48 protein-coding genes and 8 pseudogenes are annotated in these 55,382 nt (G+C 70.6%); 25 read left to right on the top strand and 31 right to left on the bottom strand.

The window, feature by feature from the left end; all coding sequences use genetic code 11:
* Positions 1-236 precede the first annotated feature (236 nt).
* Positions 237-1,235: a helix-turn-helix domain-containing protein gene (locus ACZ4WH_RS34225; protein ID WP_468188160.1), complete on the bottom strand. Its 999-nt coding sequence runs from the start codon at positions 1,233-1,235 to the stop codon at positions 237-239.
* 254 nt (positions 1,236-1,489) lie between these two features.
* Between ACZ4WH_RS34225 and ACZ4WH_RS34220 the strand changes: the two genes are divergently transcribed.
* On the top strand, positions 1,490-1,849 hold the full coding sequence (locus tag ACZ4WH_RS34220) for a substrate-binding domain-containing protein (protein ID WP_468188158.1): 360 nt from the start codon (positions 1,490-1,492) through the stop codon (positions 1,847-1,849).
* Between the two features lie 328 nt (positions 1,850-2,177).
* Here ACZ4WH_RS34220 and ACZ4WH_RS34215 read toward each other — a convergent pair whose 3' ends face one another.
* Complete coding sequence (locus ACZ4WH_RS34215; protein ID WP_468188156.1) at positions 2,178-2,876, bottom strand: SDR family NAD(P)-dependent oxidoreductase; 699 nt, start codon at positions 2,874-2,876, stop codon at positions 2,178-2,180.
* 105 nt (positions 2,877-2,981) lie between these two features.
* Here ACZ4WH_RS34215 and ACZ4WH_RS34210 point away from each other — a divergent pair, with 105 nt between their 5' ends.
* Positions 2,982-3,875: a helix-turn-helix transcriptional regulator gene (locus ACZ4WH_RS34210; protein WP_468188154.1), complete on the top strand. Its 894-nt coding sequence runs from the start codon at positions 2,982-2,984 to the stop codon at positions 3,873-3,875.
* 228 nt (positions 3,876-4,103) lie between these two features.
* Here ACZ4WH_RS34210 and ACZ4WH_RS34205 read toward each other — a convergent pair whose 3' ends face one another.
* Complete coding sequence (locus ACZ4WH_RS34205) at positions 4,104-7,439, bottom strand: TIM-barrel domain-containing protein (protein WP_468188152.1); 3,336 nt, start codon at positions 7,437-7,439, stop codon at positions 4,104-4,106.
* Between the two features lie 81 nt (positions 7,440-7,520).
* Positions 7,521-7,934, bottom strand: coding sequence for a hypothetical protein (locus ACZ4WH_RS34200; protein WP_468188150.1), 414 nt, complete (start codon positions 7,932-7,934; stop codon positions 7,521-7,523).
* Between the two features lie 148 nt (positions 7,935-8,082).
* Here ACZ4WH_RS34200 and ACZ4WH_RS34195 point away from each other — a divergent pair, with 148 nt between their 5' ends.
* Positions 8,083-8,793: a hypothetical protein gene (locus tag ACZ4WH_RS34195; RefSeq protein WP_468188148.1), complete on the top strand. Its 711-nt coding sequence runs from the start codon at positions 8,083-8,085 to the stop codon at positions 8,791-8,793.
* 116 nt (positions 8,794-8,909) lie between these two features.
* Here ACZ4WH_RS34195 and ACZ4WH_RS34190 read toward each other — a convergent pair whose 3' ends face one another.
* Positions 8,910-9,392 (bottom strand): hypothetical protein, encoded by a 483-nt coding sequence (locus ACZ4WH_RS34190; protein ID WP_468188146.1) that lies wholly within the window; start codon positions 9,390-9,392, stop codon positions 8,910-8,912.
* 243 nt (positions 9,393-9,635) lie between these two features.
* A complete protein-coding gene (locus ACZ4WH_RS34185; protein WP_468188173.1) occupies positions 9,636-11,036 on the bottom strand; it encodes a DHA2 family efflux MFS transporter permease subunit in 1,401 nt (466 codons plus the stop codon).
* A 154-nt stretch (positions 11,037-11,190) separates the two neighbouring features.
* Here ACZ4WH_RS34185 and ACZ4WH_RS34180 point away from each other — a divergent pair, with 154 nt between their 5' ends.
* Together ACZ4WH_RS34180 and ACZ4WH_RS34175 are read left to right on the top strand one after the other, a co-directional pair.
* Positions 11,191-11,622 (top strand): MarR family winged helix-turn-helix transcriptional regulator, encoded by a 432-nt coding sequence (locus ACZ4WH_RS34180; protein WP_468188144.1) that lies wholly within the window; start codon positions 11,191-11,193, stop codon positions 11,620-11,622.
* Positions 11,623-12,044: 422 nt separating this feature from the next.
* Positions 12,045-12,704 carry a hypothetical protein gene (locus ACZ4WH_RS34175; protein ID WP_468188142.1) on the top strand — a complete coding sequence of 220 codons (660 nt, stop codon included), beginning with the start codon at positions 12,045-12,047 and terminating at the stop codon, positions 12,702-12,704.
* A 621-nt stretch (positions 12,705-13,325) separates the two neighbouring features.
* Here the strand turns inward: ACZ4WH_RS34175 and ACZ4WH_RS34170 are convergent.
* The 3 genes from ACZ4WH_RS34170 to ACZ4WH_RS34160 all read right to left on the bottom strand — a co-directional run bounded on the left by ACZ4WH_RS34170 (position 13,326) and on the right by ACZ4WH_RS34160 (position 14,669).
* The gene (locus ACZ4WH_RS34170; protein ID WP_062039671.1) at positions 13,326-13,547 is read right to left on the bottom strand and encodes a helix-turn-helix domain-containing protein; all 222 of its coding nucleotides are present in this window, start codon (positions 13,545-13,547) and stop codon (positions 13,326-13,328) included.
* Positions 13,547-14,038: a DUF2975 domain-containing protein gene (locus tag ACZ4WH_RS34165; RefSeq protein WP_468188139.1), complete on the bottom strand. Its 492-nt coding sequence runs from the start codon at positions 14,036-14,038 to the stop codon at positions 13,547-13,549. The genes ACZ4WH_RS34170 and ACZ4WH_RS34165 overlap by 1 nt, the downstream gene beginning before the upstream one ends.
* A 466-nt stretch (positions 14,039-14,504) precedes the next feature.
* Entirely contained in the window at positions 14,505-14,669 is a 165-nt protein-coding gene (locus ACZ4WH_RS34160) for a hypothetical protein (protein ID WP_468188137.1), read from the bottom strand.
* 39 nt (positions 14,670-14,708) lie between these two features.
* Between ACZ4WH_RS34160 and ACZ4WH_RS34155 the strand changes: the two genes are divergently transcribed.
* Complete coding sequence (locus ACZ4WH_RS34155) at positions 14,709-15,212, top strand: hypothetical protein (protein WP_468188136.1); 504 nt, start codon at positions 14,709-14,711, stop codon at positions 15,210-15,212.
* Positions 15,213-15,534: 322 nt separating this feature from the next.
* Here the strand turns inward: ACZ4WH_RS34155 and ACZ4WH_RS34150 are convergent.
* Positions 15,535-15,761: pseudogene (locus ACZ4WH_RS34150) on the bottom strand (transposase); the annotation flags it as partial.
* A 17-nt stretch (positions 15,762-15,778) separates the two neighbouring features.
* A complete protein-coding gene (locus tag ACZ4WH_RS34145) occupies positions 15,779-15,910 on the bottom strand; it encodes a hypothetical protein (RefSeq protein ID WP_468188134.1) in 132 nt (43 codons plus the stop codon).
* A 70-nt stretch (positions 15,911-15,980) separates the two neighbouring features.
* Between ACZ4WH_RS34145 and ACZ4WH_RS34140 the strand changes: the two genes are divergently transcribed.
* The 5 genes from ACZ4WH_RS34140 (at position 15,981) to gap (ending at position 21,248) form a co-directional block, all read left to right on the top strand.
* Positions 15,981-17,171, top strand: a complete 1,191-nt coding sequence (locus ACZ4WH_RS34140; RefSeq protein ID WP_468188132.1) for an NAD(P)/FAD-dependent oxidoreductase — start codon at positions 15,981-15,983, stop codon at positions 17,169-17,171.
* Positions 17,172-17,180: 9 nt separating this feature from the next.
* Positions 17,181-18,119 carry a sigma-70 family RNA polymerase sigma factor gene (locus ACZ4WH_RS34135; RefSeq protein ID WP_468188130.1) on the top strand — a complete coding sequence of 313 codons (939 nt, stop codon included), beginning with the start codon at positions 17,181-17,183 and terminating at the stop codon, positions 18,117-18,119.
* Positions 18,120-18,800: 681 nt separating this feature from the next.
* Positions 18,801-19,001, top strand: a complete 201-nt coding sequence (locus tag ACZ4WH_RS34130; protein ID WP_468188128.1) for a hypothetical protein — start codon at positions 18,801-18,803, stop codon at positions 18,999-19,001.
* Between the two features lie 184 nt (positions 19,002-19,185).
* Positions 19,186-20,142, top strand: coding sequence for a GlxA family transcriptional regulator (locus ACZ4WH_RS34125; RefSeq protein ID WP_468188126.1), 957 nt, complete (start codon positions 19,186-19,188; stop codon positions 20,140-20,142).
* A gap of 107 nt (positions 20,143-20,249) precedes the next feature.
* Positions 20,250-21,248: a type I glyceraldehyde-3-phosphate dehydrogenase gene (gap, locus tag ACZ4WH_RS34120; protein WP_468188124.1), complete on the top strand. Its 999-nt coding sequence runs from the start codon at positions 20,250-20,252 to the stop codon at positions 21,246-21,248.
* A gap of 206 nt (positions 21,249-21,454) precedes the next feature.
* On the opposite strand, the gene ACZ4WH_RS34115 is transcribed toward gap, so the two are convergent.
* The gene (locus ACZ4WH_RS34115) at positions 21,455-21,727 is read right to left on the bottom strand and encodes a hypothetical protein (protein WP_468188122.1); all 273 of its coding nucleotides are present in this window, start codon (positions 21,725-21,727) and stop codon (positions 21,455-21,457) included.
* A 147-nt stretch (positions 21,728-21,874) separates the two neighbouring features.
* Positions 21,875-22,687 (bottom strand): amidohydrolase family protein, encoded by an 813-nt coding sequence (locus ACZ4WH_RS34110; protein WP_468188120.1) that lies wholly within the window; start codon positions 22,685-22,687, stop codon positions 21,875-21,877.
* A 257-nt stretch (positions 22,688-22,944) separates the two neighbouring features.
* On the opposite strand from ACZ4WH_RS34110, the gene ACZ4WH_RS34105 reads away from it, so the two are divergent.
* From ACZ4WH_RS34105 to ACZ4WH_RS34090, 4 genes are all read left to right on the top strand, one after another.
* Positions 22,945-23,556 carry a TetR/AcrR family transcriptional regulator gene (locus ACZ4WH_RS34105; protein WP_468188118.1) on the top strand — a complete coding sequence of 204 codons (612 nt, stop codon included), beginning with the start codon at positions 22,945-22,947 and terminating at the stop codon, positions 23,554-23,556.
* A 44-nt stretch (positions 23,557-23,600) separates the two neighbouring features.
* Positions 23,601-24,272, top strand: coding sequence for an enoyl-CoA hydratase-related protein (locus ACZ4WH_RS34100; RefSeq protein ID WP_468188116.1), 672 nt, complete (start codon positions 23,601-23,603; stop codon positions 24,270-24,272).
* Between the two features lie 91 nt (positions 24,273-24,363).
* Positions 24,364-24,531 carry a hypothetical protein gene (locus ACZ4WH_RS34095; protein WP_468188115.1) on the top strand — a complete coding sequence of 56 codons (168 nt, stop codon included), beginning with the start codon at positions 24,364-24,366 and terminating at the stop codon, positions 24,529-24,531.
* Positions 24,501-25,016, top strand: a complete 516-nt coding sequence (locus tag ACZ4WH_RS34090; RefSeq protein WP_468188172.1) for a molybdopterin dinucleotide binding domain-containing protein — start codon at positions 24,501-24,503, stop codon at positions 25,014-25,016. Before ACZ4WH_RS34095 ends, ACZ4WH_RS34090 begins: the two co-directional genes overlap by 31 nt.
* A 181-nt stretch (positions 25,017-25,197) precedes the next feature.
* Here ACZ4WH_RS34090 and ACZ4WH_RS34085 read toward each other — a convergent pair whose 3' ends face one another.
* From ACZ4WH_RS34085 to ACZ4WH_RS34070, 4 genes and pseudogenes are all read right to left on the bottom strand, one after another.
* Positions 25,198-26,235 carry an LLM class flavin-dependent oxidoreductase gene (locus ACZ4WH_RS34085; protein WP_468188113.1) on the bottom strand — a complete coding sequence of 346 codons (1,038 nt, stop codon included), beginning with the start codon at positions 26,233-26,235 and terminating at the stop codon, positions 25,198-25,200.
* A gap of 69 nt (positions 26,236-26,304) precedes the next feature.
* A complete protein-coding gene (locus ACZ4WH_RS34080; RefSeq protein WP_468188112.1) occupies positions 26,305-26,943 on the bottom strand; it encodes an NAD(P)-dependent oxidoreductase in 639 nt (212 codons plus the stop codon).
* Positions 26,943-27,746, bottom strand: a complete 804-nt coding sequence (locus ACZ4WH_RS34075; protein ID WP_468188110.1) for a VOC family protein — start codon at positions 27,744-27,746, stop codon at positions 26,943-26,945. Before ACZ4WH_RS34075 ends, ACZ4WH_RS34080 begins: the two co-directional genes overlap by 1 nt.
* 146 nt (positions 27,747-27,892) lie before the next feature.
* A pseudogene (locus ACZ4WH_RS34070) lies at positions 27,893-28,069 on the bottom strand (alcohol dehydrogenase catalytic domain-containing protein); the annotation flags it as partial.
* A gap of 206 nt (positions 28,070-28,275) precedes the next feature.
* On the opposite strand from ACZ4WH_RS34070, the gene ACZ4WH_RS34065 reads away from it, so the two are divergent.
* Both ACZ4WH_RS34065 and ACZ4WH_RS34060 read left to right on the top strand, forming a co-directional pair.
* Positions 28,276-28,971, top strand: a complete 696-nt coding sequence (locus ACZ4WH_RS34065; protein ID WP_468188108.1) for a TetR/AcrR family transcriptional regulator — start codon at positions 28,276-28,278, stop codon at positions 28,969-28,971.
* Positions 28,972-29,310: 339 nt separating this feature from the next.
* Positions 29,311-30,639 carry an MFS transporter gene (locus tag ACZ4WH_RS34060; RefSeq protein WP_468188107.1) on the top strand — a complete coding sequence of 443 codons (1,329 nt, stop codon included), beginning with the start codon at positions 29,311-29,313 and terminating at the stop codon, positions 30,637-30,639.
* A gap of 89 nt (positions 30,640-30,728) precedes the next feature.
* Here the strand turns inward: ACZ4WH_RS34060 and ACZ4WH_RS34055 are convergent, their stop codons facing one another.
* Entirely contained in the window at positions 30,729-31,130 is a 402-nt protein-coding gene (locus tag ACZ4WH_RS34055; RefSeq protein ID WP_468188105.1) for a hypothetical protein, read from the bottom strand.
* A 326-nt stretch (positions 31,131-31,456) separates the two neighbouring features.
* Positions 31,457-32,485 carry a GlxA family transcriptional regulator gene (locus tag ACZ4WH_RS34050; protein WP_468188103.1) on the bottom strand — a complete coding sequence of 343 codons (1,029 nt, stop codon included), beginning with the start codon at positions 32,483-32,485 and terminating at the stop codon, positions 31,457-31,459.
* Between the two features lie 393 nt (positions 32,486-32,878).
* Between ACZ4WH_RS34050 and ACZ4WH_RS34045 the strand changes: the two genes are divergently transcribed.
* Positions 32,879-33,934: a TDT family transporter gene (locus ACZ4WH_RS34045; protein ID WP_468188101.1), complete on the top strand. Its 1,056-nt coding sequence runs from the start codon at positions 32,879-32,881 to the stop codon at positions 33,932-33,934.
* A 157-nt stretch (positions 33,935-34,091) separates the two neighbouring features.
* Here the strand turns inward: ACZ4WH_RS34045 and ACZ4WH_RS34040 are convergent, their stop codons facing one another.
* Together ACZ4WH_RS34040 and ACZ4WH_RS34035 are read right to left on the bottom strand one after the other, a co-directional pair.
* Positions 34,092-35,606, bottom strand: coding sequence for an SLAC1 family transporter (locus tag ACZ4WH_RS34040; protein WP_468188099.1), 1,515 nt, complete (start codon positions 35,604-35,606; stop codon positions 34,092-34,094).
* Positions 35,607-35,858: 252 nt separating this feature from the next.
* The gene (locus tag ACZ4WH_RS34035; RefSeq protein ID WP_468188097.1) at positions 35,859-38,657 is read right to left on the bottom strand and encodes a multifunctional oxoglutarate decarboxylase/oxoglutarate dehydrogenase thiamine pyrophosphate-binding subunit/dihydrolipoyllysine-residue succinyltransferase subunit; all 2,799 of its coding nucleotides are present in this window, start codon (positions 38,655-38,657) and stop codon (positions 35,859-35,861) included.
* 409 nt (positions 38,658-39,066) lie between these two features.
* On the opposite strand from ACZ4WH_RS34035, the gene ACZ4WH_RS34030 reads away from it, so the two are divergent.
* The gene (locus tag ACZ4WH_RS34030; RefSeq protein WP_468188096.1) at positions 39,067-39,483 is read left to right on the top strand and encodes an ester cyclase; all 417 of its coding nucleotides are present in this window, start codon (positions 39,067-39,069) and stop codon (positions 39,481-39,483) included.
* 121 nt (positions 39,484-39,604) lie between these two features.
* Here the strand turns inward: ACZ4WH_RS34030 and ACZ4WH_RS34025 are convergent, their stop codons facing one another.
* Entirely contained in the window at positions 39,605-40,339 is a 735-nt protein-coding gene (locus ACZ4WH_RS34025) for an NADPH-dependent F420 reductase (protein ID WP_468188095.1), read from the bottom strand.
* 89 nt (positions 40,340-40,428) lie between these two features.
* The gene (locus ACZ4WH_RS34020) at positions 40,429-41,025 is read right to left on the bottom strand and encodes a TetR/AcrR family transcriptional regulator (protein ID WP_468188094.1); all 597 of its coding nucleotides are present in this window, start codon (positions 41,023-41,025) and stop codon (positions 40,429-40,431) included.
* Positions 41,026-41,480: 455 nt separating this feature from the next.
* On the opposite strand from ACZ4WH_RS34020, the gene ACZ4WH_RS34015 reads away from it, so the two are divergent.
* Positions 41,481-42,581: a hypothetical protein gene (locus tag ACZ4WH_RS34015; protein ID WP_468188092.1), complete on the top strand. Its 1,101-nt coding sequence runs from the start codon at positions 41,481-41,483 to the stop codon at positions 42,579-42,581.
* A gap of 129 nt (positions 42,582-42,710) precedes the next feature.
* Here the strand turns inward: ACZ4WH_RS34015 and ACZ4WH_RS34010 are convergent.
* From ACZ4WH_RS34010 to trxB, 4 genes and pseudogenes are all read right to left on the bottom strand, one after another.
* Positions 42,711-43,132: pseudogene (locus tag ACZ4WH_RS34010) on the bottom strand (transposase); the annotation flags it as partial.
* Between the two features lie 263 nt (positions 43,133-43,395).
* Positions 43,396-47,058: a S8 family serine peptidase gene (locus ACZ4WH_RS34005; protein WP_468188090.1), complete on the bottom strand. Its 3,663-nt coding sequence runs from the start codon at positions 47,056-47,058 to the stop codon at positions 43,396-43,398.
* A 376-nt stretch (positions 47,059-47,434) separates the two neighbouring features.
* Positions 47,435-48,097: pseudogene (locus ACZ4WH_RS34000) on the bottom strand (alpha/beta hydrolase fold domain-containing protein).
* Between the two features lie 545 nt (positions 48,098-48,642).
* Positions 48,643-49,614 (bottom strand): thioredoxin-disulfide reductase, encoded by a 972-nt coding sequence (trxB, locus tag ACZ4WH_RS33995; RefSeq protein WP_468188088.1) that lies wholly within the window; start codon positions 49,612-49,614, stop codon positions 48,643-48,645.
* A 231-nt stretch (positions 49,615-49,845) separates the two neighbouring features.
* Here trxB and ACZ4WH_RS33990 point away from each other — a divergent pair, with 231 nt between their 5' ends.
* Positions 49,846-50,100: a hypothetical protein gene (locus tag ACZ4WH_RS33990; protein ID WP_468188087.1), complete on the top strand. Its 255-nt coding sequence runs from the start codon at positions 49,846-49,848 to the stop codon at positions 50,098-50,100.
* Positions 50,101-50,242: 142 nt separating this feature from the next.
* On the opposite strand, the gene ACZ4WH_RS33985 is transcribed toward ACZ4WH_RS33990, so the two are convergent.
* The 3 genes and pseudogenes from ACZ4WH_RS33985 to ACZ4WH_RS33975 form a co-directional block, all read right to left on the bottom strand.
* Positions 50,243-50,569 carry a helix-turn-helix domain-containing protein gene (locus ACZ4WH_RS33985; RefSeq protein WP_468188086.1) on the bottom strand — a complete coding sequence of 109 codons (327 nt, stop codon included), beginning with the start codon at positions 50,567-50,569 and terminating at the stop codon, positions 50,243-50,245.
* Between the two features lie 58 nt (positions 50,570-50,627).
* Positions 50,628-50,963 (bottom strand): annotated as a pseudogene (locus tag ACZ4WH_RS33980) (cupin domain-containing protein); the annotation flags it as partial.
* 200 nt (positions 50,964-51,163) lie between these two features.
* Positions 51,164-51,408, bottom strand: a pseudogene (locus ACZ4WH_RS33975) (Rid family hydrolase); the annotation flags it as partial.
* A gap of 72 nt (positions 51,409-51,480) precedes the next feature.
* Between ACZ4WH_RS33975 and ACZ4WH_RS33970 the strand changes: the two are divergent.
* Positions 51,481-52,138 (top strand): annotated as a pseudogene (locus tag ACZ4WH_RS33970) (LysR family substrate-binding domain-containing protein).
* A gap of 142 nt (positions 52,139-52,280) precedes the next feature.
* Here the strand turns inward: ACZ4WH_RS33970 and ACZ4WH_RS33965 are convergent.
* Complete coding sequence (locus ACZ4WH_RS33965; protein WP_468188084.1) at positions 52,281-52,832, bottom strand: ion channel; 552 nt, start codon at positions 52,830-52,832, stop codon at positions 52,281-52,283.
* A gap of 624 nt (positions 52,833-53,456) precedes the next feature.
* Here ACZ4WH_RS33965 and ACZ4WH_RS33960 point away from each other — a divergent pair.
* The 3 genes and pseudogenes from ACZ4WH_RS33960 to ACZ4WH_RS33950 all read left to right on the top strand — a co-directional run.
* Positions 53,457-54,326 (top strand): aldo/keto reductase, encoded by an 870-nt coding sequence (locus tag ACZ4WH_RS33960; protein ID WP_468188082.1) that lies wholly within the window; start codon positions 53,457-53,459, stop codon positions 54,324-54,326.
* Positions 54,327-54,500: 174 nt separating this feature from the next.
* Positions 54,501-55,112: a flavodoxin family protein gene (locus ACZ4WH_RS33955; protein WP_468188080.1), complete on the top strand. Its 612-nt coding sequence runs from the start codon at positions 54,501-54,503 to the stop codon at positions 55,110-55,112.
* Positions 55,113-55,120: 8 nt separating this feature from the next.
* Positions 55,121-55,382: pseudogene (locus ACZ4WH_RS33950) on the top strand (MFS transporter); the annotation flags it as partial.

Raw genomic sequence — 55,382 nt, 5'->3', positions numbered from 1 at the left:
CCGGGAGCGCCTCGACAAAGGAGACGCGAGGCCTGGCGGAGGGCCCCGGCGGCGACCCGGTCGGTGAAGCCTGCCCCGACCTGCGGTACGCGGGCCGGCTCGCCGATCCGCCGGTCCGGTGCCGTTTTCGGCGGTGCTCGTCCCGTCGGGGCGGTCCCGGGTGGGTTGAGCGGCGTACCGGCAGAGCGCCGTGGGCCGCTGGGGCAGCGAGGTAGCGGAGGTGGGGCCTGGGCGGCTCAGGCCTGGGGCACTGCGGAAGCGGTGTCCCCGAGCACGGCGGAGTTCCGCCACTCGACGGGGGAGACGCCGTACGCCGCGCGGAACACCCGGCTGAAGTGCGAGGCGCTGGTGAACCCCCATCGGTGGGCCACCGCGGCGATCGTGAGCCCCGCTGCGCCCCGGCGGGCCAGGTCACGTCGGCACTGTTCCAGTCTGCGCTGCTGTATCCACCGGCTGACGGTGATGTCCTCCCCCTCGAACAGCTTGTGCAGATAGCGGACCGAGATGTGGTGGGCCCGGGCGATGGCGTCCGGCGTCAGGTCCGGATCCGTCAGGTGCCGGTCGATGTACGCCCGGATGCGCAGCAGCGACATCCGGGCGGCGGTCGGGGTGTCCGCGGTGGCCCTGCCGAGTCGCTCCTCGGCCAGAGTGTGCACCAGGTCCACGACATTGCGGGCGATCGACTCGCCCGTCCGCTGCGGATACGTCGCCGCGCTCTCCACGAGCCGGGACAGCAGCGGCGTCAGCAGCGTGCCGAGCACCGACTCGCGGCCGAGCGGCGCGGCCGTGATCTGCCGCAGGTCCGACTCGCCCAGTCCCAGGAGGTCCCGTGGCAGGACGAGGGACTTCGTCTGGAACCGCTCGGGGAAGGTCAGCCGTAGGGGGCGTGCCCTGTCATAGACGAAGAGCGCCCCTGACCGCACGTGTACGTCGCGCGTGTCCTGCTCGATCCGGGCGTTCCCCCCGCTGAGCAGCATCACGACGACGTGGTGGTCGTTGGCGCTCCCGGCGATGAGTCGTCGCGTGCGCAGGGTCTGCATCGGGTCGCCCTCCACAGTGACGCCCCGGATGGGGCCCAGCGGTGACGTACGGACCGTGCCGGAATACACCTCCCCGGGAACGCTGATGTCAACGGCCCCGAAGGTCCGCGACAGCGCATCGCGCCAGTAGGCCCGTCTGCGGTGGGCCGGCACCGAGTCCGTGGCGTGGAGGGTGGTTGATGAGTCCTGCGACATGGAGTCCCCCGTTCTTTCACTGCACTTTCGAGGCACATACTGGCAGCGCGAACCAGGCCGTGACATCGCGTGAATCCGTGAGACCAACGGTACGAGGGAGGGGCGGAGCGGGTGCTGCCACCGGCCGGCCCCGAACGGAATTTCGCAGCGGCGGAGGGGGCGGAAGGGGCGGCGGTGTTCCGGGCGGAGGCCGGAGCGCAGGTGTTCTGCCGTCTTGCCATGCGCGGCCACGGCTGGACGCGGACATCCGGGTCGTGCACGGAGACACGGCCGAAGCGGCCGGCGAACGCGCCGCCCGCCTGCTGATCGACTCCGGTGACCTGCCCACCGCCGTCGTCACCTTCTACGACCGCTGCGCCATCGGTCTCCTCGCCGCCCTCGCCCGCGCCGGCATCACCGTTCCCGACGAGGTGTCCGTGGCCGGCTACGGCGACGACCCCCTCTCCCGGTTGAGCTCCTTCGACCTGACCACGGTCAGCCAGGCGGCGAAGGGGCAGGCCCACCATGCCGTGGCCGCCGCCGTCGAACGCCTCGACCAGGAGCGTGTCGAGCCCCGCGAGGTCGTTCTCACCCCTCGCCTTGTCGTCCGCGGCAGCATCACCGGGCCCCGCTGAGCCGCCGCGGGCTGTGTCCGGCACGGTGGGCCGGCGCGGCTCCTGCGCCGTGGTTTCGGTGGGGCCGGCGGATCGGCGACCTCTTGTCGGCAGTGCGCCAGCCGTGGCATGACGATCTGCGTTTCTTCCCGCGCATCTGCGCCCCGGCCTGGGCTGAGGCGGCGCAGAACCGCGGAAGACGACGGCCTCCCCCGACGCGGCGGGCGACTGAGCAGGGGTGCCTGCCGGCGAACAGACGGTGGTCGGCCGGATCGAGCCAGGTGGGTCGCTTCGGCAGCCGGCAGTCGGCAGGGGACCGGCGGCGTCGGCTGGACCGGCACGGCCGGTTTCAGGACCAGGGGATCTCGCCATGGCGGGAGAGGAAGCGTCCGGTGCCGGCGCCGGGCTCCTCGGTGGCGAGGGCGACGATCGCGTCCGTGCCCTCGGTGACGGTTTGGGGGCCGCTGTGACCGTTGAGGTCGGTCGCGGTGTAGCCGGGGTCGGCGGCGTTGACGCGGATGCCCTTGAGCCCCTTGGCGTACTGCGTGGTCAACATCGTCAGCGCTGCCTTCGAGGACGTGTACAGCGGCGCGACGACGTGCGACTCGGGCCGGTCGGGGTCGTGGGTGAGGGCGAGGGAGCCCATGCCGCTGCTGACGTTCACGATCACGGGGTCGTCCGATCGCCGCAACAGCGGCAAGAACGCGGTGGTGGTACGGACGACGCCGATGACGTTGACGTCTAGGACGGCGAGGGCGTCGGCGGCGGTGAGGTCACTGGGGTCGCCGACGGGGCCGTGCACACCGGCGTTGTTGATCAGGACGTCGATCCTGCCCTCGTGTGCGGCGACGTTCGCTGCCGCGGCGGCCACGGACGCGTCGTCGGTCACGTCGATGGGGACGTGGCGTGCGCCGAGCGCGGCGGCGGTCTCCTCGCCCTGCTCGCGGTCGCGGGCTCCGACGAGCACGGTGTGACCGCACTCGATCAGGCGGCGGGCGGTCTCGCGGCCGAGCCCCTTGTTGGCCCCGGTGATGAAGGTGATCGTCATGCGTTCGATGCTCGCCTCGGCCAGGGAGGCGGAACAGGGACGCTTCGACGGTAGGAAGACCAGTACCACCCTCGCGCCCGCACGCACGACCGGGGATGCACGAGGATGGAGATCATGTCGACGACACCCGGAACCGGACTGGGCGCGATGATCCGCACGTGGCGGGACCGGCTGCCCCCGACGGCCGCCGGGCTGCCGGTGGCGCGTGGGCGCCGGGCGGCCGGGCTGCGGCGGGAGGAACTGGCCGACCTGGCCGGGGTGTCGGTCGACTACATCGTGCGCCTGGAGCAGGGGCGGGCCACGACGCCCTCGGCGTCGGTGGTGGCGTCCCTGGCGCGCGCCCTGCAACTGTCCGGCGCCGAGCGGGACCACCTGTACCGGCTGGCCCAGCTCGTGCCACCGGCGGGCGGCGCGATCCCTGACCATCTTCCGCCCGGCCTACAGCGGGTGCTCGCCCGCCTCGGGGACGTGGCGGTCGCCGTGTTCGCGGCGGACTGGCGACTGGTGTGGTGGAACCGTGTGTGGGCCGCCCTGCTGGGCGACCCCTCCGCCTCGCCGCCGCATCTGCGCAACTTCGCCCGTGACAGGTTCCCCGTGGACGTCGGCCCCGCCCGCCTCGCGCTGTGGCCGGTAACCGAGGCGGACCGCGACGCCACCGACGCCGCCGTCGTCTCCGACCTGCGCCGCGCCACCGGCCGATTCCCCCAGGACAGCCGACTGGCCACGCTGATCCGTGAACTGAACGCGGGTAACAAGAGGTTCGCCGAGCTCTGGGCGACAGGAGAGGTGGCCGCGCACCGCGAGGACCACAAGACGATCGACCACCCGTCGGTGGGCCCGGTCACGGTGGACTGCGACGTCCTGACCGACGGCGACTCCGAGCTCAAGATCGTCATTATGAGCGCCGAGCCCGGTAGCGAGGACGAAACCAAGCTCCAGCTCGCCGCCGTGGCCGGCCCACCGGCCAGGGCAGCAACTGATTCGACGTGGGCAGGATGACGCGGGTCGCGAGGGGGCGGTCCTGGCGGCCGGCGTTCGAGCGCCGCCAGGACCGTCTGCGGGGCCGCGTGGCCGGTGCCGCCCCGGCTCGTCTGCGAGCGGCCGGCTCACTTTGTCGTCGTCGGCCTGCTGCACTCGGAAGTCACCGACACCACCGCGTGAGGAAATGCGAGGGGCGCCCCCGTCCGGACACACCGGACGGGGGCGCCCCGCCGAGCAGGGGGCTGACTAGCGGTACATGACGGTCGCTGCCTTCCGGATGCCTTGTGAGGGCACCGTGACGCGGAGGGTGTGCGTGTCGGCGTCCCACTGCCAGGTCGATGTGTCCGTCCCGGTGCCGTTCAGGGCCACGCGGGTCGGCGCGTGTTCCACCCCGAGGAAGGACACCGTCCACTCGCGCCGGCTCACCTGGCTTCTGAAGGAGCCCTTGGCAGGTGCGATCTTCAGCAGGTGGGAGCCGTTGTGCTCGGTGAACCGCAGTTGTGTGGTCGCCGCCCGCTTCGACACGGGGCCGACGCCGTCGTCCTCGTAGAGGGAGAAGGAGCCGGAGGCCCCCGTGGCGACGGTGACGCCGACCTTGTTCAGCGGGTGCTGCGCGTCGTTGGCCACGTTCTCGGAGCGCGTGGTGACGATGCCGCCCGCGCGGACGAAGACCGGCATGGTGTCCAGGGTCGTCGTGACGTCGTAGGTGGCGCCGCCGGCGGGCGCGGTGTAGGTGCGTCCGGTGAAGTAGTCCGTCCACTGTCCCGGCGGGAACCAGACCGATGTCGTGGTGCTGGTGCCGGGCGTGGTGACCGGCGCGACCAGCATGTCGGGCCCGTACAGGTACTCGGTGCCCGCCCTGGTGTAGGCGGTCTCCTCCTCCGGGTACCGCAGGTACAGCGGCCGGACGATCGGGACTCCGGTGGCAGCGGCCTCCCGAGCCAGAGTGTAGGTGTAGGGCACCAGCGCCTCACGCAGCCTGAGGAACTTCTCGGCGGACTTCCTCGCTTCGGGGCCGTACTGCCAGGGGAGCCGGTCACTGTGGTTGCTGTGCAGGCGGTCGATCGGCTGGAACGTCCCGAACTGCACCCATCGCGCGTACAGGTCGTCGGGCAGCTTGGTGGTGCGGTGGGTCTGGCCGTCGGAGGTGTACGTCTCCGCTCCGGGAATGCCGTAGCCGTCGTTGTGGCCGCCGATGTCATGGCTGACGGCGGCCATGCCGGTGGCGGCGGACTCTCCTGGCGTGTAGCCGATCTCGGCGCGGAGGGTGCCCCAGTTGGACGTCGTGTCACCCGAGAAGTGGAGCGTGGTCCGCTTGTCGGCCCAGGGCCCGGTGGGCAGGCCCACTCCCCCGCTGTAGCCGCCGGCCTGGAGGGAGCCGTAGGCGCGGGAGAGGACGAAGCCCCGCTCGCTGGTTTCGGCGGTGAGGTCGGCGTACTGCTGGTTGATCCACGCGTCCGGGGTGACACCGGCCTGCGAGGAGCGTGAGGTGTCGCAGCACCAGTCCAGCCACCAGAAGTCGTTGCCGGCCCGGTCCATCGGCCGGTGGAGGTCCAGGTAGGCCTTGAGCTGGTCGGGATCGCCGAAGTCGAAGGTGTAGCAGTCCGCGCCGCCCGCGGGCGCGCATCCGCCCTTGCGCAGCTTGCCGTCGGCCGTGGCCTGCGCCTTGGTGAACTGCGGGTCGGATCCGAGGATGCTCGGGTGCACGTTCAGGGTGTTGTGCAGTCCCTGGCCCGCTGACCAGTCGAAGAACGCCTCGGGATCGGGGAACTTGGCCGGGTCGAAGTTCCAACCGCTCCACGCGTTCGGGGATTTGAAGTCGGTGTCGGTGACGAGTACGTCGAGCGGCACGTCGGCGGCGCGGAACGCGGGCAGGACGGTGTTCTCGTAGTCGCTCGCCGTACGGTCGATGTACTCCGAGTACCACACGCCGTAGGCCCAGCGGGGCAGCAGCTGCGGTGGGCCGGTCAGTGTGGCGAGATCGGACAGGCCCTGCTGGTAGTCGTGGCCGAAGCCGAAGAGGTAGCCGTCCTGGTAGGGCCGACCGTGGTGGGCGGGACGAGCGGACGCCTTCCTGGTGCCGGGGTCGTAGACCGCTGAAGGCGTGTCGTCGAGCAGGTACCAGCCGTCGCGGTGCAGCAGGCCGGGTGTGGTCCAGGGGGTGGGGTCGTTGTCGCCGTTGAGTCCGTCGAGGCTACGCCGGTAGCCGCCCAGGGCGAGGTGCGGCGCGGGGGCCGGGTCCTGCCGGGGGGCCAGGGCTACGGTGTCCACGTTGACGTGGCAGCTGGTGGCGTCGGGGCAGCCCAGGGTGATCTCGTCCGCGCCGGCCTTCAGGCTGACCGGGATGGACGCCGACGCCCAGGTGTCCCAGTTGGCCGTCGGAGGCAGGGACAGGGTGCTGTCGGTGCCGCCCTCGGTGCTGACCCGCACGCTCCGCGTCTGGTGCAGGCCGTCGCCGCCCGAGCCGTTGGCGTAGCGGAGATGCAGCAGGTAGGTGCCGTCCTCGGGTACGCCTACGATCCGGTCGGTTATGCGGGCTCCCTGGTTCAGCTCGCCGGTGAAACCGTAGCCCGCATGGCCCTTGTGGTCGGTGGCGACGACCGCGGAACCCGACAGGAGCGCGTCCTCGGCCTCGCAGCTCGTACCGAACCGGCAGCCCGGGACCGCGCTGTCGGCTCTGGAGGGATAGGCGGCTCCGGGTGTGAGGAGGGCGACGCTGTCGATATTGACGTTCCCGGAGTCGGCGGCGGTGCGGCGCAGTGTGACCGTGTGGTGGCCGGCGCCGAGAGACAGCGGCAGCCGGGCCACACCCCAGGTGTTCCAGTCGCCCGTCTCGGGGAGGCTGAACGTGCGGTCGGTGCCGCCGTCCACGCTGAGGCTGAGGGTCCGGGTCTCGTGGCGGCCGTCACCTCCGACGGAGTTGGCGTAGCGCACGGCGAAGTCGTACGTGCCGGTCGTCTTGGCCTGGACGTCCGTGGAGAGGGAGTTGTTGTCGACCTCGAACCCGGCCAGGAAGCCCTTGCCGGTGAACCCGCCGTGGTCCGTGGCGAGTCCGGGGCCGTCGTACATCTGGTCCTCTGTCTCGCACAGGACGCCGGGGGCGCAGACCGGGTGCTGCCAGGGGGCCGCCAGCACCGGCTGCTGTCCCGCCTTCAGCCGCACGGTCAGGTTGTCCGCGGTGAAGGGGCCGGAGCCGACGCGGTAGCGCAGGGTCATCGCGCTGGTGGTGATGGTCAGGACGCCGTCGCGGACCGACGAGGTGTAGCGGGGTGGTGTGAAGGCACCCCGGCCGATCGCGTTGAAGGTGGGCCGGTCCTCGAAACGGCCGTCCCCGGCGTACTCGGTACGGATCAGGGTCGGTGAAAGGATCTCGAACCGGGCGTCCGACACGGACACCGTCGCGGTGCGGACCGGCGGGCTCACCGTCGCGGTGCCGACCGGCGGGCTCGGGGTGTTCGCGGCCGCGACACCGGGGGCGGCCAGGCCGAGCACCAACGACGCACAGGCCACGAGGTGGCCGATCACAGGCGTGCGCCACTTGCGAAGGAATCTCGAAGGCGTTGGTCGCACAACACGCTCCATCCAGCACAGCTCCATTCCGGCACGGCAGCACTCCGGGGAACGCGCGACGGACATCGCCGACGCCCGTACCGGCACGGGTGATTACAACGTTGTCATCGCGGTTCCCAGGCATGAGACCACGCCGCTTTTCCAACTGTCCACACCCCCAACGGACATCGTTGTCAACGCTTTCCAGCCCAACAGGCTGCGCGCGCTGTTCGCGACTGAGTTGGTCAGTTCGTCGGGCGGGTTGGACGTCGTTTCGGTTGGTGAGTCGGCGGTAAGGCGATGAGTGCCGGTGAGGAACTCACCGGCACTGGCAGGTGGATGTTCGAGATGGCCGTTCTCGCGGGGCAGGAGGTGTTCGCCGACGGAGTCGCGCATCTGTTCGGACACGCGGAATGCCCGTCTTGTGCCAGCGTCTTCGACATCGCGGATGAGTACACCTGCGCCAATCGTCCGGTAATGCGGTGAGCCATGATGAAGCCGACAACGCTCTGGCTGCGCCTCACGCATGCGGCCAGAGTCGAATCGGTGCGACGGCGACAGCGGCTCGTCAGGGTTGTTGTCCGCGCAACGGTCGCGATGCCAACGCGTTGAGCTGACCACGGTTCGTTGAGAGGGTGGTCGAACGGTCGGAAGCATCGGGAGCGAGAATCGGGCCATGGTCATGGCAAGGCGCTGGTATGCCTCTTCTCCCGTCGTGGACGGTCTGCCGTTGCTGGCGGAGCCGGAGTTCTGGGCCGCCCATCTGGTCGACCTGCACGACGGAACGCTGGTGGAGTCCTTCGGCGTGGACCCGGCGGACGTCGAAGGCATGCTGGAGCGCTTGTGCGACAAGGCTGCCTGGCCGATGTTCCGGATCCCGCTCGCGGGCGGACACAGCATCCTCGTGCACTACAACAGCGGCGAGGAGTACACGTCCACCGACTACTTCATGGTCCACCCCGACTGGTGGACCAACGACCTGGTCCTCGCCAGCACGGACGAGGACCGCATCGGCCCCGGCCTGTGCTGGCCCGAACTCGTCGCGCTGATCGACGCCACAGGGGACGGGGAAGGAGTGACCGATCCGCACGCCCGGCTTCTCCTGTTGCTGCCCGTCCTGGGGGACACGAACGTCCGGGCCGAAGCCGTCACCCTGGTGCAGCAGGCACTGATCGCCCAGGGTGCCTCGGACGACTGTGACGCCCTGGCCCGCCACCTCCTTCGGGGACACCCCATGTGGGGAGCTGCCACTTGGTCGTACGACGAGGACGAGCGTGCCTGGATCTGCGAAGGCGAACACAGCCCCCGCGAGACGCCACTGGGTGATCACCTCCCGGACTCACAGCGCACGGCCCTGGAGGACTGCCTCACGCCGGTGGACGGCTGATCCGGGAGCTGGCCGATCATACGGTTGAAGAGGTTGCGTTGGGCGGCCGCGTGCCGGTCTCCGGTCTCACGGCGACGCCGGTAGTGGGCGCCGGCTGACCGCACCCGGCAAGCTGCTCATCGCCCTCGCCACCGCCTGGCCGCTGCTCCTCGGGCGCCCTCATCGACCGGCTCGGCAAAGGCATGCGCGGGGCTCCCCGCGACACCCCGCTGGTCGAAGGCGTCCCGAACGCACAGCGTGGCCAGGTGTTCGGGCTGCACCGGGCCGCCGACACCGACGGCGCGGTGGTCCGGTCCGCTGACGGGCCTGCCTCCGTACGAGGCGCTCGACCACCACCTGCGGCCCCTGTTGTGGGCAGCGGTGATCCCCGCCGTCGCTTCAGTCGCCCTGATCGCCGCAGTGGTCGCCTCGCCGATGCCCAGCCACAGCCCCCCGGCGTCGTCGAGCGCTACCGCGCCGGTGGACTGGAACGGCGACTTGTCGCTGATCGGCTTCCAGTGCCCGCCGCCTCGCTCGGACCGCCAGACACCGCCGCCCGCGCCGCCCGCGTACACATACCAGTCGCCGGCGGCGGTGATCGCGGCCATGCGGTCACTCACATCGCCCGATCCGCCACTGGAGTTGGAGTCGATGCCCCCGGTAGCGGGAGTCGTCCGAGCCGTACGGCGGTGGGTGACGTGGCGCCAACTGCCCCTGGCAGCTGAGGAGGTTCCTCAAACTGGTCCAGGTGGCGCGCGGGCGGCGCCCACTTCCTCTGATGGCTCGTCGCTGTTGGCCACCGCCTGGTGATGGCGGCTTCTTGCCGGAGGCCCAGGCTCAGGCCCTCGTGACCGCAGCAGGGTTCAGGCGTCGACCCGGTTCCGCCGGCGTCGGCGGAGGGCGGGTCGGCCGGACGCGGTGGTGCCGACGCGGGCGGCGGCGCGGGCGGGGCCGTCGGGCATGGTGAAGGTGAAGACCGCCGTCGCCGCCGCGATCGCGGCGAGGGCGAGATACGCGTGCTGGTACGCGGTGACGGGTGGTGCCGCGCCGGCGTCCGGCCGTGTGCCGAGGACGAGGGCCGTGGTCACCGCTGCCGGCGCGAGCGCGCCGCCGGTCTGGCGTACGACGGTGTTCAGCATCGTGGCCTGCGCGAGGTCGGTCCGGTCGATGGTGGCCAGGGAGGCGACGGTGGTCGGGATGAAGAAGCAGCCGATCGCGACGCCGAAGAGGAACATGTAGGTGCGGAAGGTCCACAGGCCGGTGTCCGCGTCGCAGGTGGCGAGGAGCAGCAGCACCGCGCTGACGCCGGTCATGCCGCAGCCGACGATCAGGCGCGGACCGACCCTGGCGTACAGGACGCCGACGATCTGGACGGTCAGCAGGACGCCGAACGCCTCGGGGAAGGTGGTCAGTCCCGACTCCAGCGCCGTGCGGCCCTGGGCCTGCTGGAGGAAGAGCGGACTGACGTAGAGAGCGCCCATGATGGGGATCAGGCCGACCAGATTGATCAGGTTGGTGTCCCGGAAGAGCCGGTCGGTGAACAGCCTGAGCCGCAGCAGGGGGTGAGCGGTGCGCAGTTCGACGGCGACGGCGGTGACCAGCAGCGCCGCGCCGAGGACGAGGGAGACGAGGACGGCAGGGGAGGTCCAGCCTCGGTTGGGTCCCTCGCTGATGCCGAACATCGCGGTGCCCAGGGCCCCCGCGCTCAGCAGCAGGCCGGGCAGGTCGAAGCGGCCCGGCCGGCTGCCGCGGTCGCCGGCCAGGAACAGCGTGCCGAACAGTACGGCCGGCAGGCCGACCGGCAGATTGACGTAGAAGACCCACCGCCAGGAGAGGTGGTCCACCAGCAGCCCGCCCAGCACGGGGGCCGCGGCCGGGGCGATCTGCTGCGGAATGATCATGTAGCGGGAGATGCGCACCTGCTCGGCGGAGGTGAAGGTGCCGAACAGCAGCGCGGTCGAGGCCGGGAAGAGGATGCCGGCTGACAAGCCCTGTACGGCGCGGTAGGTGACGAGCTGGCCGAGTCCGGCCGCCGCCCCGCACAGCAGCGAGGAGCCGAGGAAACCGGCCAGGGCGGTCAGCAGGACACGCTTGCCGCCGAATCGTTCGACCAGCCAGGCCGAGGCCGGTATGGCCATGGCCAGGCAGACCGGATAGACGACGACCACCCCGTCCAGCGCGGCGGTGGTCAGCCGGAACTGACGGGCGATCGAGGGCAGTGCCACCGTCGTGATCGCTCCGTCGACGATCGCGATGAACGTCACGCTGACGCATACGACGGGGACGACCAGACGCTGGCTGACGCGGGCGGGTAGTGCGGACAGCACGGAGTGACGTCGACGCATATGCTGAGCATACGCACTATGTGCTTACTCAGCATATGGCTTTCATCCTGCGGGACAGGAGAGACTGGGCACCATGGCAGTGCAGGGCAGCAGCGACATCCTGATCGACGAGCTGTACGAGACGACGTACCGGCTACGGCAGTTCGTGGAGGCCCGGTTGAGGGAGAAGGGGGCCTCCGTGGCCCGGCTGCGTGCCATGCGCATGCTGGCCCAGGCCCGAAAACCGCTGCGGATGCGGGACCTGAGTGAGATGGCGGGCATCGCGGCCCGTACCGCCACCACGATCGTGGACAGCCTCGAACGCGACGGGCTCGTGGAGCGGGTACGACACCCGCACGACCGGCGAGCCTTCCTGGTGCGGCTCACCGACGAGGGGCTGCGCTGCCACCGCGAGGCGGAGGAGATCGACCGCCTCGCCCTGGCCGAGGCGACCGCCGCCCTGGACGCGGACGACCGCGAACAACTGCGGGCGCTGCTGGCGCGCATCCGCGACCACACCGTCTGACGGCGACGCCCCGACCATGGGTCGTACCCGCCCGCCTTCATCCGCTCGCGTCCTGCTCGACGAATAGCGGCTCACTGAACGCAGGACGGAGATCGGCGCGCTGCCGTCCTCACGGCCGCGCTGATGCGCGAGCGGCTGCTGAACCTGGTCCCTCCGGTACGTCGCCGGCGTTTCACCGGCATCGGCGGACGGTCCCAGCTGATCCCCGATGCCGCTCGGCCCTTCTGCCCCGGCGGATGCCTTCAATCGGGCTCGGCGACGCTGCCGAGGTGCACTTGCGTGGTCAGACCGCCGCTGGAGCGCCCTGGCCCTTGATCGTTTGCCCTCCCCGGGCCTACCCATTCGAGCCACCCGTGTTCCAGGTCATCATCAGCTCGAAAACCAGTCGCCTGACGGCAGATGACCGTTGGTACGGTCCCGCCATGGCTACAGCAGAGGGATCAGCGAGCGGCCCGGTCACCGCGGCCGATGTCGAACATGCCGTCCGGTTGGCGCTCGCCACTCTGCGTGGGGCCGAGGCGCGGGACTGGAGTGTCAAGGCCGGTTCCCTGGAGTGGGATTGCTGGGAGACCGTCGAGCACCTCGCCGACGACCTGTTCTCCTACGCGGTCCAACTGAGCCCAGCGAACCCGCCGCTGGACACCGATGTCCCCTTCGCGTGGAGTCGGAAGAGGCCGGGCGGCCCGGCGAACGCTGTCTTCGCGGACCGCGAGGCCGGTACGGCCGGTCTGCTGCAAGTGCTGGATGCCAGTGGCGGCTTGCTGACCGCAATGGTCCGCACCGCCCCGCCCACGGTCCGGGCACACCACGTCTTCGGCGCAGCCGACCCCGAAGGCTTCGCCGCGATGGGCGTCGTCGAGACCCTGGTGCACACCCATGACGTCGCTTTGGGCTTGGGTATGGAGTGGACGCCGCCCGCCGACCTGTGCGACCGGGTACTGGCCCGGCTCTTCCCCGACGCCCCGACCGACACCGACCGGTGGCCCACCCTCCTCTGGGTCACCGGCCGCGCAGAACTTCCCGGTCGGCCACGCCTCACCACCTGGCGCTGGTACGGCACACCACGCGTTGAGGCGCAGTAGTGCGGCGGCCGAGGCCGACCGGCACTCGTACGACACCGGTACGCGTTCCGAGGTGAAGGTGATGGCCGCGTCGCCCGTCCAGCCGTCGAGTAGCGACTGGGGCGAAGGCCGGCCGGTATCCGAGGAACGGGAGCCCGCTGTGGTCTCGGCCGGAACTGACCGTGCTGCTGCGTCGACCGGGAGGCGGTCGGCCAGCGAGCGGCCCGCCGCCCGGTCCAACGCGTCGCCGTCGATGCGGCCCAGCAGCCGCCGTACCGTCACTTCCGCCGGCAGGCACCGCTTCGGGGACAGCGGGGCGGGCCGTACGCCAAGGCGCTGCGGGACGGACGGCGGGGCGTCGGTGATCCACTCACCCGCCGCCAGTAGGAGGTCGCTCCGGCCAGAACCGTGCACGCGGTCAGCGCGAGCACGACGACCAGTGCGTGCCGTACAGCCGCGCGGATCGCGAGGGTCGGGCACCTCGGCCAGTCGCTTCAGCAGGCCCGGGATCTCCTCGGGTCGGCCCCGGCGTGCTCGCGGAGTTGGTCAGAGGCAGGCGGGATCGGCGATGACACGTCGGCTGGCACGGTCTTCCACCAGGATCACTGGGTGTCGAAAACTCCATGATCTTGGAAGGGCACGTCATTCGCCTGCGGCGTCCTCGGCTTCCCAGCGAAGCAGGTCGCCCGGCTGGCACTCGAGCACCTCGCAGAGCGCGGCGAGCGTCGCGAAGCGCACCGCCTTGGCACGGCCGTTCTTGAGTACCGCCAGGTTGGCGGGAGTGATCCCCACGCGGTCCGCGAGCTCGCCCACGGACATCTTCCGCCTGGCCAGCATCACGTCGATGTCGACGGCGATCGGCATCAGATCACTTCCTCCAACTCGGCCTGCATCTGCGCCGCTTCGACGTCCCGCGCAACGGCCTGGGCGAGCAGCATCCGCAGCACGAGCACGATGAGCGCGACGCCCAGGATGGCCACGCCAACCCCGCCCATGATGACGGTGACGCCCGGGTCGTCCCGCTGGCCCGGCGCATTGACGACCGTGACGGCGAACCACACGAGAGCAGCGGCCACGATCGCGCCGATCACGCCGTCCACGTACCGGAAGGCGGCGTGGGAGAACACGGTTCCGCGTCGCACCATCGTCACCAGTCGCCATACGCAGACCAGGGCGACCTGGACCGTCACCATGCCCAGGATCGTGATCACGCGCAGCGCGGTCAGCGGGAGCGACCCGTCCTCCGGATCGCTTCCACTGGCCAATGTCCACACCATCAATGCCTGCACGAAAACGGTGCCGGCGAGCACCACGACGAGCACGGCGCGCAGCGCACGCACGGTCAGCTTTCCCATACCCCATCCTTCCATCGAGCAGCGATGGAAATCTATCGAGATTCGATAGGTGAAGCAAGGGCTGGGACGGAGGGTGGGCGGCTGTTCCGCACGGTGGCGGGACGTCGCCGCCTCTCCCGGCATGGCGGTTGCGCGAACCGCAGCATCGACCGGACGCCCGCCAGCTTCGCCAGGCCCGGCGGCGGCCCGAGGCGGAACCCGCGCGGCTGGGGCTTGCCCGACGCCGCGTACGGCAGGAAGTCCGGCGGCGAATCTCCCGGCGAGGGACACGACCACGAAGTCGGAGAGCAGGTCGGCCACTCCCGGGCCGGCCACCGCTCCCCCGCCTTGTAGTGCCTGCCCTGCGGGCGTTCACACAGCTTGCCGACGCCGCCCTTCGCGGTGGCCTTGATGGCGGTGAGTACGGCGGCCAAGGCGGGGTCGACGTCCTTGTGCCGCTCCATCACCGGCGAGGAACGCCCGGTCATCACGCCCGGCCGTCCAGGTTCCGGGTGACGCCGAGGTCCGCGAGGGTGTCGACGTAGGCGTTCTTGAGCCGGTCGTGCCACGGGTCCAGGTACGCCTCGGTCGGGTGGACGTCATGGCCGAGTTGCCAGGAGCTGTCCGGTCGATCACGGTCCGGTGTGCGCATCTGGGGTTGGCTGTCTGCGCAATCCCATAATCTGCGCTCATGACCACCGCTGAGTCCGGAGCGTTCTCGAGTGCGACTCTTGAGGAGTACCTCTCGATGATTGATGAGCTGCTCGCACAGCCGTTCCCGGAGATGAACTTCGTCGACGTCACCGGGTACGGCGGCCCCGAGCACCGGGTGCGCGTCCTGCGGGTCAGCCGGGATTTCTGGGACGACGACGATGGGCAGGCATCGGTCGAGGCCGAGGCCGAACTACGGGCTTACCTCGACGCCCTGATCGCAACGTTCACGACACGCTGGGGCGTTCCACTCGTTGTGGACCTCTGGCCATGTCTCAGGGCCGGCTGTGAGGGCGAGGAAGTGCCCGAGCCGCTCAACTCCCTCAGCCAACAGGCCGTAAGCATGCAGGCGTGGCCGCTCCGGGACAGCGGTCGCTGGCTTGCACTCACGATCGGCCAGGAGGACAAGGAACTGCCACTCGAGCTGCTTGCCGCAGTCGGCCGGGCTCCTGCGCTTGATTGGCGTGTCGTGAGCCGGTCATGAACGGAGCCAGACGACGACAGCTGCCGCCGTGGCAGTCCCGAAGAACACATAGCCGCGTTTGTCATACCGTGTGGCCACCGCGCGGGAGTCTTGGACTTGTTGACGGCACGTTCGACGGTGTTGCGCTTCTTGTACCGCTCCTCGTCGCGCAGGCGGCCGGCCTGACTGTCGGCCTTCTCCGGGATCGTGTGGCGGATATCCCGCCGCCGCAGGTACTCGCGGCAGGGGCGACTGGGTGCAGTCCGCCCGCTGTCCCGCGGTGACGACCAGGGACAGTGGGCGGCAGCAGCCGTCGGCGCTCAAGTGGATGGTGGCGCTCGTTAACCGTTTTCCATGGTCCGAACCGCTCCGGCAGGTCGCGCCACTGCGCCCCGGTCCGTACCCGGTGCGGAATCCCGTCGATCACCTGCCGGTGATCACGCCACCGGCCGCACCGGCCGTTGCTCACCGCAGGAACGGTCGCAGCCGCTCCCACTCCGCGTCCGACGGATCACCGCGTTCTCCCTGCCCCACACCCGAAAGAACGAGCAGATCAAGCGACAGACACATGATCGGCCGGACAGCTCCTAGGCGTAGCCGACGGTGTGCGTCTGGTGCCAGGCCGGGCCGGTCGGGTGGGTGCCGGTCGGGGTGAACGGGCCGGGCGGGCTCGGGGTCGTTCGGAGCCTTGGTGGCGCGGTGTCGGTGACCCGGGTCACACCCGGCTTCTGTCAGCAATCGGGGCGCCGTCTCGTTCAAGGGGCACGCGAACGAGACAGGAGCATCGCCATGAAGCACCGCATCGTCGTACTCGGCGCCGGATACGCCGGGGCCTTCGCCGCCGGAAACCTGGCCCGTCGGCTGTCCCCCGCCGACACCGAAGTCACCGTCGTCAACGCCGTGCCCGACTTCGTCGAGCGGATGCGGCTCCACCAGCTCGCGATCGGCCAGGACTTCGCGGTCCGCAAGCTCGCCGAGGTGTTCGCGGGCACCGGGGTGCGGCTGCGCCTGGCGCGCGTCACGGGCGTCGACCCCGAGCGCAGGACAGTCGCCGTGACCGGCGAGGACGGGGACGGCAAGCTGCCGTACGACACCCTTCTTTACGCGCTCGGCAGCTCCGTGGCCCGCCATGGCGTGCCCGGCGTGGCCGAGTACGCCTTCGATGTGACCGGCCGGTCCTCGGCGCTGCGTCTGCGCGAGCGCCTGGGCGATCTGGGTGAGGGCGGCACCGTGCTGGTCGTCGGTGAGGGGCTGACCGGCATCGAGACCGCCACCGAGTTCGCCGAGTGCCGGCCCGACCTCTCGGTCGCGCTGGCCGCCCGCGGCGAGCTGGGCGCCTGGCTCTCCCCGAAGGCCCGCCGTCACCTGCGCCAGGCCTTCGACCGGCTCGGCATCACCGTCCACGAGCACACCGGCATCGAAGCCGTCGAGCCGACACGGGCGATCGCCGCGGACGGCACGTCCATCCCGGCTGACGTGGTCGTCTGGTCGGCCGGGTTCGCCGTAAACCCCATCGCTGCCGCCAGCGGGTTGGAGGTCGCCGAGACCGGCCAGATCGTCGTCGACCGCACCATGCGCTCGGTCTCGCACCCGGACGTCCACGCCGCCGGCGACTGCGCCTACGCCATCGGCGACAACGGCCGGCCGCTACCGATGTCCTGCGCCTCGGCCGGCTACACCACCATGCAGGCGACCGCCGCGATCATCGCCCGCCTGACGGGCAGTGAGGTTCCGATCGTCGGGCTGAAGTACCACGGCAACCACATCAGCCTCGGGCGGCGGGACGCGATCTTCCAGATGGTGGACGGGGACGTCCGGTCGAAGTCCTGGTACCTGGGCGGCCGGACCGCCGCGTGGCTCAAGTCGGGCGTGCTCAAGGGGGCCGGGTGGAGCATCGCCCACCCGACCTTCGGCATGCCGAAGCGCAAGCGCCGCCTGGCCACCGCGCCCGACCGGGCCGGTGTGAGGGTCGCCGCATAGGCTCCTCGCATGGACAGTGCAGCCGTCGATCGCTTCGAGGCCAGCCGGGGCCGGCTGGCCTCGCTCGCGTACCGTCTGCTCGGCTCGGCCGCCGACGCCGAGGACGCCGTGCAGGACACGTTCCTGCGCTGGCAGGCCGCAGACCGCGAACGGGTAGAAGTGCCGGAAGCGTGGCTGACCAAGGTCGTCACCAATCTCTGCCTCGACCGGCTCCGCTCGGCACAGGCCCGCCACGAGCGCGCCGTCGGAGACTGGCTGCCCGAGCCGCTCCTCGAGGGCGACCCGATGCTCGGCCCCGCCGACACCTTCGAGCAGCGCGAATCGGTGTCCTTGGCCGTGCTGACCCTCATGGAGCGCCTCTCGCCGGTCGAGCGGGCCGCTTACGTCCTGCGCGAGGCCTTCTCGTACTCCCACGCCGAGATCGCCGGGATCCTCGACGTCACCGAGTCCGCGAGCCAGCAGCATGTCCACCGGGCCCGACGCCGGATCGCCGCCGAGCGCCGCGGCGGCCACGAGGTGGACCCGGCGTCCGCGCGCCGGATCGTCGAGGAGTTCCTCGCCGCGGCCACGTCGGGGCGCACCGAACGGCTGGTGGCGATGCTCACCGCCGACGCGACCGCGGTGTCGGACGGGGCCGGACTGGCCAGGCGGCTGCTGCGGTACACGTCGCGCGAACGCGTCGCCGTCTTCGTGCGGGCCGGGTTCAAGCCCACGCCGGCGAAGCGGCGGCTGGCCGGCGGCTCCCCCGCGATGCACATCGTGCTGGTCAACGGCTCCCCGGCCGTCCTCGCCGTGGTCGACGACCGGGTCGTGGGGGCCGTGGCGTTCGACATCAGCGGCGGCAAGGTCGCGTCCCTGCTCGGCATCGCCGCCGCGGACCGGCTCGCACGTCTCAACGAGGCCTGGCGGCAGCATGAACCCGACGCGCCGGTCATCAACGCATGGTGACCAGAGCCACCGGAATCCAGTGACCTGGGTCGGCACCTGGTCACCTGTCGCTGGAAGTCACAGAGGCGGTCACGCGAAGCGGCACGTACGCACGGCTGTGCGCGCCGAGCGCGGCGGTGGATCATCCGTTGGAACGGCGGCTCTCCGAAGGGATGGGTGAGCACATGTCTGGCGCGAGTCCGGCCTCGGCTCTGCGGCGGACACCGATGAACTCCAGTGCACCAGCACACGGCTGGAACAGCGAAGCGTCGAACTGACCGACCGCCACCAGTGCCCGTATTGCGGGGACTTCGCCCATTTCATGGCCCGCCGCCCGCTCCCCCGCCCTCGATGGAACGCTCTGCTGAAGGCCTCGGCTTCGGTCACGTCGACGTGCCCGGTCCCCCGCGAAGGCGCGGGCCTACGGCAACGGTGTGCCGCCGGCCGCGCCCTTTCCCCTGCCGGGCAGCCGGCGGCGGCCCTGCCCTACCGGACGGTGGCCGATCGTCGGCGTCCGGAACGGGTCGCTTGGGACCTGTGCCGTGGCCGAGGTCGCCGATAAGCTGATCGAGCCGGAACGACTGGCCGAGGAAGGGCGAGCCAAGCTCGTCCGCCCGGCCGTTGACGCGTACGACGTCCAGTGGCGCCGCCGGCGCGAGGCGCCGCGAACCTCACTGGCCGACCATCGATCGAGGAGTACAGATGCGTCTGCGCAAGCGAGCGGTGGCCGCCGTGTTCGTGGCCACCTCAGCTTTCACCGCCCTTGCCCCCCAGGCCATGGCCGCCCCCATGCCCTGGGAGACGAGCAAGACCCCCACGGCCACTACCCACGCCACCACCTCCATCACAGCCGGCGCCAGCGGCACGGCCACCGTGCTGTGCGGAGACCCCTGCTACCAGTAGGCGGCCGCCGCGGAGATCCGAAGGGCAGGGGTCCGGAGACTCGGCGTTTCCCTGGACCCCGTCCGTGGCGAACGACTCGACAGACACGAACGGTCAGCCGGTGCTGCTCGGCGCCAAGGGCGTGTCCGGCTGCGACGACCGCGCACCGGGCGTCTCGAAGTCACGCCCCACGTAACCTTTTCCTGTGCCAGCCTCCCGCCTGTATCGCGTCGCCGTCCTTGTGCTCGAGGGTGCCAAGCCGCTCGATGTCGGCATTCCCGCGCAGGTTTTCACCACCCGCGCGAGCATGCCGTACGAGGTGCGGGTGTGCGGGGCGACACCGGGTCTCGTGGCCGGTGGCGACGGCCTCGCGTACTACGTCGCCGACGGCCTCGACGCGCTTGCGTGGGCGGACATCGTCTTCGTCCCCGGCTACCGGTTCCCGGACCGCGACGACCCGCCGCAGGCCGTCGTCGACGCACTGATCGCCGCCCACGACCGGGGCGCGCGACTCGCCGCCATCTCGACGGGTGCCTTCGCGCTCGCCGCCACGGGCCTGCTCGACGGCAGGCGCGCCACGACGCACTGGCACTACACGCGGGCACTCAGGGCCAGGCATCCGCTCGTCCAGGTGGACGAGAACGTGCTGTTCGTCGACGAGGGCAGCGTGCTCACCTCGGCCGGCGCCGCCTCCGGCATCGACCTGTGTCTGCACATCCTGCGCGGCGACCTCGGAGTGGCCGCGTCCAACCACGCGGCCCGGCGTCTGGTTGCCGCCCCCTACCGCAGCGGCGGCCAGGCCCAGTACGTGCCGCGCAGCGTCCCCGAGCCGCTCGGCGAGCGGTTCGCCGCCACCCGCGAGTGGGCGCTGCACCGGCTCGCCGAGCCCCTCACCCTCGACATACTGGCGCGGCAGGCCGGGGTCTCGCCGCGCACGTTCTCCCGGCGCTTCGTCGAGGAGACCGGCTACACGCCGATGCAGTGGGTGATGCGCGCCCGCATCGACCTGGCCCGCGAACTGCTCGAACGCTCGGAGCGCAGCGTCGAACAGATCGCCGCCGACGTGGGGCTCGGCACCGGCGCGAACCTGCGCCTGCACTTCCAGCGCATCCTCGGCACCACACCGAGCGAGTACCGGCGCACCTTCACCCGGGGCGAGTGACCCACCCGGCGCCGTGTGGCGAGATCCTTTTGAACCGTGGCGATCCCGCCACTGTCAGCGGCGCGCCCCGCGGGCGAGCCTGGTGGCGAAGGGAAGGGACATCACTCATGACTCGCATCGCCATCAACGGATTCGGCCGCATCGGACGCAATGTGCTGCGCGCGCTGCTGGAGCGCGACAGCGCCCTCGAGATCGTCGCCGTCAACGACCTGACGGAGCCCGCCACTCTCGCCCGGCTGCTCGCGTACGACAGCACGGCCGGCCGGCTCGGGCGCCCGGTGACCGACGACGGGGACGCCCTCGTCGTCGACGGCCGTCGGATCACGGTGCTGGCCGAGCGGGAACCGGCGCAGCTGCCGTGGGCCGAACTCGGCGTCGACATCGTCCTGGAAGCCACCGGCCGCTTCACCTCGGCCAAGGCCGCCCGCGCCCACCTCGACGCGGGCGCGAAGAAGGTACTCGTCAGCGCGCCGTCGGACGGCGCCGACGTCACGCTCGCGTTCGGGGTCAACACCGATGCCTACGACCCGGCCGCGCACACGATCGTCTCGAACGCCTCCTGCACCACCAACGCGCTCGCGCCGCTGGCCGCGGTCCTCGACGAACTCGCCGGTATCGAGCACGGGTTCATGACGACGGTGCACGCCTACACGCAGGAGCAGAACCTGCAAGACGGCCCGCACCGCGACGCCCGTCGCGCCCGGGCCGCCGGCGTCAACATCGTGCCGACCACGACCGGCGCCGCCAAGGCGATCGGCCTGGTGCTGCCGAACCTCGACGGCAAGCTGTCGGGCGACTCGATCCGCGTACCGGTGCCGGTGGGCTCGATCGTCGAACTCAACACCACCGTCACCCGCGACGTGACACGCGACGACGTGCTGGCGGCGTACCGGGACGCGGCGCAGGGGCCGCTGGCCGGCATCCTCGAGTACTCGGACGACCCGCTCGTGTCGTCCGACATCACGGGTAACCCCGCCTCGTCGATCTTCGACTCGGCCCTCACCCGCGTCGACGGCCGCCACATCAAGGTGGTCGCGTGGTACGACAATGAGTGGGGCTTCTCGAATCGTGTGATCGACACGCTGGAGTTCCTCGCCACCCGCTGACCGGACGCCGGCGTAGTACCCCGCCTCCGGGAGCCGCCCCGGCCAACACCTCCTCTGGGCGCTCCGGTTGGCCAATCGGGCCACCGGAGCGCTCAGTCACAGAAGTCGGGTTCGGTCAAGGGGTACCTTCGAGCGTCGCCCCGCCGGCCACCGCTCGTGCATGGCGCAGGAATGGAACACTGCGTCTGGGCAGGCCGGCGACCGGGTCAGGGGCTGTCGCCGGACCAGTCGAAGCGGCTGCGGTCGCCCGGTCGCGGGTCGTACAGTGCCCGGCCGCCGGGTCCGAACTGCCCGAGGTCCGTCAGCAGCGATACGCCCGTGTCGATCTCATCCGGCGTCCAGCCCGTGACGTCCAGCAGCAGCCCGTCCAGCGGGCCGCCGACCAGTTCGGCGTAGCTCCGGCCCGGGCGCGGTCCCGGGTGGTCAGGGTCGGCTCCGTAGACCCGGCCGCGCAGCAGCTGCTCGTCGTCGCTGTTCATGCCGTCCAGGGTTCCAGTCACCACCGACAACGCGGGCTTCACGGGACCGCCGTGGGCTTTCCTGCACCGACAAAATCGCTCTGGCCCATCGGGCCGCACTCCGGGTTGCCGCGATCCTCATGCGGGACCGGCACCGACCCGGCGTGGTCAGAGGCTGAAGACCCGTCGTGCGTTGCCGGACAGGAACAGTTCGGTGGTTTCCTCGCCCAGGTCCAACTCGCTGAGGTGCTCCAGGGCTTGCTCCGGGGTGATCATGGGGTAGTTCGTGCCGAACAGCACCTTCCTGCGGCCCCGGCCACGCACGTACTCGATGAGTTCACGTGGGTAGCGGCGGGCGGTGTAGGCGCTGGTGTCGATGTAGACGTTGGCGTGCTTGTCGGCAACCGCGATCATCTCCGTGGTCCATGGGTAGCCGATGTGACCGCACACGATGGTCAGTTCGGGAAAGTCGAGCGCTACCTGGTCGATGTAGGGGATGGGGCGGCCGGTCTCGGACGGGCGCAGGGGGCCGGTGTGCCCGACCTGGGTGCAGAAGGGGATGCCGAGGTCGACGCAGGCGGCGTACAGCGGGTAGTACAGCCGATCGGTGGGCGGAAGCTGCCACAGCCAGGGCACGATCCGCAGGGCCACGAAGCCGAGTTCCTCCACCGCGCGGCGCAGTTCCCGCACGGCCTGGACCGGTCGGGTCAGATCCGCGCCGGCCACCCCGCGCAACCGCCCCCCGGACTGGGCGACGAACTCGGCCACCTCGTCGTTGCTGATCAACGGCCCCTGAGGCCCGTACCAGGCCGCTGACAGCCCGATTTCGACGTCGGCCGCCGCCATCGCGGCGAGCGTCGCCTTGACCGGCAACGGCTCCTCCAGCAGCCCCCGCCCCGTCCAACGGCGCAACGACTCGAACATCTCGTGGTTGGAGTGACGGAGCGTGGGGTGCTGCATCCACGCATCGATGACCGGCATTCGCGTCTCCTGCCTCTGCTTGCGCTGACTGCATCGCGACGGAATTGGTTAAGCGATCGCTTACCTGGACCTTAGCCGATGCTTGCCGCGCGTGTGGCCTGGCCTGCTGTTTCAGGCTGTCGCGGCGAGGGCGTACGTGGTGGCGACGGCTTGGCGCGGACGCGCCCCTCTTGCATGTTCTATGGCATACCCCATAAGTTACCGACAGGTAGCCCGCGCAGGGGTGCCTCCTCGCTGTCGGAAGGGCGGGTGCGCCGGTGAGTCCGCGCAAGAGTGACAGCCGTGACCGGATGATCCTCAGTGCTGCTGCCCTGCTGCGCGAGTACGGTGCGAGTGCGACCAGCATCGACCGGGTGCTCGCCCACAGCGGAGCCCCTCGGGGCTCGGTGTATCACCACTTCCCCGGCGGGCGGGCGCAGCTCATCGACGAGGCGGTGGCGCTGGCGGGGGACTTCATCGCGGGTCTGATCGATGCCGCCATGCAGGCGGATGATCCGGTGGAGGCCATCGACGCGTTCTTCCTGCTGTGGCGTGACCGGCTCACAGAGAGCGGCTTCCGGGCCGGCTGCCCGATCGTGGCGGTGGCCGTGGAGACCAACGACGACGCGCCCCAGCTGGCCCGTTCCGCCGCCGCCGTCTTCGCCCGCTGGCAGGAGGCCCTCGCTGCCCTCTTCCTGCGGCACGGTCTGACCGAGGAACGCAGCCGCCGACTCGGTGCCTTCATCATCGCGGCGGTCGAAGGCGCGGTGATCATGTGCCGGGCCGAGCAGAGCGCCGCCCCGATCGAGGCAGCCGCCGCCGAGATCCACGACCTGCTCCTCCACGCCCTGCGTGACCGCCCCGGTGCCGAATCCGCGCCCCGGCCGTAGCCCGCGGCCACTTGACCCAGTCCGCTCAGCTCGAAGGAGTCGCCATGCCCTCGCTCGGCCGTCAGGACAAAGTCTTCGTCCTCGACCTCGGAGACGGTGAGAACCGCTTCCACCCCGACTGGCTCACCGCGGTCAGCGCCGCGCTGGACGAGGTGGAGAAGGCGGAAGGCCCCCGTGCGCTGGTCACCGCCGCCACGGGCAAGTTCTACTCCAACGGCCTGGACCTGGACTGGCTGTTCGCCCACGCCGACCAGCACCAGGACTACGTCGTCTCTGTCCATGAGCTGTTCGCACGGATGCTGTCGCTGCCGGTCATCACGGTGGCCGCGCTCCAGGGGCACACCTTCGCCGCCGGCGCGATGTTCTCCCTGTCCCACGACGTCCGCGTGATGCGCGCTGATCGCGGCTACTGGTGCCTGCCCGAAGCGGACATCAACATCCCCTTCACCCCTGGCATGGCCGCGCTCATCCAGTCCCGGCTGGCGCCGCAGACCGCGCACGAGGCCATGCTCACCGCCCGCCGCTACGGCGGCGTGGACGCCGCAGCCGTCGGCATCGTCGACCAGGCGGTCAGCGAGGACGCGGTGCGCTCCACCGCCATCGAGATCGCCCAGGCACAGGTGAACAAGGCCGGTGACACCCTCGGCACCATCAAGTCCCGCATGTACGCCCCGGTCCTGGCCACCCTGCGCGACACCGCGAACCCGCTCGGCTGATCAGCACCTCACCGATCGCACACCCCGCGCCCCGGGCTGACCTCTGGGCGCGGGACGCACCAGCCGCCCGCCGTACGAGGAGACAGGGCCGATGACCGACACCGCTGCCTGGCACAAGAGCGCGTGCATCCTGTGCGAGAACAACTGCGGCATCCAGATCCAGACCGACGGCCGCCGCTTCACGAAGATCCGCGGCGACAAGGAGCACGTCGCCACCGCCGGCTACACCTGCAACAAGGCCCTGCGCCTGGACCATTAACCACCCCCGGCCACCGCATCCCGCTGCCCATCCCTGAACTCCTCGGCCTCCTCGCCGACCTGGACACCACCCCCGCCGTCCACACCAGCGACGACTTCCCGGTCGTCCTGGCCGCCGGACAGCGCCGGGCCTTCACCGCGAACACCATCTTCCGCGACACCACCTGGCGCAAGCGTGACCAACAGGGCGCCCTGCGCATCAGCCCGCACGACGCCGAAGAGCTGGGCCTGTCCGACGGCGCCCTGGCCCAGATCACCACGACGCAAGGGACCGCTCAGGCGGTCGTCGGGGTCGACGACCGCCTGCAACCAGGGCACGCGGCCCTGCCCAACGGCTTCGGCCTCGACCTGCCCACCGAGGACGGCGGCACCGAACGCACCGGCGTCTCCCTGAACACCCTCACCAGCCTCACCTGGCGCGATCCCATCGCCGGCACCCCCTGGCACAAACACGTCCCCGCCCGCATCCAGCCCCTACCCACCTGACGCGGAGCCCCGCCCCCTTGAGCGTGTCTCTTTGATGGGCGGGCACCTGGGAACGGAACCTCGCTGCGGTCCTGGCGCCAGCCGACGCGGGGGGGGCGAGATCGGCTGGACTGTGTCGGTGGACCGCAAGGGCAAGGGCGCCGCAGCCGTGGTTCGTTCCGGTGACGCCGGGCGCTGGCCGTCAGGCTTCGTGTGTCTCTTTGCGGATGACGGGGGCGACTTCAGTGGCGAGGAGTTCGATGGAGTCGCTGACCATGGCGGTCGGCATGCCGCCGAAGTCGACCTGGCCCATGAAGCGGTCGATGCCGAGGAGTTCGCGTTCGGTGAGGATCTTGTCGATGACTTCCTGCGGGCTGCCGGTCATCAGCGCGCCCACAGGACTGGCGACGGCTTCGAACTGGTCGGGATCGACGAGCCACCCCCGGCCGCCGGGTGTCCTGGGCCGTAGGTACTCGCGGTAGTACGGGTAGAGGTCCTTGCGGGCGCCCTGGGAGGTCTTGCCGACGTAGAAATGGCTGGTGACGCCGAGGCGGAGCGCGTCGGGGCTGTGGCCGGCGGCCTGGCCCACGGTCCGGTAGTGCTCGGTGAGGGGCCGGGCTCGGCGGATGTCGCCGCCGATGAGCCCGAGGACCATGGGCAGGCCGAGGCGGGCGGCGCGTTCCGCGCTGGCCGGGGTGCCGCCGACGCCGAGCCACAGCGGCAGCGTGTCCTGCTGGGGGCGGGGCGGCACGGGTACGCCGTGGAGTGCGGGGCGGTGGCGGCCGGACCAGGTGACGTGGGAGTTCTCGCGGATGGCGAGGAGCAGGTCGAGCTTCTCGGCGAAGACGTCGTCGTAGTGGGCGGGATCGATGCCGAAGAGGGTGAAGGCTTCGAGGAAGGCGCTGCGTCCGGCGATGATCTCGGCGCGGCCCTGACTGAGGTGGTCCAGGGAGGCGAAGTCCTGGTGGAGGCGGACAGGATCGAGGGTGGAGACCACGGACACGGCGCTGGTGAGGCGGATGCGGGTGGTGGCCTGGGCCATGGCGGCCAGCGGGACGGCGGGGTTGGCGACGGAGAAGTCGGGGCTGTGGTGTTCGCCGAGGCCGAAGACGTCGAGTCCGGCCTGATCGGCGGCGATCGCGTAGGAGACGATCTCGCGGGTGCGTCGGGCCGGGTCGTGGAGCCGGCCGGTGGCGGGGTCGGTCTGTAGGTCGGACAGGGACAGGATGCCGAGTTCCACGGCACGCTCCTCACGCGAAGCAAACGGGTTCCGCAGGCCGGGTGGCAGCCCGCGGCACCGCGGGGCGGGTCAGTTGGAGAGGACGGGCATGGCCCGCTGGTAGCGGGTGTCGGTGAGCTGGGAGACGAGGAAGGCGGCGATGTCCGCCCGGCTCATGGCGGAGCCGACCTCGTCGTGGCCCAGGAATCCGGAGCGGATGCGGCCGGTCGAGGGCTTGTCGGTGGGGTTGGTGATGCGGGCGATGGTGTAGTCGAGGTCGGAGCTGGTGACGGCCTCGGTCATGCGGGTCAGCTCGGTGAGCGCGTTGGGGAAGGCCAGCTTGGCCATGGCGGGCAGCACCTTGTGCTTCCAGTGCGGCTTGTCCCGGGGGTCCGCCAGCGACGGGGTGGCCAGGCCGATGAACCTGCTCACCTGCTGCTCGGCCATCACCTCGACGATCGTGCGGGTGCCGTCGGCAAGCTGGGTGCCCTTGACCGACCGCTTCAACGACGGGCCCAGTGCGCTGATGACCGCGTCCGCTCCGGCCACGGCCTGCTGGACGGCCGCCCGGTCGGACAACTGCCCGGTGATCGTGGCGAGGTCGGCGTGGGTGAGGTCCAGCTTGCCGGGGCTGCGGGTCAGCGCGGTGACGTGGTGGCCCGCGTCCAGCAGTTGCCGGAGAGCGAGGCGGCCGACGCCGCCGGTGGCGCCGAAGACAGTGACGCGCATCAGGTGTTCCTTGCGGTGGGGGTGAAGGGGCGGACGGTGGGGGCCCAGCCGTCGGCGACGAACTTGTGGCCCCAGGCTTCGGAGGTGGAGGGGTTGGTCTGTACGAAGGTGTCGTCCAGGAGTTCGCCGCCGGCGCCGAACTCGATGTCGAAGCCGGTGGGCGAGCGCACGTAGAAGGAGACGAGGGTGTCGGACATGTGCCGGCCCAGGGTGACGGTGACGGGGATGTCGTCGCGTTCCTGCACCAGGTCCCAGGCGCGGCCGACGTCGTCCAGGTGGGTGGACTCGATGGCTATGTGCTGCACGCCCTTCATGCCGGGTACGCCGACGTAGCCCAGGCAGTGGGTGCGCGGGTTGCAGCGGTAGAACTGCGGGCCCGACACGTGACCGTCAGGGGTGGTGGCCGTCCAGCCGCCGAACAGCTCCAGTCCGAGGACGCCGGTGGTGAACTCCTCCAGCTCGGGCGTGATCTCCGGGACGACGAACACGACGTGTCCGACCCCGTCCGTGCCGCCGACGAACTTCCCCGCCATCGGCTTGCCCGGCAGGAAGGACCCCGCGGTGAAGGTCGGGCTGTAGTAGATCTCGTGCGGGAAGCCGAAGGGGTCCTCGAACCGGGCCAGGCCCTGCACCTGCCGCTCGGCGCAGTCCGCTGTGTCACCCAGGCGCGGCTCGTAGCCCTTGGCGTCCAGCTCGGCGACGGCCTCGGTGAAGGCGGCCTTGCCCGCGAGCTCCCAGCCCACATAGGCCAGGCGCTCCTCCTCACCCGGGTGGATGGACAGGCGGCGGTGACGGTCGTCCATCCGTAGGTGCACGGGCGGCCAGGCTGTCGAAGGCGGCGGTCCCGGCCAGCCCGAGCGCACCCGCGTCCTTTAAGGTCCAAGCCTTCGGGGACGTGGGCGACGCCGTAGCCGGCGGACACGGTCACGTACTCGGCCAGCGACCCGGTGCCGAGGAAGGGCTTCATCACCACGCCGAAGACCTTGTCGCCCACGGCGACGCCTTCCACGCCCTCGCCGAGCGCCTCGACGGTGCCCGCGAAGTCCTTGCCGACCACCAGCGGGAACCGGTGCTCCATCATCCCTTGCAGGTAGCCGGCCGCCGTCGCGGCATCAAAGCCGTTCACCGACGACACCGCCACCTTCACCAGCAGCTCCCCGCCTCCGGTCGTGGAGTCCCGACCTCGGCCACGGCCGGGGCGGCGGGAACCTCGTTCAGTACGACAGCACGCATGACGGCACCTCTCGGTAAGTGGAACGACCTTCCCGCTTCCACGGTGCCCAGGGTAACAACAGAACTGGGCCCCCTGTTCCACTTCGATATGGTGGTGGCATGACGCGCACCGCAGCCCCCGACGAAACCCCAGGCCGCACGCCCGAAACGGGGCTGCGCGCCGACGCCGAACGCAACCGCGACCGCATCCTCGCCGCCGCGCGCCGCCTCTTCGCCCGCGAAGGGCTCGGCGTGTCGATGGCCGCCGTCGCACGCGAGGCCGGCGTCGGCAAGGCCACCCTCTCCCGCCGCTTCGCCACCCGCGACGACCTGGTCAACGCCGTCTTCGCCGACCGTATGGACGCCTACGTCGACGCCGTCAACCAGGCCCTTGACGACGACGACCCGTGGCACGGCTTCACCGGCTACATCCACGCCGTCTGCGCCATGCAGGCCGCCGACCGCGGCTTCGCCGACGTCCTGACCATGACCTTCCCCGCCGCCAAAGCCCTGGAGAAGCGCCGCGCGGAGGCGTACAACGGATTCTTCGAAGTCATCGCCCGTGCCAAAGCCGACGGCCACCTGCGCGACGACTTCACCAGCGAGGACCTCGTCATCCTGCTCATGGCCAATGCGGGCGTCATCAACGCGGCAGGCGACGCGGCGCCCGACACCTGGCACCGCCTCGTCGCGCACATGATTCGCTCCTACGCGACCCCCGGCACCCCGCTCCCACCACTTCCCGACGCCCCCACACCCACCGCCCTCTACCGCGCCATGGTCCACATCGCCCGCCCCGGCTCCGACAAGACGTGAGCCCGGAAGGCGACCAAGCCGCGGAAACGTGTGTGAAGCGGGCGCTTGCTAGTACTCATCCGAGCATTCTGGGTACCCGGTGTCTCCCCCGCCGGCGGTGGTCGGCGGTTCTGCGATGCCGATGAAGTTCCCGGCCATAGTTCCCGGACTGACCAGCCCAGCGCGGTGAGGTCGTCCGTCAGGGCCTGAGCATCGTGGACTGAGGCAGCGTCCGGCATCCACCCAGCCAGGACCACATCACCGAGTTTCCCGGCATCCCCACGTCTCAACTGAACGGTTCCTGCGGGAGTGGCCGGATCACTGCGTCGTGAACGCGGCAGCGGCGTAGGGTGCCCGTTCATGTCCGTCGCTGAGCGTGCTCCTTCTTTGCTGCGCAACGCCGCTTTCGTACGTCTTACGCTTGCCCGGATCATTTCCGTCCTGGGCAACGGGTTCGCCCGGGTCGCGCTCGCCTTTGCGGTGCTCTCTCTGCCCGGCGCCACCCCGGCAGAACTCTCGCTTGTCGTCGCGTGTCAGGCGGTTCCGCAGCTCGCGCTGGTCCTGGTGGGTGGCGTGATCGCCGACCGGGTCTCCCGTTCCGGGCTGATGGCTGCCTCGGACGTACTGGGTGCCCTTTCCTACGGCGGACTCGCCGTGATGGTGCTCAGCGGGCACGCCCCTGTCGCCGGGCTGTGCGCGCTGGCCGCCACGGCAGGCATCGCGACCGCCCTCTTCTCTCCCGCGATGGACGGGGTGATCCCGCAGTTGGTGCCCGCCGATGTTCTCCAGCGAGCCAACGGCCTCCTGCGGGTGGGCACCAACACCTCGCTCCTGCTGGGACTGGCCCTGTCAGGCGTGACGGTGGCATGGGTCGGCGCCGGCTGGGCGCTGGCCCTCAACGGCCTGTCCTTCCTGATCAGCGCCGCACTCACCTCCTCGCTACGACTGGTCCGCCGCCCGCGCAAGTCCAGCTCCGGATGGAGCGACCTGCGCGAGGGCTGGCAGGAGTTCACCTCGCACCAGTGGCTGTGGGTGGTCGTCGTCCAGTACGCGATCGTGGTCGCCGCCATGAACGCCAACGCCGCAGTGCTGGGACCACTGGCGGCGCGTGCGCACTTCGGCGGGGCCCGTGCCTGGTCGCTGGTGGTCGCAGCCCAGGCCCTGGGAGCCGTGGCGGGCGCCGGGGCCGCGGCCCGGACCCGCTTCAGCCGGCCGATCCTCGCGGCGGTCCTGTTCACCCTGCCCACCGCCGCACCCCCGGCCCTGCTCGGGGCCGGCGCACCGGTGTGGGTGGTCGCCGCGGGTGCCTTCGCCGCCGGTGTCAGCCTGGACTTCTTCGGCGTGCTGTGGGCCACCACCATGCAGCGTGAAGTCCCCGAGGAGACCCTGTCCCGGGTCAGTTCCTACGACTGGTTCGGCTCTCTCGCTCTCGCCCCGCTCGGCCTCGCCCTGGCAGGACCCGCCGCCGACACGTTCGGCACCGACCGGATGCTGCTGGTGTGCGCGGGCCTGATCGTCGCCGCCACCCTTGCCGCGCTCCTGTCTCCCGGCGTGCGATCGCTGCGAACGCCAGCTCCGGACCTACCCCCGCCCCCGCCCCTCGCGCCCGAGACACCCACCTCGACCACCCCTCCGAAAGCCGACGCACCACCACCCGGGACGGCCTCAGAGAAGGCCAAACCCGCCTGAAACGAACGCGAGGGGGGCCCGGATGCCTGGCCCCCCGTTCCGTCACAGTCACACGAACAGGACGGTCGTGGACCTGCTGATGTGCGGGCTCACTTCACCTTGACCGTCACGGTGGGCGAGTAGACCTTCCCGGACTCGCTCGCGCCCGCGATCCGCAGATGCTCGGCACCCTTGGTGTCGAGCTTGGCGATCAGGGCGTACGAGCTGCCCTTCTTGACCTTGGCGGTCGCCCTGAGCGACGTCCACTTGCCGGACTTCTCGTGCTGGAGCACGAGCGGGGAGCCGGTCATCAGGCCCTTGGTGCGGCCGGTGAACGTCACCTTGTCCCCGGCCTTCGCCTCGGTCTTGTCGGCCTTCACGGTGATCGAGGCCATGGTGCCGGGAATCGGGCTGGCGGCCAGGGCCCCGGTCGTCCCGCCGGAGAGCAGCGCCACGGAGAGGGCACCGGCGCCGAGCGTACGAAGGCAGTGGTGACGGAGTACGGAGGTCATGTGTGTCTCCCGTCCTGTCGCTCGATGGACCCTCCCAGGCTGCCGCCGGGCCGCAGCTCTCGCCACTTCAGCCACTTCAGCCACTTCAGCTGGATGCGGTGCGGTGCGGGGTCAGTCGACCAGGACCGCGTACGGCGGCACTGCCTGGTTTGCGAGGGGTAGAGACGCAGTACTTCTCAGGCCCTTTCGGCGCGCCCCCATGGAGGCCGCGCTCGCGGCGCCAATGCCCGGGCGGACCATCGAGGAAGCCTGATGGTCGGCCTCACCTGGTTGGCCTCACCCGGCTCGGTCGGGCTGACGGGTCCGTCCGGGGTCGGCGATTACCTCTACCGGCCGGATGCCTCCAGGACGTCAGACACGCTGGCCGTCGCCGCCGTGTGCGTGGTGCGGAAGCGTGCCCGGTAGGTCCCGGGTGTGATGCCGAGGTTGCGGGTGAAGGCACGGCGCAGCGACTCCGGTGAGCCGAAGCCGGTGCGCCGGGCCACCGTGGCCATGGGGTCGTCGCCGTCTTCCAGCATCGCCTGAGCGGCTTCCATGCGGACCTGCTCGACATAGCGGGCCGGGGTCGTGGTCATCTCGTCGTGGAACAGGCGCGTCATGTGACGGGTGCTCACACCCGCCCGGCGCGCCATGGTGGCAAGGGTGTGTGGGGCGGACGGATCTTCGGCGACTGTGTCCAGGACCCGGCGCAGCATCTCCTGTCGTGCGCGGGGGGTGTGGGTACGGACGCTGAACTGCGACTGGCCTCCCGGCCGCTGCATGAACACGACCATGTCCCTCGCCACAGCGCGGGCGACGTCCGCGCCGAGGTGTTCTTCGATCAGGGCGAGCGAGAGGTCGATGCCCGAGCTGACGCCTGCGGAGGTCATGATGTGGCCGTCTCGCACGAACAGGGCGTCAGCCTCCACGGTCACCTGCGGGTAGCGCAGGGCGAGCTGGTCGGCGAAGCGCCAGTGCGTGGTCGCTCTGCGTCCGTCGAGCAGTCCGGCCGCGGCGAGGAGGAAGGCGCCGGTACAGACGGACGCGGTGCGGCGGCTGCGTGCGTCGAGCGCCTTTACGGCGTCCAGCAGGGCGTCGTCCTTGATGAGGGAGGGCCACTCGGGGCCGCCGGGGACGATGACCACGTCGCTGGCATCGTGCACCTGCGCGGCAGCCAGGTCGACGTGCAGTCCGGTGCCGGCCGAGGTGACCACGTCGGCGCCGTCCGGAGAGACCATGCGCACGCGGTAACGGCCGCCGAATTCGTCGGCCGTCGCGAAAGCCTCGATCGGGCCGGTGACGTCGAGCAGGCGTACGCCAGGGAAGACCAGCACGGTCACCAGCAGCGGCCTTCTGCCTGACGGCTTGTCCTTCATCGTGCGCCTCCTGGCTGAACGGACTTCCTCCACCGTAATCACTTCGGGTTTGATTACCAAACCCACTCGATGGGGGTGACGGCCCCGCACAGGGCCCCGATGTCCTGGTGTGAGGGCGTCTTGGCGCGTGCTGTTCTGTGACGCGGCCCGTGCTGCGCCATAGCTTCGGAGGTGCGAACGGGCCGACGGTCTTGGCCGCGCCCCGTCAGCTGCTGGGTGCGGTCCGGCCGGTCGGCCGGTCACCGTCGCTGATCGTGGGCGGTGACGAATCCGACACGAGAAGAGAAGGCACTACGCGCCGTGGCACCCCCCTCCCGTACCAGTCGAGCGGTCCCGTCCCAGGGCGGCCCGGTCGCGAAACGGTCTCCACATGCCCGTGACCGGCCGGCCGAGGTGAACGGCAGGGAGCGGGGGCGGCTCGGTCCCAGCTGGTTCGCGGCCGTCATGGGCAGCGGGATCGTGGCCGTCGCGGCCGCCACCCTGCCGCGCAGCTTCCCCGGTCTCGGCGAGGCCGCCACGGTGGTCTGGGCGGGCACAGCGCTGCTGCTGATCGTGCTGGCCGGCAGCTATGCCGGACAGCGGATGCTGCGGGTGCATGCGGGTGATCCGGTACTGGCCCAGTTCTTCGGAACGCCGCCGATAGCGCTGCTCACCGTCGGCGCCGGGACGCTGCTGCTCGGCCGGCGGCTGATCGGAGAGCGTGCGGCGGTGGATGTGGACTGGGTGCTGTGGTCCGCCGGTACGGTGCTGGGCCTCGTCACCGCCTGCACGGTTCCGTACCTGATGGTCACGCGGCACCGTTTCGCACCGGACGCGGCGTTCGGCGGCTGGCTGCTGCCGGTGGTGCCGCCGATGGTCTCCGCCGCGACGGGCGCGCTGCTCGTCCCGCGGGCGCCGGCCGGGCAGGTACGGCTGGCTCTCCTCCTGGGCTGCTACGCGATGCTCGGGCTCGGGCTGATCGCGGTCCTGCTGGTGCTGGCCATGGTGTACAGCCGCCTGGTGCACCATGACGCGCCCAGCGGTGCGGTGGTGCCCACGGTGTGGATCGGCGTGGGGGCGCTGGACCAGGCGGTGACGGCGCTGGGTGCGCTGGCCACGGCGGCGCCGAGCGCGCTGCCCGGCCCGTACGCGCGCGGCAGCGCGGTCGCGGCGCTGCTGGGCGGGCTCGGGATATGGGGCTTCGCCCTGCTGTGGCTGGTACTGGCCACGGCACTGACCGTGCGGGAGGTCCGCAGGGGGCTGCCCTTCGCACCCACCTGGTGGTCCTTCATCTTCCCCCTCGGCGCCTGCGTCACCGCCACCAGCGCGCTCGCCGCCCGTACCGGCTCGCTCCTGTTCGTCTGGTTTGCCGTTGTCCTGTACGCCGTGCTTGCCGTCGCCTGGGTGGTGGTCACCTGGCACTCCCTGCGCCACGCCGCTGCCCGGCAACGTGAGCACGCACGCCGATGACAGGGCCCGGGTGCCGCCCGGCGTGACGCGGGTCGCGACAGCGGGGCGGAACACAGGGAAAGAGGCATCGGGCCACCGCACGGCCTGCCACATGTCCAGATCGACGGGGAGCACAGGCAATCCCGGGCTCACTCGGGATCCGTAGCTCCCCGTTCCCTCAGACCGTGCTCTGCGGGCCGGCTGCCTGCCCCGTGTCGGCGGCGGGCCCATGTGCGGTCGTGTGGCGGGGCCGGAGCTTGGTGGCCACCATGGCGGCGAACACGACGGCCCAGAACGCTGCGGCGATCCAGACCTCCCAGCGGCCCAGGCTCGTCATCCAGGACGTACCGGTCGCGCGTCCCAGCTCGTGCGTGGTGACCGCATACATGCCGACCGGGAAGACGAGGTTCCACCAGCCGAGTTCATAGCGCAGCGGAATCCGGCGCAGCGCGTGCCGCCACACGCCCAGGGCCAGCAGGAGCGGGATCAGCCAGCTGGAGAACGACCACAGGACGACAGACGACCCGACGAGGAGCGGGCGCGAGAGCATCGTGCCGCCGGCCGGGAGCGCGATCAGCCGCACGCCGGCGAGCACAGTGATCGCCGCCGCCCCCATGAAGATCCAGACGGACGTCATGAGGCCTTCCGGCTGCACCGGTCGGGCCAGCAGCCTGGCCAGGACGATCGCGGCGGTCAGCAGGTACTGCACCAGACCTACGGACCAGCACACCACCGCAAGCGCAGGAAGCCCGTATCCCGGGGCCACCCGGGCCAGCGAGGCCGCCGCGACCGCCACCGACTCCGATCCCACCGCCCACAGGAACCAGGTGCCGTTCACCTGGTCGAGCGTTGGGCCCCGCTTCAAGGTCGTGATCAGCGCGAGCGGAATGCCGTAGTCCAGCACCACCCAACCCAGCGTCCCGAAGGCCAGGAACGCCCCTGCGACCGCGAGGTGGCCGTCCGGCACGAGGCGCGCGGCCAGCACGTTGGAGGAGATGGCGAGGGTGAGGAAGGCGAAGCCGCGCGGCCCGACGAGATCCGCGACGAACCGCTCGCGTCGGCGCAGCAGCCGCCAGCCGTAGGCGGGCACCAGTACCGCGAAGCCGGCCAGGGCCACCCACAGCAGTGCGACGGAGGCGGTGCCGGCGCCGTTGACGTACAGGGCCGTGGAGACGATGCCGGTGCCCATCACGAACGCGAGGGCCCCCGCGTTGAGGTCGGCCACCGCGGTGGAGACGGCTGCGCGGTATCCGGGCGGTCGGGGACCGGGACCGGTCCGTGAGGGCTCGGGACGGTCAGCATCGGGATGCCGCGCATCGCGGTGACCCGGGTCGGCGAGCCATTCGGCGAGGACCGCGGCATGGCTGTGGCCGATGTCCTGGGCGGCGGTCAGTAGGGTGAGGCTGCGGTGATCGGCCAGGTCCCGTAGTCGGGCAGCCGCCCGTCGGTGCCGTTGATCACCCAGTTCGGTGAGATAGCGGCGACGGAATTCACCGAATTGCAGCGGGTTGTGGCCGTACCAGCGGTGCAGCTGGGCGGACGGCGCGACCTCCCGCAGCCACTCGTCGAGAGGTGCCCCTCGCCGACGCATGCCCTCCGGCCAGACCCGGTCGACCAGCACCCGCTCGCCGACCTCGCCGTCCTCGGAAGGCGTCTGCTCGTCGATTCTGCGGCAGGTGATCTCCTTGGCCATGACGCGCCCTCCGGCCGCTCTCGCGGTAGAAGCATTTCACGGGGAGCCGCGATACGCAGGCCGGGGACGGCTTGGAACATCGCCGGGTACCGCGGACCGTTGTGGCCGGGGCCGTCGTCACCGGTGTCTTCGGACCGGTCGAGGAGGAGGCGTGCCGAGCCGGTGCAGCGCGAGGTCCATCTCCTCCTCGGTGTCGCCGTGGTCTCGGCGGATGCGCAGTGGGCAGCCGATGCGCACCGCACGTGCCGGTGTTCACTGGAAGGCCGATGTCACAAGAGCCTTCTGCTCCGCGCCGTGCCGGCGGGCCGAGCCGACCGCGGGCGCGGGTGCCTCGGGCCGGCTCACGCATTCCACCGCGCGTCCCGCCATCCGGTACAGACGCGGCGCGACGAAGGACCACGCACCCTGGTTCTCCGGCTCCTCCTGCACCCACCGCACGTCCGCAGCCGCAGGGAAGCGGGCGAGTTCCGCCGCGATCTCCTCGTCGGGGAACGGGTAGAGACGTTCCACGCGGACGATCGCCGTATCGGTCGAGCCCGTCTCGTGCCGGTGGGCGTCAAGGTCGTAGAAGACCTTCCCCGAGCACAGCAGCACGCGCCTGACGCGGGCCGGGTCCGCCGCGTCATCCGGCAGAACCGGTCGGAAGCCGCCCTGGGTGAACTCGGCCGGGGCGGAGGTGGCCGCCTTCGACCCCAGCATCGACTTCGGGGTGAAGACGACCAGCGGCCGCCTGCCGCCGCCCAGCGCCTGCTGCCTGAGCAGATGGAAATAGTTGCCCGGCAGGGAGGGCATGGCCACGGTCATGTTGTCCTGCCCGCACAGTTGCAGGAAGCGCTCGATCCGGGCCGAGGAGTGGTCCGGGCCCTGTCCCTCCAGGCCGTGGGGCAGCAGGAGGGTCACTGGGGAGCGCTGGCCCCACTTCTGCTCGGACGAGGCGATGTACTCGTCTACGACCGTCTGCGCGCCGTTGGCGAAGTCGCCGAACTGGGCCTCCCACAGCACGAGGGCTTCGGGGCGGGCCAGCGCGTAGCCGTACTCGAAGGCCAGCGCCGCCAGCTCGGACAGCATCGAGTCGTACGCGGCGAAACCTGCGGCCCGGGGGCCGAGGGAGTGCAGCGGTGTGTGCTCCGCGCCGGTGCGCCGGTCGGTCAGGACGGCGTGGCGCTGGCCGAAGGTACCGCGCCGCGAGTCCTGCCCGGCCAGCCGCACCGGGACGCCCTCCAGCAGCAGCGAACCGATCGCCAGTGTCTCCGCGGTGGCCCAGTCGACCGTGCCGGTCTCGAGCACCGCCGCACGCCGGTGCAGCTGCGGCAGGACGCGCGGGTGCACGGTGAAGCCCTGCGGCAGGTCGGTCTGCGAGTCGATGATCTGCCGGACAGTCGCCTCGTCGATCGCGGTCACCGTCCGGCGGACCATGCGTGGCGCGGTTTTCTGGCCCGCCTCGGTGTGAGGGTCGGCGGGATGGGGAGCGGGCCGTGTCCGGGTTTCGGCGAAGGCCCTCTGGAGGTGGTCGCGGTAGGTGCGGCGGGCCCCGTCCACCTGCCGCTCGCCGATGTCCCCGCGGGCCACCAGCGCCTCGGCGTACAGCGTGCGCACCGAGGCCTTGGCCTCGATCCGGTCGTACATCGCCGGCTGCGTGATGGACGGGTCGTCGACCTCGCTGTGCCCGTGGCGCCGGTAGCAGACCAGATCGACCACGACGTCCTTGTGGAACGTCTGGCGGTAGTCGAAGGCCAGCCGCGCGACGCGGTCGACGGCCTCCGGGTCGTCGCCGTTGACGTGGAAGACCGGGGCCTGGACCATCCGTGCCACATCGGTGGCGTAGGTGCTGGAGCGGCCGTGGGCGGGCGATGTGGTGAAGCCGACCTGGTTGTTGACGACCACGTGAACCGTCCCGCCCGTGCGGTAGCCGGGCAACTGCGACATGTTCAGGGTCTCGGCGACCACGCCCTGGCCGGCGAACGCCGCGTCTCCGTGGACGACGACCGGCAGGACGCGAGCGGGTCCGCTGTGTGCTGTGGCCATGTCCTGCTTGGCGCGCACCACTCCCTGGACCACCGGCCCCACGATCTCCAGGTGCGAGGGGTTCGCCACGACCGAGACGGCGATCGCACCGCCGTCCAGGGTTCGGTAGGTGCCCTCCGCGCCGAGGTGGTACTTCACGTCCCCCGAACCCTGCACGGACCCGAGGTCCTCCGTGTCCTCGAACTCGCCGAAGATCTGGGCGTAGGACTTGCCGATGATGTTGGCCAGGACGTTGAGCCGGCCGCGGTGTGCCATTCCGATGACGGCCTCCGCGACACCGTCCTCGATGGCACTGTGCAATAGGGCGTCGAGCAGCACGATGGCCGATTCGCCGCCTTCGAGCGAGTACCGCTTGAGGCCCACGTACTTGGTCTGGAGGAACGTCTCGAAGACCTCCGCGGCCCCCAGCCGGTAGAGGATTCGCAGCTGCCGGGCACGGTCCGGCCGGCGCCGCGCGTTCTCGACGCGCTGCTGGATCCAGCGGCGTTCGCCGGAGTCCTGGATGTGCATGTACTCGACCCCGGCACTGCCGCAGTAGAACTCCCGCAGAGCGCCCAGTACTTCATCGGGTGTCATCGTGGCATGCCCGGCGAATCCGTCCACGGCGACGTTCTGCGCCCGGTCCGCGTCGTCGAGTCCGAACTGGGCGATGTCGAGCTCCGGATGGGCGGCAGCGGGCCGCGAGGTGAGCGGGTCCGTGCCGGCCGTCAAGTGGCCGCGCGCGCGATAGGCGTGAATGAGCGCCGCGACCCGGACCGCCCTGAGCGCCGCCTCGTCGCCGTCCTGGTACTCCGGAGAGATGACGGCGCGAGCCTGCCGGGCGGCTGACGTGCCCGCGGCGGCTGGAACCGGCGAGGAGGCCGCGACGGCCGGGGCCGCCGGGGTCGCGAAGAAGTCCCTCCACGTCGCCTCGACCGAGCCCGGGTCGTGCAGGTAACGCTGCCGCTGCTCGTCCACGACCCATGCGTTGAGTCCGAAATCCAGCCCGTGAACCACGGTTCGAGCGGTGTCTGATTGCGAGGCCATGGCGTGGAACGCCTTCTTCCCTGTGCGAAGCCCTACGGTTCCGGCGCGGTCCTGACGGTCGTCTGCCCCACGTGTCCTGTGTCCCCGGATCCGGCGCCCGCTTCACAGACCAGCCTGTGCGACCACGTCGCGTTGACGACGATAGATCCGGGAGAGGACGGGGACGGATGGTCCTTCGGGCCACATCAGCCTCGTATCAGGACATCGGCCCGCACTGGTGGCCAGGAGAGGCCCGCACTGGTGGCCAGGAGATTCGGTGCGCCACGTCGGCCGGCAGCCCCGCCTCGTCGGACGCCTGCCGTGTAGACATGCTGGGGGCGAGCAGCCGATGTACGGTCGGCATACGGCGTAGGTGCGGACCTCTCAGCCGACGAACGAGCCGGTGCCCCGCACACGCCCGGGAGTGCCCATGGCGCAGCAGGCGAACATCGCCGCACAGACCGCTTTCGGAGAAGCCGTCGTCACCGGCGACCTCGACGCCCTCGACGCCCTCGTCGCACCTGATTCCGTCGATCATGACCCCGCTCCAGGGCAGGCCCAGGGGCCCGAAGGGTACAAGGCGATGTTCAGGGACCTACGAGTAGCTTTCCCCGACCTGCACCTCGAGGTGGAGCACCTGGTGGCGACCGACGACGAGGTGGCCTTCGCCTACGTGATCAGCGGGACACATCTGGGACCGCTGATGGGCCGGCCGGCGACCGGCAAGAAGGTGAGTTACCGGGGCATGCAGATCAGCCGCTTCGACGGCGACGGCAGGATCGTCGAACGCTGGGGCAGCAGCGACGAACTCGGCATGCTGCGTCAGCTGGGCCTGGCTGACGCATGACCTTGATCGACACCTGACTGTCATCAGGTGATACCGCACATGAACTCATCAGCATCGACACCGGTACCCACGATCCTCTACAGCGACGGGCGTTCCAGGGGCTCGGCGCAGTGCGGGGATGTCAGCGGTGGGCGGAGCGGTTGATTTCGACGATCTCGTCCAGGGTGGGGGTGGACGTGAGGGCGGCGAAGCGCTCCATCAGACGCTCACGCGTGCGCGGTGCCTCGGCCCGGTCGGCCGCGGCCAGGGCCGGTCCCAGGTCCTCGATGCTCAGCTCGGTGCAGTAGGCGGGCGTGCCCGGCTGCTGGCGCCAGGAGTCGGCCAGCACACCGGCGTCGAAGGGGTCGAAGCCGGTGTCGTCCACGAGGCGCATGGCCACGCGCCGTGCCTCATCGGAGTCGGCCGCGACCGGGATGGCGATGCGGCCCTGGGTCCCCGCCGGTACGCCCTTGGTCTGCTGGGTGCCGGCCAGGGCGGCGTTCCACGCCTTGACCACAGGCCGTCCCAGCTGCTCGGTGACCCACAGGCTCTCCACCTGTCCGCTGTCCACCGCGTCGATGCGCCCGTTGAGATGGGGGTAGTAGTTGGAGGTGTCGATGACCACCGTCTCGCCGGGTACGGAGGCGAGCACATCGGCCAGTTCCGGGACCCGACCGAAGGGGATGGACAGGATGATCACGTCCTTGTCCTGGACGGCGGCCGCAACAGTCACCGCGCGGGCTCCGAACTCCAGGACGTGGTCCGGGACGGCCTCGGGGCCCCGGCCGACCGCCACCTGAACGTCATGACCGGCCGCGCTGAGCTTGCGGGTCAGATTGCCCCCGATCGCTCCCGCACCGATGACAGCAATTCTCATGATTTATCCCTTTGAAGGTCGCACCACCCCTGAGGGTGGAAGATGGTGATGGCCGCGCGACTGAGGCCACTGGCCTGGCGCCCGGTGGACTACGCCTCGTCGTTGCGCTCGCGGTATCCGCTTTCGATGAGCACGCGGAGACGATCGAGCGACTCTTCGTCGGTGGCACCGGTGCCCTTGATCCAGGCGACGGAACAGGCCGCGAGGAAGAGGTCGTACCCCTTCACCGACGGGCGCACGTGTCCCGCGAGCTGAGCGGCCCGCACGTACTCGTCGGTGGTGGCGATGAGAGTGTCGCAGGGAACCGTGAGCGGATTGTCCGGCTCGTGCGCCCTCGCCGCGGCCATGAGCGGTTCCGGCAGCCCGCTGAAGGCGCTGAAGTACTCCTCCATCGCCCGCAGCCACCGCACCAGCGCCTCGGCGGCGTCGCCGAGCTGGGCGATCTCCGCCTGGCGGGCCATCAACTCCTCGGAGCGCGCCTGGAGCACGGCCGCCAGCAGCGCCTCCCGGGTGGGAAAGTGCCGGTACAACGTGCCGGGCCCGACGCCCGCGTCCTTGGCCACCGCCTCCAGCGACGTGCCGACGCCATACCTCAGGAAGTGACGCTGGGCCGCTTCCAGGAGGGCCGCACGGTTGCGCTGGACGTCCGCGCGGGGTCGGCGCCCTTGCTGCTCCTTGGCCCCCATACGTCCTCCTGCCTCGTACGACCCTGCGGCCAACAAAACGGAGGATGTCTCCGCACTGGGTGCGAGCATAAAGCGGAGGCAGCCTCCGGTCAAACCGCCGCGCTGCCATCTCCGTACTGTGTCGGCAGCGTGCCTCCTTCGGCCGGCCACCACCGCGAGCCCAGCCCCTGGTTGACACGCCGTTCAACTAAGTTCAAGCTTCAACTGCCATGTTAGGATCACGCGCCGACGCCGACGGGCGTTGATCCACATACCGCACGCCGCACGAGCCGAGCACCCCAAGTGCCCTTCCTGAACCGGTTGTTGAGACGCCATGCCGCCGTCTCCCCTTGTGCGGACGTACGCGTGCGTGTTCACCGCTCCGGTGCGGGCCGAGGGGCCTCCTCGGACTGGCAGGCTCCCGCCGCGTCGCCGACCGCACGTCACGACCTCGCCATGCAGCTCCGAGGAGAGCCATGAACCGTCCAGAAGTGTCGATCAAGCAAGCGCGGCTCGCCGTGGGCCCCTTGAGCGTGCTGCTCTTCGTACAGACGGCGTTCTGGCTCCTGTACGACGTCGCCGACCGCGGCTTGCCGCTCATGTGGTCCGCGTGGACCAACGGCCCGCTCTCCGGGCTCTCGGCGACGACCGCACTCGACCTCGGCCTGGCGGCGCTCCAACTCGGCGCCGCCTGCGGGTTTCTGCTGCGGGTACGAGGCGCCGGCGGCCTGCTGGTGACCGCGTGCGTCACGACCGTGGTGTTCCGGGCGCCGGTCGTCTGGTACATGCTGCTCGACTCCGAGTCCGACCCCTGGTTCGGCGGCCTGGAAGGTCCCTCGCTCACCGCGGCCGGCGTCAGCTGCGTCCTCGCGATCCTGGTGGCCCTCGCCCAGGGGGGCCTCCTGTTCCTGGTGCGCGGGCTCGAGCGTGACGCGGCCGCGGACGAGGAGAGCCGCTCCGGCGGAATCCGCCCGGTGAAGGTCACCGCCTCGGCCTCGTGCACCCTTCTCGCCGTGCTGAACGTCTTCTACATCTGCCGCAACGTCCTGACGGCTGTACAGGTGGGACCCCACGCGCTGGCGGATCTCCTCGTCGGCAGGGGGGGCGGCCGCGCGGTGCTCGGTGTCTCGTCGCCGTGGCAGTGGGCCTGTCTGACCGTTCTGTGCGGAGTGGGCATGGTGCTGGCCGCCAAGCGCCGGCCCAGTGCGACCGGGTTCTCCGTCGGGCTGGCCCTGTTCATGATGCCGATCGCCTTCACCAAGCTGTGGGGCCTCGCCGGGACGGCCGCCCTGCTGGACTCCCCGCTCAACACGGTGCAGTCCTTGCTGGAGTTGGCGGGCTCGGCGGCCGTGGTGGCCCTGATCGTGGCGGACGTGCGCCGTGACCGCCCGGCGCCGTCGGCCACCATGGAACTCACCCCGCCGGCCGCCCTCGAACCCGCCCCGCCGGCCACCGTCGAACCCACCCCGCCGACCACCGTCGAACCCACCCCGCCGACCACCCTGGAACTCACCCCGGCGTCCACCGGGACCGATCCGGAAGCACAGCGGGCCGACGCCGCCACGAGCGACGCCTGAGCGCGCGGGCGCCATTCCGGGCGCGGACGCGGACGCCGAGGTTAGGTCGTGGCGAGCTGGTCGGGGGCGCCTTTCCGGGCCGGCCGACGGGGCATGGCGATTATGGCGGCCCAACACCGTGTCCTGCATGGTCAGTTTCAGGAAGCGTTTGTAGCAGCAGAGGGTTGCAGCGAGGCCGAGAAAGGCCAGGTAGTTGCGGTGGTGGCGCTCGTAGCGGGGTGACAGGCGTCGGCAGCCGGTCAGCCAGGAGATCGTGCGCTCGATGCCCCACCGCCGGCGGCCCAGTCGTTCGCTTGAGTCGATTCCCTTGCGGGCGATACGGACGCCGATGTGCGCTGACTGTGAAGCCATTGCCGCAAGTCAGGAAGGTCGTAGGCTTTGTCGGCATGCAGCCGCTGGGGTTTGAAACGGTCGCTGCGGGATTCGTGTCCTATGTGGAAGTGGGCCACCAACGGCTTCAGTCCGAGGCTGTCGTGGGTGGTGGCCGCAGAGAGGCCGACGCGTAGGGGAAGTCCGTTCGCGTCGGACAAGACGTGCATGACCAAACTGGGGATACGTCCGGTCCGTGAGACCGTCAATCCCACCTGCGGTCGGCGAGTACGGGTGTTCGAGTTGTCGTCGGACCAGTACGTCACAACCACTCGTTGATGGCGGCGACGAGAACGGTAGCCTCGTCGCGGCCGTGTCGTCGCCACCAGGGACTGCCTTCCGGGCTCCCCGTTGCCTCCCTCTCGCAGGACCGCCACGAACACGGCGGAGGAACGGCCGGCGCCCACGCCGCGCGAGGGGTCGGGCGCCGGCCGCTCGGTGAGGGTCATCGGAGGCCGAAGGCCCGGGTGATGGTTTGTGTGATGCCGCCGCCGTTGCGCTGCTTCGCGGTGACGCGCAAGGACACGTAGCCGGCCCGGGCCGGGGCGTGCAGCGGCGTCTGCCAGGCGTCCTTGTTCTTCCGCTTCAGGTCCTGCCGCCGCCACGACACCCCGTCGTCGTAGGAGACTTCGAGCTTGACCGAGGAGACCGCGTCCTGGGCGGCGTCGCTGCCGACGACGACGGGCGTGACGGAGAACACCGACGTGCGCTTGGCCCGCCCCGCGGCGTCAACGTCCGCTCCGTAGTCGAGCTGGACCAGCGGGATAGTCTGATCGTCCGCGTTGCCGGAGAGGAAGGTCCACTCGGTGTGCGTGGTGGTGGAGTAGGGCAGGAGGCCGTTGTTCACCCGCGTGTCGGCGACGAGCCGGTACGGCAGTTTCCGCGGCGCCAGATCGCCCACCCCGAAGTCGGGCCGTGGCCCGTTGCGCATCAGCAGTTCGTCTCCCTGGTAGAGCGCGAAGGTTCGCGACATCATGTTCGTGTCACCGCTGTGGGCGGATCCTCCGTCGCCGAAGCCCGCGAGCGTGCCGCCCAGGGCGTTCCCGACCCGGTGCGGGACCTCGAAGCTGACCATGCGCGGCCGTGTGACGGGGCCGAACCAGCGTTCGTTGTGCACGCTGCGCGGCCGGTAGCCGACCACGTCCGTGAAGGTCGACCAGCCGTCGACGGCCGCGTACTGCTGCCACTTGACGCCGTGTCCGGCGGACACCCAGTCGGTGCGGTGTCCCGGGGCGACCGGCTCGCGTGGGAACGGGGGCACGCGCGTCATCCCGAACCCGGCGTACGGGTAGGCGGCCGGCCAGTATTCGTACGGCGGGCTGTCCTCCCGGCTTTCTGTGACCTGCTTGCCGGCGGGCGGAGCGAAGTCGTTCTCGATGCGGGCGAGACTGCCGGGGTCCGTCGCCGCGGAAGGGTCGTCCGGCACCCCTCCCTGATGGTAGTCGGCGAGGTCGTACAGGTACTCCGGCGAGGGGTGCGCTTCGACCGCCAGTCGCACCCGGTTCCCTCTCTCGTCCCTGATCCTCTTGATCAGGTCTTCGCCCTCGTCCTCGGTGAGCGAGGCGACGGGGATCTGCCCGGTCGTCTTGCCGTCCGGCTCGCCGTACCAGTTGGTCCCGCGGCCGTCGCCGTCGTTGACCACCAGGAGCATCGCCGCACCAGCGCTGCGCGCCGCGGCTGCCTGGTCCGTGGGTGCCACCTCCGCGCTGCCGCGGACGACCACGGCCTTTCCGTCGACGGCCAGGCCGGTGTAGTCGCCCGCCGTGCCGGTGCCGGCGAAGACGGCGTCGGCGTGGGTGGTGCCGTCCGGGAACTGGCGGCTTCCCGGCTGCACCAGCAGAGTGTCGTCAAGGGTGTGCCCGCCGTAAGTGATCTTCAGGGGCGTCTGCTCGGCCCGGAACCGGGTGGTGAAGACAAAACTGCCCTTTTTCACCGTGTCGTTGGTGGGGAGGGCCCACAGGCTGTCGTAGGCGGCCGAGGGCATGAGGATCTCGTGCAGGGCTTGTCCATCGCGCGGCGTCGGCTCACTCGAGGTGAAGGAGCGGAAGAGATCGACCCTGCTGGTGGTGACGGACGTGGGCTTGGGTGTCGCCACCTTGACCCGGCGTATGCGCGACGCGTCGAGTACGACGTCCCGGTCGCCCGTCAGCTCGACCTCGGGCGCGGTCAGTACCGCGTATCCGAGGGAGTGGGAGCCGTGGCGCCCCTCCACGTCCAGGGTGGAGACGATCGTGTACGAGCCGGGGGCCATGCGGACGGTGAGTGTGCCGTCCGGCACCCACATCACGGTGGTCTTCCCGTCGGCGCCGGTGATCTCGACGTCGTTGCCGACGGGCCTGCCGGAGCGGTCCTTCAGGTGGATCGTCAGGTCGTGCTTCTCGGACTCGACGGACAGTCCCACGGCCGTGTGGACGGCGCCGTCCGTGGAGCGCGCGGTGACCTGGGCGGCGTACTGGCCGGGCGCCAGCCCCGCTGGGTTGGCGACGAGGCCGACCGTGGAGGTGCCTCGCGCCGGTACGGTGACGTGGGAGACGGCCAGTGTAAACACTCCGGCGGGCGAGGTGCCGCGGTCGACCGAGAGCTGCAACGTGACGGGGCTGTCGGTGGTGTTGCGGTAGGTGATAGTCCGCTTGCTCGGTTCGCGCTTCTGGTCCGGCGACCAGGGAACGAGGCCGGCATCCACCGATCCGCTCGCGACGACCTGGTCCCGGAGGTAGGCGGCGGCGACGTCCAGGCGTCCGGCGCCCGCCTGGTAGGGGCTGTAGTCGGGGGTCGGCACGCTGGTGCCCATGAGGGCGTCCTTGATGTCCTGACCGGTCCACCGCGGATGCTTCTGGGCCAGCAGGACCGCTGCCCCGGCGACATGAGGAGCGGCCATGGAGGTGCCGCTCTCCGTGACGTAGTAGCCTTCGCCGCCTTGCGCGTAGTGCGAGCGTGCGGCCAGCACATCCACGCCGGGCGCGGTGATGTCGGGTTTGAGGGCGTCGTCGTTCAGCCGCGGTCCGGTGCTGGAGAAGCCGGCGAGGTGGTCGGAGGTGTCCACCGCGCCGACGGTCAGGGCGGCGTCCGCGGTTCCCGGCGAGCTCACGCTGTACGGGCTGTTCCCGGCGTTGCCCGCGGCGATGACGAAAAGGGCTCCCGTTTCGGCGCTCAACTGGTTGACCGCCTGGCTGAGGGGATCGTCCTGCGTGTGCCACACCGCCGTACCCAGGCTCATGTTGATCACCTTGGCGTGCTCGGTCCGTGCCGCCCACTCCATACCCGCGATGATCCCCGACATCGGGCCGGACCCGGTGTCGTCCAGAACCTTGCCCACCAGCAGATCGGCGCCGGGAGCGACGCCACGCTCCTTCCCGCCGGAGGCAGCACCGGTACCGGCGACGGTGGAGGCGGTGTGCGTGCCGTGGCCGTACCGGTCGACGACGTCTTCACCCGCGATGAAACTCCGGGATCCCACAAGGCGGGTGGCGAGGTCGGGATGGGAGGTGTCGACCCCGGAGTCCAGCACGGCGACGCGCACGCCCGCGCCGGTGCCTCCCGCACCCCATGCCCGCGGAGCACCGATCTGCGCCGTCGTGTCGGCCAGGTCCGCCCGTGCCTTGCCATCGAGCCACACCTTGCCGACGCCGGCGGCGAACGACGGTACGGCGGCGTCCGGACCGCCGTCGGCGCGCGGCGTCGACCGCGAGGCGCCCTGGCCCGCTGTGCCGGTGAGAGCCGACCAGAAGGCTGCGGCCTTCGAGCGCTGGGCGTGCACGGCCTCCGCCCCGACGGACGGAAGCTTCAGCGTGGTCCTGGCACCGGGCAGCTCGGTCTCGGCCCTGGCAGTGGACGTACCCTGCGAGCGAGTCACGATCAGGGGGAGGACGCCGGTGTGCGCGTCGTCGTAGCCCTGGGCCACCAACTGGGTGACGTTGAAGAGCTGCTTGTCGAGCCGGCCGGTCGCGACGTAGGCCATGGCCTCGTCCGGGTACACGTAGGTGTCACCGTCCTCCACGGCGACACGCACCGATCCGGCGGCGCCATGCGGACGCTCGACCGCTTCCACGGACACGGCTTGCCCCGGCCCGCGCGTCACCGTCACCTTGTCACCGGTGATCAACGTCACCGCGAGCGGCGCGCTCCGGGAACCGCTGTGCTCAGCAGGGGAGACGTGGGGAGGCGGCGGAGACTCGGCAGCATGGGCTGTTGTCGGAACGGCCAGGGCGGCAACGAGAAGCGAAGCCACCGACGCCGCGCATGTTCGAGCAAGAGGGACGTACACATGTCCTCCATGGTCAGTGATCGATCGAATCCGACCACCCTTCGCTGAGCCGTGTAAAGCACTTGAATACTTTGGTCACTTGCCTGTACAGTGCGTGTTTTTGTGCTGCCAAGATTCCTCCAAAACTGGGGCAGCTGGGGGGACTTGAGTAACTCGCGCAGGGCGCGGACGCGCCCGCGGACGCCGTTCACGGCTTCAGTGAAGGCTCGCGGCGGTCACCTCAGTGCTGCCCGCCGCGGAGGGGAGTGTGCAGCCCCTGGGCAAGGGCCTGGGTCCAGGCGGTGACCGCGCGGGCGACGACGGGCGCGTCGCGTGCGTAGACGTCGGCCATGTGCGGTGCGCCGGGGACGAGGTGCGCTTCGACGAGGACGCCTTCCGCCGCGAGGCGCTCGACGAACCGCAGGCTCTCGTCGCGGTGCGGGTCGTGGCCGTGCACGCTGACGTAGGTGGGAGGTAGGCCCTCCAGACTGGCAGCCCGCGCCGGGGCGGCGTACGGAGACACATCGGAGGCCGGTTCGGCGAGATACATGGACCACATGGCGCGGGCCTGGGAATCGTTCCAGAGCCTGGCGTCGTCGATGTCTTCGTACGGTGCCGTCCGCGGGTCGTTGTCCAGGACGGGTCAGCCCAGGAAGACGTAATTGAGTTCCGGGCCCTTGCGGTCCCGGGCCGCCAGCGCGACGGCGGCTGCCAGCGCCGCCCCTGCCAAGTGGCCGGCGACTCCGACCCGGGTGGGGTCGGCTCCCAGTTCACCGGCGTGTTCGACTGCCCATATCAGCGCTTGGTAGGCGTCTTCGAATCCGGCCGGGAACGGATGGTCGGGCGCGAGCCGGTAATCGACCGACACCACCACGGCAGCAGCGGCGACGGGGCGACGGAACAGCTCGGTCGGTAGATCCGCACCGTCATGCGGTTGGCGTCGGGCTAGTCACGGGGCGATCGGTGACCTCTATGCGCGGGTCCGGCGGCGCCGGCACCCGCATCTCGTCCAGCGCGGCACGCGAAGCGCATACGTCGGCCATCCAGTCGACCTCGGGAAGGGACTGCACGACGGGAACGAGTGAGGGGTGAATGGGCACGACGCCTCCTTGCCCAGTGGATAAGAGGGAGGGCATGTTGTCCACTGGACAAGGGCAGGCGGGTTCGGCGGGGCGTGAACGCTGCGGGAGAGCGCCGACACGGCCGAGCGGGGGCAGCAGCAGTTCGTGCAACCCTCGTAACCGGCCGCGTCGGCGACACGACACATGACAGGGGAGTACTGACTCCGGTACGGCAGGGGCGGCGCGCCGTGCCGTACCGGGGGGTTCGGTGCGACACCTTGGCGCCGCCGTCGCGTCAGTCGGTCGAGTCAGTCGGTGAGGAAGTCCCGGAGGTCGTGCTCGATCACGGCCTTCGGCCCGGCGCCGACCACCGTCCTGCCGGTGGATGTCAGACCGCGGCCATGACGGGCTCGGCCTCCTGCCCGGCGTCCGCGAGCGCGGCCAGGAAGCGCTCGGCGTCCAGCGCCGCCGAGGCGCCGGTGCCGGACGCGGTGATCGCCTGGCGGTAGGTGTGGTCGACCACGTCACCGGCGCCGAAGACGCCGGCCACACTGGTGCGCGTGGACGGTGAGGCCACCTTCAGGTAGCCCTCTTCGTCGAGGTCCAGCTGCCCCTGGAACAGCGCCGTACGCGGATCGTGGCCGATCGCGACGAACAGGCCCGTCACCGCCAGGTCCGACAGCTCGCCCGTCCTGACGTTGCGCAGCCGCAGCCCGGTCAGCTTCTCCCCGCCCTGGATCTCGGCGACCTCGCTGTCCCACGCGAACCTGATCTTCGGGTCGGCGAACGCGCGCTCCTGCATCGCCTTCGAGGCACGCAGGGTGGCCCGGCGGTGGACGATCGTGACCGACCTGGCGAAGCGGGACAGGAACGTGGCCTCCTCCAGCGCGGTGTCACCGCCGCCGGTCACGGCGATGTCCTGCTCCCGGAAGAAGAACCCGTCACACGTGGCACACCACGACACACCTCGCCCGGACAGGGCGTCCTCGTTGGGCAGTCCCAGCTTGCGGTGCTGCGAACCGGTGGTGACGATCACGGCCTTCGCCCGGTGGACCGTACCCGCGGTGTCCGTGACGGTCTTGATCTCGCCGGTCAGGTCCACCGAGACGACATCGTCCGGGACTAGCTCGGCGCCGAAACGCTCCGCCTGAGCCCGCATGTTGTCCATCAGCTCCGGCCCGAGGACGCCGTCGCGGTAGCCGGGGAAGTTCTCCACCTCGGTGGTGTTCATCAGCGCACCACCAGCGGTGACCGCGCCCTCGAACACCAGCGGCTCCAGCGACGCACGCGCGCTGTACAGCGCCGCCGTGTAACCGGCGGGCCCTGAACCGATGATGATCACGTTACGGACGTCACTCACGTCTCCGCCCTTCTCCCAGGCCGACCCCTACGACCGTCCTGGCCGCTCCTGATCGGCTTGCGGGGGCGTAACGCAAGGACATGGGTGCGCATTCCCGGGCCCATGGACGGCACTTGCCCTGCATGTCAGGCACGGCTATCGTTCCCACTAATGACCGGCTGGTCATTTATGACCGGAGCCCTCCATGAGTGGAACGGCTCGAGACGGGCCCGCCCAGAAGGAGGAGAAGGCATGTCCGCATCCGATCCCGACGGATTCTCCGAACTCTTCGAATCGTCCGGGCTCTCCCGGCTCTCCGGACTCGCCGTGCGTTACAGCGTGGAGGTCGCGCGCGATCTGGAGCACAACCTGCGGGAGCAGGACCGCGTCCGGCGACAGGCCGGCCCGTCCGGGGCGGAGTTGGCCGAACTTGAGGACAGCCACCTGTTCCTGACGAACCTCAGTCAGACCCTGGAATCTTTCCTGGCGTCTCCTGAGTCAGCATAGCCATCCAAGTCACCAGAGCCATCCGAGTCACCAGAGCCATCCGAGTCACCGGAGTCACCGGAGTCACCGGCGAGCGTGTCCACCCGCGTCTGAGAACGGGGACGGACCTCCCGGCCATGCCGGCGGCCGGGAGGCCAGGCGCTCACCGCAGAGCGCGGGCCGCGCGGCGCAGCCGGGCCGGTGTGTCACCGGTCGTCACCCGGAAGGCCCGTCCGAAGGCGGACTCCGAGGCGTAGCCGACGGCGGCGACGGCGACGGCGACGGCGGGGACCGAGCGGTCGGTCCGCGTGAGCATGTCTGCCGCGAGAAGCATGCGCAGCCGGGTCAGGAAGTCCCCCGGGTTCATGCCGGTCTCGCGGACGAAATGGCGGATGAAGGTCGCCCGGGACATCGAGACGGGTCCGGCGAACTCCTCGATGCGCCAGTCGTGGGCGGCGTCGCCGAGCACCGCCTCGGTCACGGTGCGCACCACGTCCTGGGCCGAGGCCAGCCACAGCGTCCGGCCGAGTCCGGGGGTGGCCTCGCAGGGCCAGCGTCAGCAGGACGTCGCACAGCGCGTCGAGGACCGCCTCGGCGCCGGGGGCAGCACGGGCGGCCTCGTCCCGTATGAGACCGCTGAGCGGCCCCAGCCTGCCGAGGCGCCCCGCGCTGCCGGGCCCGGCGGTGTCGGCGGGCTCGGGGTCGGCGTCCGCGCCATTCACGAGGGACACGTGGACGACGTCGGGAAGCATGTCCATCAGGACCTGTCCCGGGCCGGCCTCCCAGGTGTAGTGACCGCAGAAGAGGTCGACGGGCGCGGCCGCTGCGGAGAGGGCCGTCGAGACCGGCAGGAACCAGGACGCCGGACTGCGCGCCGTCGACATCACCGGCCCCTACCGCCCGGTAGAGGTCGGCGCGTCCGTGCCCGGCGCTCCCGCCGAGCGGGGCCAGGACGACGCAGCCCGATGGCGGTCGGGCCTATGAGCAGCGGCTGGTCACGCTCGTAGTGTGCGTGCTGGGCGTGGGGACGGCGCTGGCGGTATGGGCAGCGCCGCAGATCGTGGGCCTGTACATGCGGGACACCCCGGACAGCCACGACGTAGCGCACGCGTACCACGTCGGCGAAGGTGCAGCCTCGGCCAGTGCGGCCTCGATGTTGCGCAGACACTGCTCGGTCTGCTCCACCACATCGTCGGAGATCGTCATGGTGGCATAGTCGAACCCGGTCGTCCCGGACACATGCACCCAGTCGCCGTCGACCACAGCACGGGCATAGCCGATCCGCTCCTCCAAGGCCGAGCCGGTGAGGACCGCGCGTCGCTCTGTCATGCGCCGAACGCTAAATGGCCAGCAGTGATACGTCTAATACGGACGCCCGCATGACGTGATATCTCTGCGCGTATGGAGCGCCCCGAACTTCCCCTACCGCAGCTGCACGCCTTCGTCGTGCTCGCAGAGGAACTCCACTTCGGCCACGCGTTGTTCACCCGCGCCCCGGGGCGTGTCACCCTGACCCCGCCGGCAGCGAACTGCTGCCCGCCGCCCGGCGGGCACTCACCGATCTCGCGGGCGGCCTGGCCGCGGCCCGGGGCGTCGGCAGTGGCAGGGCCGGGCCGCCTCCCTCGCGCTGACGATCCTGCCCGGCCTGCTGCGCACCTTCCGTCACCAGTTCCCCGGCGTACACCTGGACATCCACGAGATGACCAGCGCTCCGCAGATCGCCGCCTTGCATGACAAGACCATCGACATCGGTCTGCTGCGCGAACCCCCCACCGAGGAGACAGAGCTCGGCTTCAGGACGGTACTCCGGGGTTCACACCGCAGGTGGTCCAGCACGCGGTGGAGTGGCAGACCGTGTGTGCCCTCGTGGAGACCGGTCTGGGCGTCTCCCTGGCCCCGGCGAGCATCCGGCGCATCCGCCTCAAGGCGTCGCCTTCCGCAGGATCGAACCGGGCACCGCCCGCACACGAGTGGCGTCGCCTGGCGCCACAATGACCACAAGCCCCTGGTCACACGCCTGCTGGCGACCATCAGCCAAGATCCGCCGGACAGGTCCTGACGGGCTGCCCCCGGCGGAGGACCGCACGCCGTCGGGCAGCTGCGCCTCACAGTGAACGGTCGCCTGGCACGTGTGGAAGGGGCGCGACTCAGCCACGGGCGATCGAATCGTCCCGGCAGCCCGTACCCGGACTCGGGCGGTGTCAGGAGGGCGTGAGGCTGCGTCCATGGTCGGCGGCGTAGGCGGCGAAGACCTCGGCCGACGGTCCGCCTGTGTGGAGGAAACGCTCGTCGAGGACGGTGGCGAGATCGTTCAACGCGGCGGCGAGCAGACCGCCGGCCAGTCGGACGTCCGGCCGCTGTGCGGCCTGCCCGCGCAGGGCAAGGACGGAGGCGTAGCCAAGGACGGCCGCCAGCGAGGAACGATCCTCCCCGTCATGGAAGTAGTAGGCCTCGGCGTACTGGGTGAAGTCGATACGGACCCTTGCCACCTCGGTGGCCAGGCTCTCCAGCAACAGCGCCCCGGTGACGCTGTCGATCTGGTCGGCGTTCGGAGCCGAGTCGCGCAGGAGCGCCAGCCGGACGGCCAGCACCCTTCTGCGGGTCAGCGCGGGATACACCTCGAGCACCCAGGAGACCGTGGCCGTCAGGAGCGCGAAGCCGACAAGCGCCTCCAGCGGCGAGATCAGGCGAAGCCACCCCGCGGCCGGTGTGATGTCACCAAGCCCCAGGGTGGCGACGGTGACTCGCGGCACTGTTCCGGGAGGCCGGCACATCACTGCGGAGGGGCGTCGCGGTGGGCGTTCCCTGCGGGCACCCAAGAAGGAATCCACAAAGCATCCACATACGGCGTTCATGCTGGTCAGGACGGAAGCGCGTGGCCCGACGACCGGCGGGCCACAGGACCGGCGGAGCGCCTCGGACAAGCCCGCGCCCCGTCGGCGCGCCGTCATCCGGTCCCGCCCTTTCACACGGTCGCCAGGGAGATGTGATGGCCTCAGTGACACACCGGACCGTCCTCACGCGGTCCGCCGAGGCGGACGCCGTCCACCACGCCTCCCGCCGGCCCGGTTCCGCTCGCGCCGCGCGAACGGGTCGTCGACGGCAGGCTGGATAAGGACGGCGGACACCGACGGCAGCGTCGTCAAGTGACTCCTCGGCCCGGGCGCCCGGTGCCGGACAGACGCCGCGCGTGGACGACTCCGGGCCGCTCCCCCGGCGCGACCAAGGTGTCGCGACCAGGGTGAAACGCGGCCGTGCACGCCCCTCGGCGATTCCGTCGCCGGCGCTGCGATGGAACACGCACAGACAACACGGCACCTCCATGGTGCCGGGGCCGCCCCGACCGCGGGCTGCCCGGACGAGAAAGGCAACGAGACATGAGCACCATCTCAGCGGAGTCATCCGGGTCGTTCACCCTCGGCGGCGAGTTCGCGGTCAACCGACTCGGTTACGGCACCATGCAGTTGACGGGTCCCGGGGTGTGGGGTCCCTTCCCCGACCAGGACAGGGGTGTGCGTGTCCTGCGCCGCGCCGTGGAACTGGGCGTGACCCTGTTCGACACCGCCGACTCCTACGGACCCGAGACGGCGGAGGAGCTGCTACGCAAGGCACTGCACCCGTACCCGGAGAACCTGGTCATCGCCACCAAGGCCGGGTTCACCCGTCCCGGTCCCGGGCAGTGGCGGCCGAACGGCCGGCCCGACTACCTGCGGCGGCAGGCGGAGTCCAGCCTGCGCCGGCTGGGCCTGGAGCGCATTCCGCTGTTCCAGCTGCACCGCGTCGACCCCGCGGTGCCCTTCGAGGACCAGATCGGCGTCCTCAAGGAACTGCGTGACGAGGGCAAGATCGCCCACGTCGGACTCTCCCAGGTCGGCGTCGACGAGCTGGAGCGGGCCCGCGGCATCGTGCCGGTCGCCTCCGTGCAGAACCTCTACAACATCGCCCAGCGCGACTCCGAGGACGTTCTGGAGTACGCCGAGGCGAACGACATCGCCTTCCTGCCCTGGTTCCCGCTGGCCACCGGGCAGCTGGCCCAGCCGGGCGGTCCCCTCGCCCGCGTCGCGGCCCACCTGGACGCCACACCCTCCCAGGTGGCGCTGGCCTGGCTGCTGCACCGCTCGCCGGTCGTGCTGCCGATCCCCGGCACGTCCTCGGTCGAGCACCTGGAGGAGAACGTGGCGGCTGCCGCACTGAAGCTGACGCAGGCCGATCACGCGGCCCTGGGCGACCCCTTCGCCCGGGGCTGAGACCTCCACACCCGAAACCGACGCCCGCGGGACCGCGCCGCGCGGCTTTGCCACCGGGACCGGCCGACCGGCCGTGTCCCTCCCACAGCGTCGCCGCGGAACGACCGCGACGCCCCTCCCAGAGCTCGGGAGGCATGCGGCCTCCCCCGAGCACTCACTCCCACAGGAGCTTCCATGTCCGAACCGTCCTCCGTCCGCCCGTCCGTCGCCGTCGCCTACCACTCCGGCTACGGGCACACGGCCGTGCTCGCCGAAGCGGTCCGCCGCGGGGCCGCGCAGGCCGGCGCCGATGTGCTTTTCGTGGACGTGACCGCCGTGACCGACGAACAGTGGCACGGGCTGGACCATGCCGACGCGATTGTCTTCGGATCGCCCACCTACATGGGCGGCGCCTCGGCCGGCTTCCACACCTTCGCCGAAGCGACCAGCGGCCGCTGGGCCGAGGGACGGTGGGCGGACAAGCTGGCGGCGGGGTTCACCAACTCGGCCTCCAAGAGCGGCGACAAGAGCAACACCCTCGCTTTCTTCGCCGCCTTCGCCGCCCAGCACCGGATGCTCTGGGTCAGCCTGGGCCTGGCTCCGGGCTGGAACTCCACCTCCGCCTCCGAGCACGACCTGAACCGCCTCGGCTTCTGGGGCGGAGCGGGCGCGCAGACCCCGATGGATGGCGGGACGGACACCGTCCACAACGCGGACATCGCCACGGCCGAGCACCTGGGCGAGCGCGTCGCCCGGCAGGCGGCCTTGATGAGCGCCGGACGCCGGGCCCTCTCCGCGGCGGTCTGAGCGCCGGTGTGGCCTCGTGGGCCGGCTCCCACCCGGCCCCTCCGGACAAGCGGCCCGAGGAGACGCCGTCCGGCCGCGGTCGCCCCCTGGCCACCGCGGGCGTGGTGATCGCCTCGATCGCCGTCGCCTTCGGAGCCGGCGCCGGCAGCCCGCTCTTCGTGCTCTACCAGCGCGGATGGGGCTTCCCCGCCTGGCAGCTCACCACGGCGTTCACCGTGTACGCGGTGACGCTGCTGGCCACCCTCCTCGTGGCCGGTTCCGTGTCGGACC

It is taken from the genome of Streptomyces sp. NPDC029138, from assembly GCF_055564375.1.
This window is presented reverse-complemented; position numbering and strand designations above follow the sequence as displayed.

Excerpts from the sequence above, each read along its gene's own strand:
- ACZ4WH_RS33960 (WP_468188082.1), top strand. The coding sequence starts at position 53,457 with ATGAGCACCATCTCAGCGGAGTCATCCGGGTCGTTCACCCTCGGCGGC.
- ACZ4WH_RS34075 (WP_468188110.1), bottom strand. The coding sequence starts at position 27,746 with ATGGACGACCGTCACCGCCGCCTGTCCATCCACCCGGGTGAGGAGGAG.
- ACZ4WH_RS34180 (WP_468188144.1), top strand. The coding sequence starts at position 11,191 with ATGGCAGTGCAGGGCAGCAGCGACATCCTGATCGACGAGCTGTACGAG.
- ACZ4WH_RS34035 (WP_468188097.1), bottom strand. The coding sequence starts at position 38,657 with ATGGCCTCGCAATCAGACACCGCTCGAACCGTGGTTCACGGGCTGGAT.
- ACZ4WH_RS34170 (WP_062039671.1), bottom strand. The coding sequence starts at position 13,547 with ATGCCGATCGCCGTCGACATCGACGTGATGCTGGCCAGGCGGAAGATG.
- ACZ4WH_RS34225 (WP_468188160.1), bottom strand. The coding sequence starts at position 1,235 with ATGTCGCAGGACTCATCAACCACCCTCCACGCCACGGACTCGGTGCCG.
- ACZ4WH_RS34155 (WP_468188136.1), top strand. The coding sequence starts at position 14,709 with ATGACCACCGCTGAGTCCGGAGCGTTCTCGAGTGCGACTCTTGAGGAG.
- ACZ4WH_RS34110 (WP_468188120.1), bottom strand. The coding sequence starts at position 22,687 with ATGCCGGTCATCGATGCGTGGATGCAGCACCCCACGCTCCGTCACTCC.
- ACZ4WH_RS34160 (WP_468188137.1), bottom strand. The coding sequence starts at position 14,669 with ATGCGCACACCGGACCGTGATCGACCGGACAGCTCCTGGCAACTCGGC.
- ACZ4WH_RS34175 (WP_468188142.1), top strand. The coding sequence starts at position 12,045 with ATGGCTACAGCAGAGGGATCAGCGAGCGGCCCGGTCACCGCGGCCGAT.
- ACZ4WH_RS34030 (WP_468188096.1), top strand. The coding sequence starts at position 39,067 with ATGGCGCAGCAGGCGAACATCGCCGCACAGACCGCTTTCGGAGAAGCC.
- ACZ4WH_RS34080 (WP_468188112.1), bottom strand. The coding sequence starts at position 26,943 with ATGCGCGTCACTGTCTTCGGCGCCACCGGCGGCGTCGGCCGCCTCGCT.
- ACZ4WH_RS34215 (WP_468188156.1), bottom strand. The coding sequence starts at position 2,876 with ATGACGATCACCTTCATCACCGGGGCCAACAAGGGGCTCGGCCGCGAG.
- ACZ4WH_RS34135 (WP_468188130.1), top strand. The coding sequence starts at position 17,181 with ATGGACAGTGCAGCCGTCGATCGCTTCGAGGCCAGCCGGGGCCGGCTG.
- ACZ4WH_RS34140 (WP_468188132.1), top strand. The coding sequence starts at position 15,981 with ATGAAGCACCGCATCGTCGTACTCGGCGCCGGATACGCCGGGGCCTTC.
- ACZ4WH_RS33990 (WP_468188087.1), top strand. The coding sequence starts at position 49,846 with ATGTCCGCATCCGATCCCGACGGATTCTCCGAACTCTTCGAATCGTCC.
- ACZ4WH_RS34015 (WP_468188092.1), top strand. The coding sequence starts at position 41,481 with ATGAACCGTCCAGAAGTGTCGATCAAGCAAGCGCGGCTCGCCGTGGGC.
- ACZ4WH_RS34200 (WP_468188150.1), bottom strand. The coding sequence starts at position 7,934 with ATGCGTGAGGCGCAGCCAGAGCGTTGTCGGCTTCATCATGGCTCACCG.
- ACZ4WH_RS34205 (WP_468188152.1), bottom strand. The coding sequence starts at position 7,439 with ATGGAGCGTGTTGTGCGACCAACGCCTTCGAGATTCCTTCGCAAGTGG.
- ACZ4WH_RS34020 (WP_468188094.1), bottom strand. The coding sequence starts at position 41,025 with ATGGGGGCCAAGGAGCAGCAAGGGCGCCGACCCCGCGCGGACGTCCAG.
- ACZ4WH_RS34165 (WP_468188139.1), bottom strand. The coding sequence starts at position 14,038 with ATGGGAAAGCTGACCGTGCGTGCGCTGCGCGCCGTGCTCGTCGTGGTG.
- ACZ4WH_RS34100 (WP_468188116.1), top strand. The coding sequence starts at position 23,601 with ATGCCCTCGCTCGGCCGTCAGGACAAAGTCTTCGTCCTCGACCTCGGA.
- ACZ4WH_RS34025 (WP_468188095.1), bottom strand. The coding sequence starts at position 40,339 with ATGAGAATTGCTGTCATCGGTGCGGGAGCGATCGGGGGCAATCTGACC.
- ACZ4WH_RS33955 (WP_468188080.1), top strand. The coding sequence starts at position 54,501 with ATGTCCGAACCGTCCTCCGTCCGCCCGTCCGTCGCCGTCGCCTACCAC.
- ACZ4WH_RS34130 (WP_468188128.1), top strand. The coding sequence starts at position 18,801 with ATGCGTCTGCGCAAGCGAGCGGTGGCCGCCGTGTTCGTGGCCACCTCA.
- ACZ4WH_RS34095 (WP_468188115.1), top strand. The coding sequence starts at position 24,364 with ATGACCGACACCGCTGCCTGGCACAAGAGCGCGTGCATCCTGTGCGAG.
- ACZ4WH_RS34115 (WP_468188122.1), bottom strand. The coding sequence starts at position 21,727 with ATGAACAGCGACGACGAGCAGCTGCTGCGCGGCCGGGTCTACGGAGCC.
- ACZ4WH_RS34050 (WP_468188103.1), bottom strand. The coding sequence starts at position 32,485 with ATGAAGGACAAGCCGTCAGGCAGAAGGCCGCTGCTGGTGACCGTGCTG.
- ACZ4WH_RS34065 (WP_468188108.1), top strand. The coding sequence starts at position 28,276 with ATGACGCGCACCGCAGCCCCCGACGAAACCCCAGGCCGCACGCCCGAA.
- ACZ4WH_RS34040 (WP_468188099.1), bottom strand. The coding sequence starts at position 35,606 with ATGGCCAAGGAGATCACCTGCCGCAGAATCGACGAGCAGACGCCTTCC.
- gap (WP_468188124.1), top strand. The coding sequence starts at position 20,250 with ATGACTCGCATCGCCATCAACGGATTCGGCCGCATCGGACGCAATGTG.
- ACZ4WH_RS34055 (WP_468188105.1), bottom strand. The coding sequence starts at position 31,130 with ATGACCTCCGTACTCCGTCACCACTGCCTTCGTACGCTCGGCGCCGGT.
- ACZ4WH_RS34195 (WP_468188148.1), top strand. The coding sequence starts at position 8,083 with ATGGTCATGGCAAGGCGCTGGTATGCCTCTTCTCCCGTCGTGGACGGT.
- ACZ4WH_RS34060 (WP_468188107.1), top strand. The coding sequence starts at position 29,311 with ATGTCCGTCGCTGAGCGTGCTCCTTCTTTGCTGCGCAACGCCGCTTTC.
- ACZ4WH_RS34210 (WP_468188154.1), top strand. The coding sequence starts at position 2,982 with ATGGAGATCATGTCGACGACACCCGGAACCGGACTGGGCGCGATGATC.